Annotated in this window: 44 protein-coding genes; 14 read left to right on the forward strand and 30 right to left on the reverse strand. The window is 65.8% G+C overall.

Translation table 11 applies throughout. From position 1 onward, the window contains the following. Nucleotides 1-45: 45 nt before the first annotated feature. From gshA to ada, 3 genes are all read right to left on the reverse strand, one after another. Nucleotides 46-1,659 carry a glutamate--cysteine ligase gene (gene gshA, locus ACYP33_RS03085; protein ID WP_459619645.1) on the reverse strand — a complete coding sequence of 538 codons (1,614 nt, stop codon included), beginning with the start codon at nt 1,657-1,659 and terminating at the stop codon, nt 46-48. A gap of 150 nt (nt 1,660-1,809) precedes the next feature. Continuing rightward, complete coding sequence (locus tag ACYP33_RS03090) at nt 1,810-2,814, reverse strand: DNA-3-methyladenine glycosylase family protein (protein WP_459619646.1); 1,005 nt, start codon at nt 2,812-2,814, stop codon at nt 1,810-1,812. After that, complete coding sequence (gene ada / locus ACYP33_RS03095) at nt 2,811-3,899, reverse strand: bifunctional DNA-binding transcriptional regulator/O6-methylguanine-DNA methyltransferase Ada (protein WP_414451873.1); 1,089 nt, start codon at nt 3,897-3,899, stop codon at nt 2,811-2,813. Before ada ends, ACYP33_RS03090 begins: the two co-directional genes overlap by 4 nt. Nucleotides 3,900-4,388: 489 nt before the next feature. Here ada and ACYP33_RS03100 point away from each other — a divergent pair, with 489 nt between their 5' ends. Beyond that, on the forward strand, nt 4,389-4,799 hold the full coding sequence (locus tag ACYP33_RS03100) for a VOC family protein (protein ID WP_459619648.1): 411 nt from the start codon (nt 4,389-4,391) through the stop codon (nt 4,797-4,799). A gap of 16 nt (nt 4,800-4,815) precedes the next feature. On the opposite strand, the gene ACYP33_RS03105 is transcribed toward ACYP33_RS03100, so the two are convergent. Beyond that, nucleotides 4,816-5,370 (reverse strand): YaeQ family protein, encoded by a 555-nt coding sequence (locus ACYP33_RS03105; protein ID WP_414450689.1) that lies wholly within the window; start codon nt 5,368-5,370, stop codon nt 4,816-4,818. 197 nt (nt 5,371-5,567) lie between these two features. Here ACYP33_RS03105 and ACYP33_RS03110 point away from each other — a divergent pair, with 197 nt between their 5' ends. Beyond that, complete coding sequence (locus ACYP33_RS03110; protein ID WP_414443457.1) at nt 5,568-5,738, forward strand: hypothetical protein; 171 nt, start codon at nt 5,568-5,570, stop codon at nt 5,736-5,738. Nucleotides 5,739-5,766: 28 nt separating this feature from the next. On the opposite strand, the gene ACYP33_RS03115 is transcribed toward ACYP33_RS03110, so the two are convergent. Next, complete coding sequence (locus ACYP33_RS03115) at nt 5,767-6,009, reverse strand: hypothetical protein (RefSeq protein WP_459619651.1); 243 nt, start codon at nt 6,007-6,009, stop codon at nt 5,767-5,769. A gap of 167 nt (nt 6,010-6,176) precedes the next feature. Next, complete coding sequence (gene mnmE, locus ACYP33_RS03120; protein ID WP_414450668.1) at nt 6,177-7,571, reverse strand: tRNA uridine-5-carboxymethylaminomethyl(34) synthesis GTPase MnmE; 1,395 nt, start codon at nt 7,569-7,571, stop codon at nt 6,177-6,179. A 348-nt stretch (nt 7,572-7,919) separates the two neighbouring features. Between mnmE and ACYP33_RS03125 the strand changes: the two genes are divergently transcribed. Next, nucleotides 7,920-8,342, forward strand: a complete 423-nt coding sequence (locus tag ACYP33_RS03125; protein WP_414451872.1) for a transcriptional regulator — start codon at nt 7,920-7,922, stop codon at nt 8,340-8,342. Between the two features lie 371 nt (nt 8,343-8,713). Then, entirely contained in the window at nt 8,714-9,136 is a 423-nt protein-coding gene (locus ACYP33_RS03130) for a transcriptional regulator (RefSeq protein WP_414443460.1), read from the forward strand. Between the two features lie 149 nt (nt 9,137-9,285). Here ACYP33_RS03130 and yidC read toward each other — a convergent pair whose 3' ends face one another. The 4 genes from yidC to rpmH form a co-directional block, all read right to left on the reverse strand. Beyond that, nucleotides 9,286-10,941: a membrane protein insertase YidC gene (gene yidC, locus ACYP33_RS03135; protein WP_414443461.1), complete on the reverse strand. Its 1,656-nt coding sequence runs from the start codon at nt 10,939-10,941 to the stop codon at nt 9,286-9,288. A gap of 8 nt (nt 10,942-10,949) precedes the next feature. Further along, nucleotides 10,950-11,216 carry a membrane protein insertion efficiency factor YidD gene (yidD, locus tag ACYP33_RS03140; protein WP_414443462.1) on the reverse strand — a complete coding sequence of 89 codons (267 nt, stop codon included), beginning with the start codon at nt 11,214-11,216 and terminating at the stop codon, nt 10,950-10,952. Between the two features lie 94 nt (nt 11,217-11,310). Then, nucleotides 11,311-11,721, reverse strand: coding sequence for a ribonuclease P protein component (rnpA, locus tag ACYP33_RS03145; protein ID WP_414451871.1), 411 nt, complete (start codon nt 11,719-11,721; stop codon nt 11,311-11,313). Nucleotides 11,722-11,794: 73 nt separating this feature from the next. Continuing rightward, nucleotides 11,795-11,929, reverse strand: coding sequence for a 50S ribosomal protein L34 (gene rpmH / locus ACYP33_RS03150; protein ID WP_004198824.1), 135 nt, complete (start codon nt 11,927-11,929; stop codon nt 11,795-11,797). Between the two features lie 419 nt (nt 11,930-12,348). Between rpmH and dnaA the strand changes: the two genes are divergently transcribed. From dnaA to ACYP33_RS03175, 5 genes are all read left to right on the forward strand, one after another. Next, nucleotides 12,349-13,926: a chromosomal replication initiator protein DnaA gene (gene dnaA, locus ACYP33_RS03155; RefSeq protein WP_414443463.1), complete on the forward strand. Its 1,578-nt coding sequence runs from the start codon at nt 12,349-12,351 to the stop codon at nt 13,924-13,926. 196 nt (nt 13,927-14,122) lie between these two features. Continuing rightward, nucleotides 14,123-15,229: a DNA polymerase III subunit beta gene (dnaN, locus tag ACYP33_RS03160; RefSeq protein ID WP_414443464.1), complete on the forward strand. Its 1,107-nt coding sequence runs from the start codon at nt 14,123-14,125 to the stop codon at nt 15,227-15,229. Between the two features lie 249 nt (nt 15,230-15,478). After that, nucleotides 15,479-17,956, forward strand: a complete 2,478-nt coding sequence (gyrB, locus tag ACYP33_RS03165) for a DNA topoisomerase (ATP-hydrolyzing) subunit B (RefSeq protein ID WP_414450666.1) — start codon at nt 15,479-15,481, stop codon at nt 17,954-17,956. 215 nt (nt 17,957-18,171) lie between these two features. After that, a complete protein-coding gene (locus tag ACYP33_RS03170; RefSeq protein WP_459619659.1) occupies nt 18,172-20,916 on the forward strand; it encodes an MrcB family domain-containing protein in 2,745 nt (914 codons plus the stop codon). Between the two features lie 3 nt (nt 20,917-20,919). Continuing rightward, a complete protein-coding gene (locus ACYP33_RS03175) occupies nt 20,920-23,187 on the forward strand; it encodes a DUF2357 domain-containing protein (protein ID WP_414450664.1) in 2,268 nt (755 codons plus the stop codon). A gap of 10 nt (nt 23,188-23,197) precedes the next feature. Here the strand turns inward: ACYP33_RS03175 and ACYP33_RS03180 are convergent, their stop codons facing one another. The 3 genes from ACYP33_RS03180 to ACYP33_RS03190 all read right to left on the reverse strand — a co-directional run bounded on the left by ACYP33_RS03180 (nt 23,198) and on the right by ACYP33_RS03190 (nt 25,331). Next, on the reverse strand, nt 23,198-23,509 hold the full coding sequence (locus tag ACYP33_RS03180; protein ID WP_459619662.1) for a hypothetical protein: 312 nt from the start codon (nt 23,507-23,509) through the stop codon (nt 23,198-23,200). Between the two features lie 200 nt (nt 23,510-23,709). Then, nucleotides 23,710-24,246: a cytochrome b gene (locus ACYP33_RS03185; protein WP_459619664.1), complete on the reverse strand. Its 537-nt coding sequence runs from the start codon at nt 24,244-24,246 to the stop codon at nt 23,710-23,712. Then, nucleotides 24,243-25,331 carry a catalase family peroxidase gene (locus ACYP33_RS03190; protein ID WP_459619666.1) on the reverse strand — a complete coding sequence of 363 codons (1,089 nt, stop codon included), beginning with the start codon at nt 25,329-25,331 and terminating at the stop codon, nt 24,243-24,245. The genes ACYP33_RS03185 and ACYP33_RS03190 overlap by 4 nt, the downstream gene beginning before the upstream one ends. A 203-nt stretch (nt 25,332-25,534) precedes the next feature. Here ACYP33_RS03190 and ACYP33_RS03195 point away from each other — a divergent pair, with 203 nt between their 5' ends. Together ACYP33_RS03195 and ACYP33_RS03200 are read left to right on the forward strand one after the other, a co-directional pair. Next, on the forward strand, nt 25,535-26,050 hold the full coding sequence (locus ACYP33_RS03195) for an RNA polymerase sigma factor (RefSeq protein ID WP_414443471.1): 516 nt from the start codon (nt 25,535-25,537) through the stop codon (nt 26,048-26,050). Continuing rightward, nucleotides 26,047-26,865 carry an anti-sigma factor family protein gene (locus ACYP33_RS03200; RefSeq protein WP_414450659.1) on the forward strand — a complete coding sequence of 273 codons (819 nt, stop codon included), beginning with the start codon at nt 26,047-26,049 and terminating at the stop codon, nt 26,863-26,865. Before ACYP33_RS03195 ends, ACYP33_RS03200 begins: the two co-directional genes overlap by 4 nt. A gap of 397 nt (nt 26,866-27,262) precedes the next feature. Here ACYP33_RS03200 and ACYP33_RS03205 read toward each other — a convergent pair whose 3' ends face one another. The 11 genes from ACYP33_RS03205 to ACYP33_RS03255 form a co-directional block, all read right to left on the reverse strand. Continuing rightward, a complete protein-coding gene (locus tag ACYP33_RS03205; protein ID WP_459619695.1) occupies nt 27,263-30,295 on the reverse strand; it encodes a type III restriction-modification system endonuclease in 3,033 nt (1,010 codons plus the stop codon). A 44-nt stretch (nt 30,296-30,339) separates the two neighbouring features. Then, on the reverse strand, nt 30,340-32,364 hold the full coding sequence (locus ACYP33_RS03210) for a site-specific DNA-methyltransferase (protein WP_459619668.1): 2,025 nt from the start codon (nt 32,362-32,364) through the stop codon (nt 30,340-30,342). Between the two features lie 366 nt (nt 32,365-32,730). Beyond that, a complete protein-coding gene (gene fliR, locus ACYP33_RS03215) occupies nt 32,731-33,510 on the reverse strand; it encodes a flagellar biosynthetic protein FliR (RefSeq protein WP_414443477.1) in 780 nt (259 codons plus the stop codon). 16 nt (nt 33,511-33,526) lie between these two features. Beyond that, on the reverse strand, nt 33,527-33,799 hold the full coding sequence (gene fliQ / locus ACYP33_RS03220) for a flagellar biosynthesis protein FliQ (protein WP_414443478.1): 273 nt from the start codon (nt 33,797-33,799) through the stop codon (nt 33,527-33,529). 8 nt (nt 33,800-33,807) lie between these two features. After that, a complete protein-coding gene (fliP, locus tag ACYP33_RS03225) occupies nt 33,808-34,620 on the reverse strand; it encodes a flagellar type III secretion system pore protein FliP (protein ID WP_459619671.1) in 813 nt (270 codons plus the stop codon). A 3-nt stretch (nt 34,621-34,623) separates the two neighbouring features. Continuing rightward, nucleotides 34,624-35,247: a flagellar biosynthetic protein FliO gene (fliO, locus tag ACYP33_RS03230; protein ID WP_459619673.1), complete on the reverse strand. Its 624-nt coding sequence runs from the start codon at nt 35,245-35,247 to the stop codon at nt 34,624-34,626. Continuing rightward, a complete protein-coding gene (gene fliN, locus ACYP33_RS03235; RefSeq protein ID WP_414450655.1) occupies nt 35,244-35,690 on the reverse strand; it encodes a flagellar motor switch protein FliN in 447 nt (148 codons plus the stop codon). Before fliN ends, fliO begins: the two co-directional genes overlap by 4 nt. Next, nucleotides 35,683-36,681: a flagellar motor switch protein FliM gene (fliM, locus tag ACYP33_RS03240; RefSeq protein WP_414450654.1), complete on the reverse strand. Its 999-nt coding sequence runs from the start codon at nt 36,679-36,681 to the stop codon at nt 35,683-35,685. Before fliM ends, fliN begins: the two co-directional genes overlap by 8 nt. Nucleotides 36,682-36,699: 18 nt before the next feature. Beyond that, nucleotides 36,700-37,200: a flagellar basal body-associated protein FliL gene (gene fliL, locus ACYP33_RS03245; protein ID WP_414443483.1), complete on the reverse strand. Its 501-nt coding sequence runs from the start codon at nt 37,198-37,200 to the stop codon at nt 36,700-36,702. Between the two features lie 319 nt (nt 37,201-37,519). Further along, nucleotides 37,520-38,257: an LrgB family protein gene (locus tag ACYP33_RS03250; protein ID WP_459619677.1), complete on the reverse strand. Its 738-nt coding sequence runs from the start codon at nt 38,255-38,257 to the stop codon at nt 37,520-37,522. A gap of 17 nt (nt 38,258-38,274) precedes the next feature. Further along, nucleotides 38,275-38,832, reverse strand: a complete 558-nt coding sequence (locus ACYP33_RS03255; RefSeq protein WP_459619679.1) for a CidA/LrgA family protein — start codon at nt 38,830-38,832, stop codon at nt 38,275-38,277. 138 nt (nt 38,833-38,970) lie between these two features. Here ACYP33_RS03255 and ACYP33_RS03260 point away from each other — a divergent pair, with 138 nt between their 5' ends. After that, a complete protein-coding gene (locus ACYP33_RS03260; protein ID WP_414450650.1) occupies nt 38,971-39,915 on the forward strand; it encodes a LysR family transcriptional regulator in 945 nt (314 codons plus the stop codon). A gap of 112 nt (nt 39,916-40,027) precedes the next feature. Here ACYP33_RS03260 and ACYP33_RS03265 read toward each other — a convergent pair whose 3' ends face one another. Next, nucleotides 40,028-40,531, reverse strand: coding sequence for a MarR family winged helix-turn-helix transcriptional regulator (locus ACYP33_RS03265; RefSeq protein WP_459619681.1), 504 nt, complete (start codon nt 40,529-40,531; stop codon nt 40,028-40,030). A 170-nt stretch (nt 40,532-40,701) separates the two neighbouring features. Between ACYP33_RS03265 and ACYP33_RS03270 the strand changes: the two genes are divergently transcribed. Together ACYP33_RS03270 and ACYP33_RS03275 are read left to right on the forward strand one after the other, a co-directional pair. Continuing rightward, nucleotides 40,702-40,965 carry a multidrug ABC transporter ATPase gene (locus tag ACYP33_RS03270; protein WP_414450648.1) on the forward strand — a complete coding sequence of 88 codons (264 nt, stop codon included), beginning with the start codon at nt 40,702-40,704 and terminating at the stop codon, nt 40,963-40,965. 248 nt (nt 40,966-41,213) lie between these two features. Next, nucleotides 41,214-42,752: an efflux transporter outer membrane subunit gene (locus ACYP33_RS03275; protein WP_459619684.1), complete on the forward strand. Its 1,539-nt coding sequence runs from the start codon at nt 41,214-41,216 to the stop codon at nt 42,750-42,752. Nucleotides 42,753-42,871: 119 nt separating this feature from the next. Here the strand turns inward: ACYP33_RS03275 and ACYP33_RS03280 are convergent, their stop codons facing one another. From ACYP33_RS03280 to ACYP33_RS03300, 5 genes are all read right to left on the reverse strand, one after another. After that, a complete protein-coding gene (locus ACYP33_RS03280) occupies nt 42,872-43,642 on the reverse strand; it encodes a type II secretion system protein N (protein WP_459619686.1) in 771 nt (256 codons plus the stop codon). A gap of 55 nt (nt 43,643-43,697) precedes the next feature. Further along, on the reverse strand, nt 43,698-44,204 hold the full coding sequence (gene gspM, locus ACYP33_RS03285) for a type II secretion system protein GspM (RefSeq protein ID WP_414443491.1): 507 nt from the start codon (nt 44,202-44,204) through the stop codon (nt 43,698-43,700). Further along, entirely contained in the window at nt 44,201-45,619 is a 1,419-nt protein-coding gene (gene gspL / locus ACYP33_RS03290; protein WP_459619688.1) for a type II secretion system protein GspL, read from the reverse strand. The genes gspM and gspL overlap by 4 nt, the downstream gene beginning before the upstream one ends. 23 nt (nt 45,620-45,642) lie before the next feature. Beyond that, nucleotides 45,643-46,776: a type II secretion system minor pseudopilin GspK gene (gspK, locus tag ACYP33_RS03295; protein WP_459619690.1), complete on the reverse strand. Its 1,134-nt coding sequence runs from the start codon at nt 46,774-46,776 to the stop codon at nt 45,643-45,645. Continuing rightward, nucleotides 46,773-47,409: PulJ/GspJ family protein (locus tag ACYP33_RS03300; protein WP_459619692.1), on the reverse strand; the 637-nt coding region annotated here is incomplete at its 5' end. The genes gspK and ACYP33_RS03300, both read right to left, overlap by 4 nt.

Here is a 47,409-nt window from a genome sequence, read left to right on the forward strand (position 1 = left end):
ATGCCGATCGTTGCAAACGCAACGATCGGCCCAACCCGATTCAGTTCAAACGCTGAAGCGGTTCAGCGTATAAGCGCGATAAGCGGCCACGAACGCATCGAACGATCCGCCGTCCTTGCCTTCCAGCTCGGCCTGCTCGGCCAGTGACTTGTCGGCCAGTGCTCGCGCCGCGGCGGCCGCTTCGCCATCGAGCGGCCGCGCACGGAAGTACTCGGCATGCGCCGCGCTTTGCCGGCGCGCGAAATCGAGGAACGATTCGCCGCGCTCGCGCATCTCGCGCAACACACGCGCCGACGGCGTCTGCTCGGGATCGTCGAGCTTCACGCGCTGCGCGGCCACGGCACGCACGTGTGCATCGTCGCCGCGGATCTCGTCGAGCACGCGCGCCGCGATCTCGATCTTCGCGAACTCGTCCTCGGCCCAGTCGCGCATCGTCACGGCCGCACCGTCGCGCACCAGTTCGAGCCCCGGCTTGCGCCCTTCCATCGTCACACGGCCGAAGTTCGCATTGGCTTCACGATAGGCATCGCATTCGAGCGGCGCGCTGTCGTCGAGCGCGCACACCAGCAGGTAGGCATCCATGAAGCGCGCGGTATCGATGGCGATGCCGGTCGGCTCGAACGGATCGATATCGAGGCAGCGCACCTCGATGTACTGCACGCCGCGCGACGCGAGCGCATGCAGCGGCCGCTCGCCCGAATAGGTGACGCGCTTCGGACGGATCGTCGAGTAGAACTCGTTCTCGATCTGCAGCACGTTGGTGTTGAGCTGGATCCACTCGCCGTCGCGATGCGTGCCGATCGCCTCATAGGCCGGATACGGCTCGCTGACGGCCTTGGACAACGCATCGAGATAGCCGTCGAGCGAGTTGTAATCGGCCACCAGTGCCGACTGCGCCGTGGTGTTCGAATAGCCGAGATCGCTCATCCGCAGGCTTGTAGCGTACGGGCGATACAGCGTGGTCGCGTCGAACGCCTCGAGCGCGCTCTCGCGCCCGCGCAGGAACGCCTTGTCGAGCGCCGGAGACGCGCCGAACAGGTACATCAGCAGCCAACTGGTGCGGCGGAAATTGCGGATCTGCGCGAGATAGCGCGCCGATTGGTAATCGACCGGCGCGGCGGCCGACTGCGCATGCTCGCGCAAACGCAGCCAGATATCCTCGTGCAGCGAGTAGTTGTAGTGAATGCCCGCGATGCACTGCATCGTGCGGCCGTAGCGATACGCGAGGCCGCGGCGGTAGATGGTCTTCAGGCGGCCGATGTTCGAGCTGCCGTATTCGGCGATCGGAATTTGATCGTCGGCCGGCAGCGTGCCGGGCATCGATTCGTTCCAGAGCATCTCGTCGCCGAGCGCGGCGTACGCCTCGCGATGCAGCGTGTCGAGGCTCGCCAGCGTGATCGCCACATCGGGTTCGGCCGGCGTGATCAGCTCGATCAGCGCCTCGGAATAATCGGTCGTGAGCGCGGGATGCGTGAGCGCGGAACCGAGCGCGCGCGGATGCGGCGTCATCGCGATCATGCCGTCGCGCGTCACGCGCAGGCTTTCCTTTTCAATACCGCGCAGGCCGTCAACCAGACGTTCGCGCGTCGGCCCGGAAGCCAGCACGGCGAGACGTTGCTGCAGCAAGTCGGTGTGGCTGGAAGTCATCTTGTTCGACATGGATGCTCGGAAGCAGGCATGGCGGTTTGCTGCCACGCGCACCGCCCGCCGGGATTGACGGTAGCGGGCACTTTAACATCTCGCCGACACGCCCGCTTGAGCCCACCCCGATTCCCGGCACAGCCAAGCCTGGCTTGCCTTCCAGCGCCCTCAGCCGCCGCGCGCGCCGCCCGCCCGGTCGGCAATTTCGTTCCAGAGATGCATGGCCGCATAGGCACGCCACGGGCGCCATGCGTCGCTGCGCCGCCGCTGGCTCGACGGCCGGTCGAGCGACGGATCGCGCGCGACGATCGACTGCATCAGCACGAGATCGGTGGCGGGCCACGCATCCGGGTCGCGCCAGGCGCGCATCGCGATGTATTCGACCGTCCACGGGCCGATGCCGGGCAGCGCGAGCAGCGCCGCACGGCGTTGCGTCAAATCGGCCGTGCCGGCGGCGAGGTCGATCGGCGCCTCGCCGGCAGACACCGCGTGCGCCGTGCCCTGCAGCGCGGCGATCCGCTTGCCGGGCATGCCGATCCGGTCGAGATCGCAGGCGGCCAGCGCGGCCGGCTCGGGAAAGCGCCAGCCGACAGCCGGATGCGGCGGTGCGGCAAGCGGCTCGCCGGCGCGCTGCACCAATCGTCCGATGATCGTGGTCGCGGCCTTCACGCTGACCTGCTGGCCGACGATCGCGCGCACGACAAGCTCGAACGCGGACCACGCGCCCGGCACGCGCAAGCCTGGCGCTGCCGCGACCAGCGGCGCGAACCACGCGTCGCGCGCCAGATGCGCGCCGATCTCGGCCGGGTCGGCCCGCACGTCGAAGACGGTGGCCAAGCGGCCCGCGAGCGCGTCGTCCGCGCGCAACGCAGCGGTGCCCTCGATCGTCGCAACAAGGCAGCGGCGCGTGGGATGACGGCGCACGCTCAACACGCCGCTCGCGCCGCGATAGTCGATCGCACGCAGATACGCGCCGTCGGCGACGGTCTCGACGCCGGGAATCGCGCGCCCGGCCAGGAAACGCAACAGGCGCGGCCAGTCGTACGGCGGCCGGAACGGCAACGCGATCTCGACGCGCGCGGCATCGCCCGCGCCCACGCCTGCAACGCTGGGCCCGCCTATGGCGAGCAGCGCGGAGGCGGAGGCGGATGCAGCCGCGGCGCGACGCGTCATGCGGCGTCGTCGAGCGACAGCGCGGCCGGCTCGCCGGACGCCTGCCGTGCCTCGGCCGCGAGCAGCGCCGCCTTGCGCGCGGTGCCCCAGCGATAGCCGGTCAGCGCACCGTCCTTGTGGATCACGCGGTGGCACGGGATCGCGAGCGCCACCGGGTTCGACGCACAGGCGCTCGCCACGGCCCGCACCGCACGCGGCGAACCGACCGCCTCGGCGATCTGCGTATAGCTGCGCGTCTGGCCATACGGAATCTGCTGCAGGGCTTCCCAGACGCGCTGCTGGAACGCCGTCGCGCTGATGTCGAGCGGCAACGTCATGCGCTCCTGCGTGCCGTGCAGGTAGGCATCGATCTCGCTCAGGAACGGCGCCAGACGCTCCGGCGCGGCAACGCATTCGGCGTTCGCGAAACTCGTGCGCAGATCGTCGACGAGCGGCGCTATCGCGTCGCCAAACGCAATCCGGCAGATGCCGCGCGAGGTGGCCGCCACCAGCACCTGGCCGAGCGACGTGGGCGCGGTGGCGTACTCGATGCGCAGCCCCGCGCCCTTGCGCCGGAACACCGACGGCGCCATGCCGAGCTCGCGCGGCACCGCCTCGTACACACGCGACGACGACTGATACCCGGCATCGACCGCCGCGCGCGTGACCGGCGCGCCGCTTTCGAGCGCATCGCGCAGTGCAGCGCCACGGCGCGCCGCCTGATATTGACGCGGCGTCACGCCCACTACACGCTTGAACAGGCGCTGCAAATGAAACGGGCTCACATGCACGGCCGCGCTCAACTCGGCCAGCGTCGCGCGATCGCTCGCGTCGAGCACGGCGCAGGCGCGCTGCACGATCTCCACTTCGCGCGGCGCGCGTTCGGGCTGACAGCGCTTGCAGGGTCGGAAGCCCGCTTCGCGCGCCGCTGCCGGCGCGTCGAAAAACGCCACATTCTCGCGACGCGGCATGCGCGACGCGCAGCTCGGACGGCAGAACACGCCGGTCGTGCGGACTGCGTAGAAAAACACGCCGTCGGCCCCGGCATCACGCGCGACGAGGGCGGCCCAGCGGGATTCGTCGGTCGGGTACTTGGAAGACATGATCGCCTCGCGAAAACAGTGAGAACGGTATGCACTCTACGTGGCACGCCCTGCGCTGCCTGCCGGAATCTTGCGCTGTCATTCGGCAGAACTAACGGGGTGCGAACGGATGCAGCGCCGCCCCACACCGCACGTCAATTAAGCGAGAACTACACCCAAATTCGCAGCCCTTTGCCGCAGCGCGCGAAACAGCCGAAACGCTGCGACACATTGACTCCGTAACGATATTTTGCAATCGAATTATTGCGACGCACCATCGGCCTGTGTATAGTTGGAACTGTCTCCTCCATGTCTCCTCCTGATATGGATTAAGCCCGCTCCACTAGAGCGGGCTTTTTTTCGTCCATCGTTCGGGCACACCGTTGTTCATCGCTGCGGGCATTTTGCGCGCATCGCGTCATGTCCGTCGAGCTGGCCGAATGGCCGACTCGATGCGCCGCGCGTGATCGACTAGACTCGATCGCTCCATGCCTGAAACAGGAGACGCGCCTCATGAAACCCGTGATTCTCGGCATCGACCACGTCGTGCTGCGCGTCGTCGACATGCCGTCGATGCTGCGCTTTTACTGCGACGTGCTGGGTTGCCATCTCGAGAAGGAACAGCCCGATCTCGGGCTCGTGCAATTGCGTGCCGGCAGCACGCTGATCGACCTGCTGAGGCAGAACGCACCGATCGACCGCGCGGACAGCGGCATGCCGGGCGCGGGCCGCAACATGGATCACCTGTGCCTGCGCGTCGAGCCGTTCGATGCCGACGCACTGCGCGCTCACCTCACGTCGCACGGCGCCGCGCCCGACGAGCCGGCCGAACGCTATGGCGCGGACGGCTACGGGCCGTCGATCTATCTGTCCGACCCCGAGGGAAATCGCGTGGAATTGAAGGGACCGCCGCGCGCGGTGTAGCGAGGAAGGAAAAGCGTTACTCGCCGGCGCGCGGCTTCAGCACGGTCCATTCGACCGCGACCGGATCGTGTGACGCGCTCGACAGCCAGGCCGAGCCATCCTGAATCGTGCATTGCAGCCGCATCGTCCGTTCGGCCATCGTGCCGAGCGCTTCGGCGGCACCGTCGGCCAACGTCAGCACGCGCACGTTGCGCAGGCGTTCCACCTTGCTGCGCACGCCCTGCCACCAGATATCCGAGGTGCGGCCGCCGTAGGCGATCACATCCACCTGGGCCGAACGGCCGCTGGCCTTCGAGATGCGCCGTTCATCCGGCTGGCCGACGTCGATCCAGGCCTCGATCGCGCCCGTCAGGTCCTTTTGCCAGATGTCCGGCTCGTCCGTGTCGGACAGGCCCTTGGCGAACTCGAGGCGCTCGCGCGCCAGCAGCGCGAACGCGACGATACGCACCATCATGCGTTCGTCCGTCTCGGAGGGATGACGGGCCACCGTCAGCGTGTGGTCGGCGTAATAGTGCCGGTCCATGTCCGCAATTTGCAGTTCAGCCTTGTAGATCGTCGATTTGAGCGCCATCCGGTGTCGTGCCGCGTGCGGGCGAAAGGTTCGGTCGGGGCGTGATGATACCGAATGCGCGCGGCGTGCGCCCGAAATCGCGGTGAAGGCTATGGACGGTGGCACGCCATACGAGAAAATCCACGACGCGCCGCTCGTGCGCTGCCTAGAATAAAAAGCAGGGCGCTACGCTGCCCGTCAGCCGCACGGAGGCAATCGTGGTCGAGCAAGTGATCCTGGGCATTTTTCTCGTGCTGCCGCTGGTGATCGTCGCGGCATTGTTCTCCGACGAGCTGTGGCAGGAACATCGCCGGCGGCATCCGCGCGCGCTGCACGCGGTGCATATCGACTGGCGGCATCCGTGGAAGCATTGGCGGCGCGAGCATTGAGGCGTTCGGGCTGCGATCGCGCCCCGCTTCAATGGTTGCTGTTCATCCGCTGCTCATCCATGCGTTGCTGACGCACGCGCTCTTCCTGCATGCGCTCCTCGCGCATCGTTTCCTCGTGCTGGCGCTGGTAGCGCAGCTCTTCCTGCTGATGGCGTTCCGCGCGCAGATAATCCTCGCGATTGTTGACGCGTATGAAGCCGCCCGCAGCGGGCTCCGATGAGTAGGTCTCCGAAGCAAGCTGGGCAAGCGCAGGCAGCGCGACGGCGGACAATGCGCACGCCAGGCAGCCGGCGAGCAGTCGTGAACAAGGGGGCATGCGGGCTCTCGTCGATGGCGGGTGATCGAACACCGTAGCATTCGATGGCGCGCGGCATGACGGGATTGCGAAGCAGGTGGTGCAGATGCGAAACGCGCTGAAGGCAGGCTGGCGACGCGGACTTACTTCCCGATACAGAACCGGCTGAAAATCACCCCCAACAAATCATCCGACGTAAATTCCCCGGTAATCGAATTCAACTGCTCCTGCGCGAGCCGCAACTCCTCCGCGAACAGATCGAGCGCCTGCGCGTTCTGTTCTGCGTGCGCCGCGGCCTGCGCCAGATGCGCCTGCGCCGCGCGCAGCGCGACCAGATGCCGCTCGCGCGCGAGATACACGCTCTCGGCACCGGCCTGCCAACCCGCGATGCGCAGCAACTCCGCACGCAACAGATCGATGCCGTCGCCGCGCTTCGCCGACAGGCGCAATTCGCTCAGATCGGCCTCGCCGGCCAGATGCGCGACCGATGCGGCCTCGTTGCTGAGGTCCGTCTTGTTGAACACGCGCACTACCGGCACATTGGCGGGAAAACGCCCGGCGATCGCGCGATCGTCGTCGCCCAGCGCCGTGCGCGCATCGAGCAGATGCAGCACGACATCGGCGCGCTCGATCTCGCCCCAGGTGCGCGCGATGCCGATCTTCTCGACCTCGTCGTCGGTCTCGCGCAGCCCGGCCGTATCGATGATGTGCAGCGGAATGCCCTCGACCTGGATCGTCTGTGCCACCTTGTCGCGCGTGGTGCCGGCGATCGGTGTCACGATCGCAAGTTCGGCGCCGGCCAACGCGTTGAGCAGCGACGACTTGCCGACGTTCGGCTGCCCCGCCAGCACCACCGACATCCCCTCGCGCAGCAGCGCACCCTGGCGTGCCTCGCCAAGCACCTGCACGAGCCGCGCGCGGATGTGCGCGAGCTTGCCGCGCGCGTCGGCGGCCTCGAGGAAATCGATCTCTTCCTCGGGAAAATCGAGTGTCGCCTCGACCAGCATCCGCAGGCCGATCACGTCGTCGACAAGTGCATGGATCTCGCGCGAGAACACCCCGTCGAGCGAACGCCCCGCCGAACGCACGGCGGCCTCGGTACTGGCTTCGATCAGGTCGGCCACGGCCTCGGCCTGCGCGAGATCGAGCTTGTCGTTGAGAAACGCGCGACGCGTGAATTCGCCCGGCTCGGCCAGCCTCAGGCCGTGCTCGCGGCCCGCGTCCAGACAACGTTGCAGCACCAGTTGCAGCACGATCGGGCCGCCATGCCCCTGCAGTTCGAGCACCTGCTCGCCGGTGTAGGAATTCGGCGCGGTGAAATACAGCGCGATGCCGCGATCGAGCGCGGCGCCGTCCACGTCGAGGAACGGCACGTAGCTCGCGTGCCGCGGCGCCAGAATTTGCCCGCATACCGCGCGCATCAACGCTTCGGCCGCCACCAAGCCGGCGCGGCCGAACGACACGCGCACGACCCCGATGCCGCCTCGGCCGGCAGCAGTGGCAATGGCGACGATCGGATCGGAATCGGTGACGGGCATGGAGAAGTCGAAGGCAAGGAGGATCGGGCCGGCATCGCCGTGGACGCCGCTGGAACGCCCGCATTGTAGCGTGGCGGCCGGAAGCGCTCCGAGGCCGGAGCGCGTCGCACCGGGCCGGGTTCGCCTGCGATTGCCGGCAGGCCATTTTCGCCCGATCAGGCTATTTCATCATCAGAACGTCCCTCGTCGAATCGGGTCGTACATCCCGAATCTCGTCCACATGCTTTTATTTACGAGATAATCATGGTCAATCTCGGCTGCACCCGCCGCCGCATTCCGGCGCCTAATGAGATAAATATGACGCAGTCGGTTGTCATTGCGCCATCGCCTCGATTGCACAATCTGCGCATGCCGACCCTCGAAGAAAAAATGGCGTTTTCAGAACGCCTCAAATTCGCGCTATTACGCAGTCCCGAGAAACTTTCCGGCGCGACCGAACTTGCCCTGCACTTCAACCTGCGCCATCACGGCGAGCATCCGGTGTCGCCGCAAACCACGCACAAGTGGCTGACCGGCCGCACGATTCCGACCGCCGACAAGCTCGCGACACTCGCCGAATGGTTGCGCGTCGATCTGCACTGGCTGCATTACGGGCCGCCGCCCACCAGCAATGCACTCAGCACGCCGCGCCCGTTGCCACGTGACGAACGCTATCCGCCGACGCAGGAAACCATCGAACTGGCGACCAAGATCGAATCGCTGTCGTCGCATCATCGTTATCTGGTGCAGGAGCTGATCGAACAGTTCTATGGCGGGCCACCACAACGCTGAGAGGCCGACGAGCCGGCCATCCGCTGCGAACTGCGACCCGATGTCACAATTTGGCCGGTTTCGGCCAGCGCCTCGCGGATTGGCTGTTAGTTGCATTTAGAGACAAGGCCGGTGCCCATAAGAACGTTCGGTATCGCGGCTCCTTAGCTCTGATCAATCGTAGCCGATTCTCCCAAACACGCTAAATTACCAGCAACCAGCAACACGATTGCGCATGACGCCGGAATGCTGTTGCTCACTGTATACAAGCATTTCCGAGATAACGCGAGCACCGGGACGCGCGACGCCCCAGTTGAATCAACACGCATTTGAGATAAATATGACGTGACTGGTTGTCGGAAGCATCGGCCCCCGATTGCACAATCTGGCGCATGCCGACGCCCGACGAGAAATCGGCGTTCTCCGAACGCCTGAAGTTCGCCCTGATGCGCAGCCCTGAAAAGGTAGCGGGCGCGACCGAACTCGCGTTGCATTTCAATTTGCGCCATCACGGCGAGCAGCCCGTCTCGCCACAAACGGCGCACAAATGGCTGACCGGCCGCACGATCCCGACAGCCGACAAGCTTGCGACGCTCGCCGGCTGGTTGCGCGTGGATGCGCACTGGCTCCACTACGGGCCGCCGCCGTCGGTCGCCGCGCGCAACACACCGAAGCCGCTGCCACGCGACGCCACTTACCCGCCCACGCAAGAGACGATCGAGCTGGCGACCAAGATCGAAGCGCTCTCGCCGCATCACCGCTACCTGGTGCAGGAACTGATCGAACAGTTCTACGGCGATTCGTCCGACCGGTGATTCTGCACCGCCGCGCGACACGCGTGGCATGTGATCGCCGCGACACGGCGTCGCCTCCGCCCTTCACCCGTTTCGAACATCCATGAAAAAACCGCCCGGTTCTGACACCGGGCGGTTCTTGTCATGCGGCGGGCAAGCAGCCCGTTACATCAGGAGGCCGCCTTCTTGTTGCCCAGCGCGCGCGTGATGTAGTACTGCTGCGCCACGGACAGCACCGTGTTGACGACGTAGTACAGCACGAGGCCAGCCGGGAAGAAGAAGAACATGACCGAGAACGCCAGCGGCATGAACATCATCATCTTGGCCTGGACCGGGTCCGGCGGCGTCGGGTTCAGGCGCGTCTGCACGAACATCGCGCCGGCCATCAGGACCGGCAGGATGAAGAACGGGTCGCGCTGCGACAGATCGTGAATCCAGAGAATCCACGGCGCGCCGCGCATTTCCACCGATGCCAGCAGCACCCAGTACAGCGAGATGAACACCGGGATCTGGATCACCACCGGCAGACAGCCGCCGAACGGGTTGACCTTCTGCGTCTTGTACAGCTCCATCAGCGCCGCGTTCATCTTCTGCGGATCGCCCTTGAAGCGCTCGCGCAGCGCCTGCATGCGCGGCGTGATTTCCTTCATGCGCGCCATCGACTTGTAGCTGGCAGCCGACAGCGGGAAGAACACGGCCTTGATCAGCAGCGTCAGCAGGACGATCGACCAGCCCCAGTTGCCGACATAGCTGTGGATCTTCTGCAGCAGCCAGAACAGCGGCTTGGCGATGATCGTGACCCAGCCGTAATCCTTGACCAGATCGAGGCCCGGCGCGATGCCTTCCAGCACGCGCTCTTCTTCCGGACCGGCGAACAGGCGCGCCGACACGTCGGTTGACTGGCCCGGCTCGATCGTCTTGACCGGCTCCTTGATGCCCACGCGATACAGCGAATCGATCTTCTCGACGTAGATATCGTGCTTCACGCCCTGCTGCGGAATCCAGGCCGACGCGAAATAGTGCTGGACCATCGCCACCCAGCCGTTGTCGGCCGAGCTGACGTAATCCGCCTTGTTCTTGTCGATGTCGCTGAAGGTGATCTTCTGGAAATGCTTCTGGTCCGTGTAGACGGCCGGCCCGAGGAAGGTGTGCGAGAACAGCGGCGTTTCCACCGGCGTGCTGTCGCGGACGATTTCCATGTAGACGGTCGGCGAAACCGGCGCCGTGCCGACGTTGTCGATCTTGGTGTCGACGCCGATCACATAGCTGCCGCGCGTGAAGGTGTAGGTCTTCACGACCTTCACGCCGCCCTTCTCCTGCGACTCGAACGACAGCTTCATCGAATCCTGGCCCGCGGCCAGCGCGGTGGGATTGCCGGCCACCGGCGTGAACACGTCGTTGTGGTTCGGGAAGTTGCCGCCCGTCACGCCGGTGCGTGCCAGGTAGGTGTGATCCTGGGTGTGGTCGAACAGCGTGACGAACAGGTCGGGCTGCTTGCCGTCGCCTTCCTTCTTCAGCGTCAGCTTGGTCAGCGTGCCGCCGCGCGTGTCGATCTCGCCGTCATAGACGTCGGTCGAGAAGCGCACCAGCTGCGCCTGCGCGATCGGCGCGGTGTTCGCCGGCGCCGTGGTGGAGGCGGCCGGCAGCGCTGCCGTTCCGCTGGCTGCGGAGGCGCCGCTGCTGGCGTCGGTCGAGGACGCGCCTTGGGTCTTCGTGACGTTCGGGAAGAACATCGACTGGCCCCCATGGGCTCTCTGCCAGTTGTCGTACAGCATGACCGCTGACATGAAGAAAATCACCCATAGGACGGTGCGTTTGATATCCATGCGTTGTCTCAGAGTCGATGGGACGGCGCTTCAGTTTCGTGGGTAGCGCTGGCACCGGAACGGGCCGGCGGGACGAGATCGATGCCGCCGGCGGAAAACGGATGGCAGCGGCACAGACGCTTCGCGGCCAAGTACGTGCCGCGCGCGGCGCCATGATACTGGATTGCCTCGCGCGCGTAATCCGAACAGGAAGGGTAAAAACGGCAACGGCTGCCGAGCAAGGGACTCAAGGCAGCCTTGTAGACACGCAGCAATGCGATCAATACCGTTTGCATAGCATTCGGCGCTTGCGCGCCGTCATGTGACCGGATGGGCATGCCCGCGAGGCGCACCCGGCCCGGCCATCGGAAAAGCTCACCGGCGCGCGGTTCAAGCGCCCGCCGGTTTGACGGGGCCGCGCTTGGCGACTTCGCGCGCCGCCTTGTCGAGCAGCTCGCGAATCTCGCCTTCGCACAGCGCGGCGAGCGGCGCGGAAACCGCGCTCGGCATCGCCTTCTTGTCGAAACGCGTGTGCAGCCGCAGCAGCAAATCCCAGCCGGCGAACTCCGCGCGCCGCTGGCGGAACGCCTCGCGGGCGAGGCGTTTCACCAGGTTGCGCGTGGCCGCGCGCGGCGCGAACTTCTTGCCGATCACGAGGCCGAGGCGGGCGTCGCCACCCACCGGCTTGCCGTAGATCACGAAGTGCGCGCTGCGCCGCCAGGGGCGCAAACGAAAAACGGATGAGAACTCATCCGTTTTCAGAAGCCGCGCGGCTTTCGGGAAGGTCGCGCCCACCTGCAACGGATCGATGCCGGGGCTTGCGACTGCGTTGCCCGCATCGCCGCTGACGGCGGACACGGCGCTTCGCCCGTCCTTAGATGGCGAGGCGCTTGCGGCCCTTCGCGCGACGTGCGTTGATGACCTTGCGGCCACCTGCAGTCTTCATGCGGACGCGGAAACCATGGGTACGCTTACGACGCGTCACGGAAGGTTGGTAGGTACGTTTCATGTTGCTCTCACTTGGTCGAGAATGTCGGTAATCAGGGACCGCGTGCCCGATCCTTCAGGCCACCGGGCGAACGCAATCGCCGAAAATCTAGGATTGGTTTTCGCGGAACCCGCTATTTAATCCGTTTTTCTGTGAGCGGTCAATACTTTAGCCCCGTTCCCGCCCCCTGTGCAGCAATCCCCACCCTCACCCCACCGAGTGGCGCACCCCTGTGGATAACTCCCGCGACGCCCCCGTTTGGCGTTAGAATCTCGCCTTACCTCCAAGAATCCCGCACACCGCTCCGGCTCGTCCTGCGCCCGAAACCCTTGTGGCACGTGCCTCCGGAGCATGCTCGCTCGGCCGCACCGGGCCTTGTTGCCGATCCGCAACAAGGGCGGCCTCGTGCCGCTGTGCAACCCAAGAACGACAGCACCTAGATGAATGATTTCTGGCAACACTGTTCCGCCCTGCTGGAGCGTGAATTGACGCCCCAGCAGTACGTGACGTGGATAAAACCGCTGGCGCCGGTGGCCTTCGACGCCGCCGCGAACACGTTGTCCATTGCCGCCCCCAACCGCTTCAAGCTCGACTGGGTGAAGAGCCAGTTCTCGGGCCGGATCTCCGATCTGGCCCGCGATTTCTGGAACGCGCCGGTCGACGTCCAGTTCGTGCTGGACCCGAAGGCCGGCGCCCGCAGCGCAGCACCGGCGGTCGCGCCGCGCCCGTCGGTGGCGGCCACCGAAGCCGCGCCCGTCGCCGTCACGCCCGCTGCCGCACCGGCCCCCGAAGCGCCGGTCAATCCGGCCGTGGCCGCGATCCGGGCCGCCCAGGCGGCGGCGCAGGCTGCCGCCCAAGCCGCCGCGCTGAATGCCGACGACGCCGCCGATCTCGATCTGCCGAGCCTGACCGCCCACGAGGCCGCCGCCGGCCGCCGCACCTGGCGGCCGGGCGCGAACGGCCCCGCGGCCGGCGACGCCGCCGATTCGACCTACGAACGCTCCAAGCTGAACCCGGTCCTGACCTTCGACAACTTCGTCACCGGCAAGGCCAACCAGCTCGCGCGCGCCGCGGCCATCCAGGTGGCCGACAACCCCGGCGTGTCGTACAACCCGCTGTTCCTGTATGGCGGCGTCGGCCTCGGCAAGACCCACCTGATCCACGCGATCGGCAATCAGTTGCTGCTCGACAAGCCGGGCGCGCGAATCCGCTACATCCACGCCGAGCAATACGTGTCCGACGTCGTGAAGGCCTACCAGCGCAAGGCATTCGACGATTTCAAGCGTTACTACCACTCGCTCGACCTGCTGCTGATCGACGATATTCAGTTCTTTTCGGGCAAGTCGCGCACGCAGGAAGAATTCTTCTACGCGTTCGAGGCGCTGGTCGCCAACAAGGCGCAGGTGATCATCACCAGCGATACCTACCCGAAGGAAATCTCGGGCATCGACGACCGCCTGATCTCGCGCTTCGACTCCGGCCTGACCGTGGCGATCGAGCCGCCCGAACTCGAAATGCGCGTGGCGATCCTGATGCGCAAGGCGCAATCGGAAGGCGTGAACCTGTCGGAAGACGTGGCCTTCTTCGTCGCCAAGCACCTGCGCTCGAACGTGCGCGAGCTCGAAGGCGCGCTGCGCAAGATCCTCGCGTATTCGAAGTTCCACGGCCGCGAGATCAGCATCGAGCTGACCAAGGAAGCGCTGAAGGATTTGCTGACGGTGCAGAACCGGCAGATTTCGGTCGAGAACATCCAGAAGACCGTTGCCGATTTCTACAACATCAAAGTGGCCGACATGTACTCGAAGAAGCGCCCCGCGAACATCGCGCGGCCGCGGCAGATCGCGATGTACCTGGCCAAGGAACTGACGCAGAAGAGCCTGCCCGAAATCGGCGAGCTGTTCGGCGGGCGCGACCACACCACCGTGCTGCACGCGGTGCGCAAGATCGCCGACGAACGCAGCAAGGATGCGCAGTTGAACCACGAGCTGCACGTGCTCGAACAGACGCTGAAGGGATAAACGCGCCAACTTGCGCGCCGCTGCCGGCGGCTCGCACGCGCGCGCGATCCATACGCCGATCCGGGTGAATTTAAAAGGGGCGGTTCTGTTTTGAGGCACAATACAGGTTTTTGACCGCCCGGGCGGCGGGAAGGCAGCGGGCCGCCCAGGCGGGCGTTGCGTGGCTTGCAGGCCGTTTATTCAACGAAGGAACCCTATGCAACTGGTCAAGACCGAACGAGACACCCTCCTCAGGCCGCTGCAAACCGTAAGCGGTATCGTCGAACGCCGCCATACGCTGCCGATCCTCGCGAACCTGCTGATCACCAAGACCGGTTCCGACGTATCGTTCCTGTCGACGGACCTCGAACTGCAGATCACCACGCGCGCCGATTTCGGCGTGGGCGGCGAGCAGGTCGCGACCACCGTGGCCGCCCGCAAGCTGCTCGACATCCTGCGCGCGATGCCCGACGGGCAGGTCACGCTGTCGCTGGCCGACAAGCGCCTGACCGTGCAATCGGGCAAGAGCCGTTTCGCCCTGCAAACGCTCGCCGCCGACGAATTCCCCACCGTGGCCCAGTCGAAGGATTTCGGCGCGAGCCTCGCCGTGCCGCAGAAGTCCTTCCGCCAGTTGCTCGGCATGGTCTATTTCGCGATGGCCCAGCAGGACATCCGCTACTACCTGAACGGCATGTTGCTGGTGGTCGATGGCGACCTGCTGATGGCCGTAGCCACCGACGGCCACCGCCTCGCCTATTCGTCGATCAAGATCGAAGGCGGCGCCTTCCCGCGCCAGGAAGTGATCGTGCCGCGCAAGACGATCCTCGAACTGCAACGCCTGCTCGAAGACATCGACGACGAAGTCAAGATCGACATCGCGCAAACGCAGGCCAAGTTCACGTTCGGCCAGGTCGAACTGGTGTCGAAGCTGGTCGAGGGCAAGTTCCCCGATTTCCAGCGCGTGATCCCGAAGGGCCACAAGAATACCTTCACGATCGGCCGCGAAGAGCTGCAGCGCTCGCTGCAACGCGCGGCCATCCTGACCTCGGACAAGTTCAAGGGCGTGCGCTGCATCATCGCCCCGGGTCAGTTGAAGATCATGTCGACCAACGCCGATCAGGAAGAGGCGCAGGAAGAACTCGAAATCGCCTACCAGGGTGATACCGTCGACATCGGCTTCAACGTCACGTATCTGCTCGACGTGCTCGCCAACCTGAAGGTCGACAACATCGAAGTCAGCCTCGGCGACGCCAGCTCGAGCGCGCTGATCACGATTCCCGAGGTCGGCGAATTCAAGTACGTGGTGATGCCGATGCGCATCTGACGCACGCGACACACCGGACACACCAAGGGGCGCCACGCCCCTTTGGCGTTTTTATGGCATTTGCGGGCGTACCCCCGGCCAGCCGAAACGCGGAAATTTTCCGCGATTTTTCAAGCGTTTCCCGCGTGTTTCGTACCCCGAAACAGCACGAAAACAACAGAAAAACGGCTCGCGAGCGCACCCGCCCCTGCCTGACGGCAGTACCCGGCCGCAGCACTTCGTGGCGGCCAGCAGAACCGGAAGACATCCATGACTGAACAGCACAATTCGCAGCCCGATAACAGCAGCTATGGCGCCTCGTCGATCCAGATCCTCGAAGGTCTGGAGGCGGTCCGCAAGCGGCCCGGGATGTATATCGGCGACACGTCGGACGGCACCGGTCTGCACCACCTCGTGTTCGAGGTGCTCGACAACTCGATCGACGAAGCGCTGGCCGGCTACTGCAACGACATCCACGTCACGATCCACGCCGACAACTCGATCTCCATCACCGACAACGGCCGCGGCATCCCGACCGACGTCAAGCTGGACGACAAGCACGAGCCGAAGCGCAGCGCCGCCGAAATCGTCATGACCGAGCTGCACGCGGGCGGCAAGTTCGACCAGAACAGCTACAAGGTGTCCGGCGGCCTGCACGGCGTGGGCGTGTCGTGCGTGAACGCGCTGTCGAGCTGGCTGCGCCTGGTCGTCAAGCGCAACGGCAAGAAGCACTTCATGGAATTCCATCGCGGCGTCGCGCAGGATCGCGTGCTGGAGCAGCGCGACGGCGTGGAAGTCTCGCCGATGGCCGTGACCGGCGACACCGAAACGCGCGGCACCGAAGTGCATTTCATGGCCGATCCGACCATCTTCGGCACGGTGGAATACCACTACGACATCCTGGCCAAGCGCATTCGCGAGCTGTCCTTCCTGAACAACGGCGTGCGAATCCGCCTGACCGACCATCGTTCGGGCAAGGAAGACGATTTCGCGTTCGAGGGCGGCGTGAAGGGCTTTGTGGAATACATCAACAAGGCCAAGACCGTGCTGCACCCGACGATCTTCCACATCACCGGCGAGAAGGACAACGTGGGCGTCGAAGTGGCGATGCAGTGGAACGACAGCTACAACGAAAACGTGCTGTGCTTCACCAACAACATCCCGCAGCGCGACGGCGGCAGCCATTTGACCGGCCTGCGCGCGGCCATGACGCGCGTGATCAACAAGTACATCGCCGACAACGAGATCGCCAAGAAGGCCAAGGTCGATACCTCGGGCGACGACATGCGTGAAGGCTTGTCGTGCGTGCTGTCGGTGAAGGTGCCGGAGCCGAAGTTCAGCTCGCAGACCAAGGACAAGCTCGTGTCGTCCGAAGTGCGCGCGCCGGTGGAGGAGGTCGTCGCCAAGGCGCTCGAGGATTTCCTGCTCGAAACGCCGAACGACGCGAAGATCATCTGCGGCAAGATCGTCGAAGCCGCGCGGGCGCGCGATGCCGCGCGCAAGGCGCGCGAGATGACGCGCCGCAAGGGCCTGCTCGACGGCGTGGGCCTGCCCGGCAAGCTGGCCGACTGCCAGGAGAAGGATCCCGCCAAGTGCGAGATCTACATCGTGGAGGGCGACTCCGCCGGCGGCTCGGCCAAGCAGGGCCGCGACCGCAAGTTCCAGGCGATTTTGCCGCTGCGCGGCAAGGTGCTGAACGTCGAGAAGGCGCGCTACGACAAGCTGCTGTCGTCCGAGCAGATCATGACGCTCGTGACCGCGCTCGGTTGCGGCCTCGGCAAGGAAGACCTGAACCTCGACAAGCTGCGCTATCACCGCATCATCATCATGACCGACGCGGACGTGGACGGTGCCCACATCCGCACGCTGCTGCTCACCTTCCTGTATCGCCAGATTCCGGAGCTGATCGAGCGCGGCTACGTGTATATCGCGCAGCCGCCGCTGTTCAAGGTGAAGGCCGGCAAGGACGAGCGTTACCTGAAGGATGAAGGCGAGCTCAACGCGCACATGCTGCGGCTGGCGCTGAACGGCTCGGAACTGCAACCGGGCGGCGACGCCGCGGCGATTTCCGGCGATGCGCTGGGCGCGATGGCGCGCTCGTATCTGCTGTCGCGCGCGGTGGTGAGCCGCCTGGGCCGCCTGTACGACCCGGCGGCGCTGGAAGCGATCATGGACGGCGTGCTGGTGGATCTCGCGAGCGAGGATGCCGCGATTGCCTCGGCGGCCACGCTGCAGGCCGCGATGCTCGCCGGCGATGCGCTGAAGAACGAAGTGCGCGTGATCGCCAAGCACGACGAAGTGCGCGAGAAGTGGACGCTGCGCATCGAGCGGCCGCACCACGGCAACGTGCGGGTGTCGGTCATCGACGAGGAATTCCTGCTCACGGCCGATTACAAGCAGCTCGTCAGCACCGCGGATACGTTCAAGGATCTGATCGGCGAAGGCGCGCTGATCAAGCGCGGCGAGCGCTCGCAGGCCGTGAAGGACTTCAAGGGTGCGATGGCCTGGTTGATGGCGGATGCGGAGCGGAATATCTCGAAGCAGCGGTATAAGGGTTTGGGCGAGATGAACCCCGAGCAGCTTTGGGAAACCACGATGGATCCGAATGTGCGGCGCTTGTTGCGCGTGCAGATCGAGGATGCGATTGCTGCGGATGGGATCTTTACGACGCTGATGGGGGATGAGGTGGAGCCTCGTCGGGCTTTCATCGAATCGAATGCGTTGCGGGCGGGGAATATTGATATTTGAGGGGGGTGCGGTTGGCTCCTTCGGAAAAGGCTCCTTCGGGAGCTTTTTTTGTTTTGGGGGGAGTTGTTTTTAATGTCCGTTAAAAATCAGATCTTCTTGCTTGTTGACCCTATTGAGTTCCATGATCTCCAAATTTAAAGTACGCTTCCGCTAGCCAATTCGGTCATGGTGAAAATTGAGATGCTCACCATCGTTTCCAACAACTCGGGGCTAGCATGAGCAGGTACTGCGGTGACGACGATCCAACTTCCATCCTCGAAGCAGCAGCGCATTGGCGTGATATCGCGCTGATTGGCCAGGGTTCGGTACTATCAGATCGTCGCTTGTGGACCGCAAACACCCTAGAACAACTCGACACGCACTTCGTCAAAAATCCGGATCCAAGTGACCGGAAATTTCTCGAAAAACTTGAACTGCAACTCTCATCAGTGGATGCGAGTGCAAAGCAGTTGGTTGCTGAAATGATGTGGCTGCTATACCTGTGTCCTAGCCGTCTCACGCAAGCACACAAGAAAAAAACGATACAGTCCATTTGGGAGCAATCCGGAGAGCCCGTTCCCTTGGACACGCGCTGGCTAGACGACGACGTTCTTGCTGGCGTTGGCAGCGCAGGCCCTGGCTTCAACCAAAATCAATGGCGTGAGCTTGTATTCGTCATCAACGCCTTGCGTCGCTTCCGAGCACTTAGCGAAGGCGAGCAGCATGCGTTGTTGGACGACCCATGGAAATTCGACGAATGGCTGCAGCGAGTCCCGGATTCGGAATCGCGTCAATTTCGTCACATGATCCTCTTCTTGCTGTTTCCAGATACGTTTGAGCGGATTTTCAGCCAAAACGATCGAAAAACGGTCGCACGACACTTCTCGCAACGCGCTGCTAGAGATATCAATCGCATGAATACTGTCGAGCTCGATCGCGAGCTCTATGCGATACGCGCACGTCTAGAAGCAGAGAAGGGAACCAAGCAGTTGGACTATTACGTACCACCGCTTAAAGACGAATGGCGAAGCGAAACCTTTGCTGCTACCACCGATGCCGTCGCAGCCGAACATGTCCAACGTGCACTCGACGAAATCAGTCACGACGGCGTCCCCATCGACGCGGAATCCACCGGCTACGATTTGATCTACAACGGCAAGCGCTTTCCGCCGAAGCTGGTCATGTCACTCGCGGTTAAACACGCTACCGGCGAACCCTTAGATCGCGCTAGCTTTTCGGGTGGCGAAGCGTCCTCGGCTTTTCGTCTGCTCCGGCGTTTGGGCTTTGACATCATCGCTAAAGACGAGGTGGTCGATGACATCAGCACACTGATCGATCGATTTCTTGCACAGGCGCAAGAAGGAAAAGAGCTCGGCACACAAGGCTATCCGTCGAAATATCGAAACTTGAGGGTTCGCGTCAGCTTCGGTAAAGGCAACTTTGCGAGAATTCCTTGGATCGCTTTCCTCGGCGAAGGGCAATCCGTGTCCGAAGGGATCTATCCGGTACTACTTTTCTATCGTGAACAACAGAGGCTTCTTCTCTGTTACGGCATCAGTGAAGAAGGCGCGGCCCGCTTGACCTGGGGCGAACTCGGCAATTCGCCCACGGTAACAAACTGGTTCAAAGAACAATACGGGCGCAGGCCCGAACGGTACGGCAGCTCGTTTGTCCGCTCAGCTTTCGACGTGGCCCAGCCTCTACCCAAAGCCAAACTGCGACAAGATCTTGACGATGTTGTTGATATCTACAATCGCGTCGTCGGCTCGTCTGATGAGGAGCCAGTATCGATCATCGAAGAGACCGCGATCAACAACACGCCCCTTCCTATTAACGCGGATCTCCGGGCGTCTGTTACGGCATTCAGCGATGCGTTGCGTAACAGTGGCGTTCAGTTTGGCGATCAGCACGAACACCTCGTCGCCTCTTTCGTTTCGAGCCTGCTAGCTAAGCCGTTGGTGATTCTCACCGGCCTATCCGGCTCAGGAAAAACGCAAATCGCGATCCGATTTGGCGAATGGCTGGGCGAAGGACGGCTTCACGTCGCTGCGGTTCGCCCTGACTGGACAGGGGCGGAATCGCTGTTCGGTTATGAAGACGCGTTGAAACGTGGGATTGACGGAAAACCTGCGTGGACGGTGCCTGACGCACTGGAATTCATCCTAGGGGCCGCGTCGGATCCTCAACATCCCTACGTCCTGCTGCTCGATGAAATGAACCTCGCCCATGTCGAACGCTATTTCTCCGACGTGCTTTCTGGCATGGAGTCTGGCAAACCCTGTCTTCCGAATCTTTCTCGAAGAGCCGACAGTGGATGGCAGCTTCATAACGACGGCGAGCGCAAAATTCCGTTCCCTAAAAATGTCTGGATCATCGGCACGGTTAACATCGACGAAACAACCTACATGTTTTCGCCGAAGGTACTCGATCGGGCGAATACGTTCGAATTTAGAGTGGCATCCGACGACCTCTCACTCGAAGCAGTCAAACCACAATCTTGCCAGATTGGTGATCAATCGATGGTGAGAGGACTACTTACGATTTCCAGTGACGACTCATGGCATCAAACCAACCGCGGCGACATCGCATCTAGTATCGCCCAGCGCTTGCGGCAACTTCACGCATCACTCACCCGGTATAACTTGGAGTTTGGCCATCGCGTGTTCTACGAGGCAATGCGTTTTGCCGCCATCCTTGAGCGGGCTGGCGACATCGATACCTACGCCATAATGGACCGCATCGTCATGCAAAAAATCCTACCAAGATTGCATGGATCTCGTCGGCGTTTGGAACTGCCTTTATTGTCCATCGCGCATTTCTGCCGCGATCTACCCAACGAAAACGTAAGTGATACAAATCTCTCAGCGCTCAAGATTGACGAAGTACCGGAGCAAGGTGCTGCTTTGCCCATCGCCTACGCCAAGACCATGCGCATGTTGAGAAACTTGAAAGCCAATCAATTCGCAAGCTTCACGGAATAAATTGTGCACGCTGTCTTAGAAACTTCGATTGCGTTACTCAACTCAACAGGTAAGCCAACGGCACGCCTTTGCATCGCCGTGCTGCCGAAAGCAAGCAACGCTCGCAGAGATGTGCTTTGGATCGAAGACAATGCATCTAGCACCGATTCGCTCACCAGTAAGCTGGAATTGTTGGAGGGCACCGAGTATCGATATGTTTGGAAGGATGTCTGTACCGGCGCCCTTAGCGTGAACACTGACCCCGAAGAAATGTTTCAACCCGATACGGTTGAGGGCCATGCTGGACGTATTCGTACAGGGTTATCGACAGGCCTAATACGTGTTGTCCTGCGTGCAGGCGATAGCATCCTTGGTGAGCTCGAGCTTGAGGTTCGCTCTCGCAAATTGGCCTACCGATCCGAGTATCGTTGGATGCTCCGTGATATTGCCGAACAGATGACTGAACTCGTCATGGACCGATTCGCTGTCAGCGATACGCATTTCGAGATCGATGAAACCCGAGACGCCATCACGCTTTATCAACGCTTCACGTTCCTGCGCGCGTTATTTGAAAACGAGAGCTTTCAAGGCGCTCTGCGCGAAGTGGTCAGACGACCGCATGTCGCTTGGGAACCCGTCACCGAGGTTGTCCGGTCCAGTGCAGGGATGCGTGCCGATTCAAAAGTACTGCGGCAACTTGCGAAAAGTGGGCCGCGGTCAGCATGGCCCAGCGGCCCGATTGCGGTCATCCCTTCACACATAGAACGAGTGCAGACGACGCCCACGCACGATACGCCGCCTAATCGCTTTGTTAAATTTTCTCTTGAGCAATGGCTGCAGATGTTGGGCGATATCGATCGCGGGCTAGAGAACGCACAGACAACACCGGCAACGGCGCGTGGACGCCGAGAAATCCTCGCTGTGATGTCACAACTTGAAGAAACACTGCAGCACGATGTATTTGCCGACGTTGGGCGACTCACGCACTTTCCTGCAAGCGATCAGGTCCTCCAGAAGCGAGAGGGCTATCGAGACATCTTCAAGGCGTACATCGAGATCGAGTTCGCAGCTCGACTTTCGTGGCAACGCAACGCCGATGACTTTGATGCTGGCCAACGTGACGTTGCCACCTTGTATGAATATTGGGCATTTATTCAGCTATCAAAGATCGTCGGCGCAGCGATAGGCCAACCTTTCGATATGAGCCCGTTGGTGAGATACGAAGCCAATGGTCTGACCGTAGGCATTCGTACCGGCGTCGAAACCGTTCTTAAGGGGATCGTCGAGCGCTTCGATCGAAAAATTCAAGTTGAACTTTGCTTCAATCGCACGTTTAACCGCGATAAAAAGCGCGTTGGCTCGTGGACTCGCCCGATGCGGCCAGACTATTCGCTACTTATCAGCCCCGCGAACGAAGAGCCATCGAGCTTTGACCCCATCGTTATTCACTTCGATGCCAAGTATCGCGTTGATTTCGTTAAGGAGATCTTCGGTGATGATCCGGAGGATAGTCACGGTGTGGGTGACGGCGAGGTAATGCTCAATCGCGGTGGCGTGCTCAGAGCGGATCTACTGAAAATGCATGCGTACCGTGATGCAATTCATCGCACAGCAGGCGCATATGTAATCTATCCCGGCGGCGACGCCGAAGCTGAAAAGCATCAGTTCCTCGAATATCACGAACTGCTCCCGGGTCTTGGCGCATTCGTCTTAAGACCCACAGATAGCGGCCATGTCAGTGGAACCATACCGCTCAGTCGGTTCATCAATGATGTTTTGGATCACGTCGCGACTCGTCTCACAAGACACGAACGTGGCCGGTATTGGTTACAAGATACATATGGCGAGTCCAACTTCGACGCAATGCCTAGCGTGCTCTCTACGCCACCGCCCGACATGCGCGTGCTACTTGGGTATGTAAAGAACCAAACCCATTGGGACTGGATTCGTTCGCATAAAATCTACAACGTGCGTGCCGAAGGACGGCATGGCGGCGTTAGTGTCGATGCTGAGCTCTTGCAAAGCCAAATCTTACTTTTGTATTGCCCCTCGACAGATGATATTGCGTTGGCGCGAATTGTGTCGGATGCCGAACGAGTCTCCGAAACGGCAATGAAGGCGATGGGATATTGGCAGCCGCAAGAAAGCTACTGGTGTATTCAGCTCACATGGTTAGGCAGCCACCATCCCACATCTCACATGTCGGCGAAATCGATCGAGCAGTATGCGCGTAGCTTAGGGATATCCTATGGCGAACCGATAAGCGTGCTTTGGCGTGACCTGTCGCAATAAATACACCGCCTCACTCCCCCATCTCCCCCAAACACCGCAAACAAGCCGCCGTCACCCTCCCCATCAACGCATCGAACCGCCGTTCGTCCGCGAACTGATAAACCCCTTCCCCCTGCCCCACCCCACCAAACTCCTCCATCAACGCCGCCACTTCATTCTCAATCGCAAAAAACGGAAACTCGATCGTGTCATCCATCGCGCGCAGCAGCACCACGTTCGGCGCATCGCGCCACTTCGACCGGTCGTTGATCCACGCGGCCAGCGTCTTCGTGACGTATTCGCCGTCGGCGCGCCCATGATGCCTGCAAGCCATTACCGCCACGGTTTCACTCCTTCGTGAAGAAAGCCATCCTGCCTACCGGTCACCCGGCCGGTTCGTTCGCTCCCCTTCGACCCGGCCAACCGGCCATTCATTCCCGTCCATGAAGCCGCGGCGAGCCGCGACGCCATAAATAAAAAACACGCCCGCAAAAGCGGGCGTGCGATCGATACAGGGCAAGGGCCAAGAAAGCCCGAAGAACCTCACCGCCCCCGCACCATGCTCCCCAGCACGCCATCGCGCCGGATCAACCCATGGAACAGCGCGGCCGCCAAATGCCCCACCACCGCGGCAAACAGCACGAACGCCAGCACCTCGTGCGCATTGCGCAACCACGCGAACGCCACCGGATCGGCGCCCATCAGCGCCGGCAACTGCACGCCGCCGCCGAGCATCACCGGATACCCACCCGCCGACAGCATCGCCCAGCCGATCAGCGGCATCGCCAGCATCAGCCCGTACAACACCCAATGCGACAGATGCGCAGCCGCCTTCTGCCACACCGGCAGATCCTGCGGCAAGGGCGGCGGCCGATTGGTGAAGCGCACCACCAACCGCACGATCACCAGCACCAGGATGGCGATGCCGAGCGGCTTGTGGATCGCGATCAGCATCGCGTGCCGCAGCGATACGGAATTGACCATCCCCACCCCGATAAACAGCATCGCGATGATCATCGCGGCCATCAGCCAGTGCAGCAGCCGCGCGATCGGATTGAACCCGCTAGCGTTCTTCATCATTTGCCCTCCGTCGCGGCCGGAGCCTTGGGTTGCGCATAGCCGGGCACGGCAGCTTCCTCGCTGGTGCGTCGGCGGTAGGACACGGCATAGGCGGCCGAGCGCGCCGCCAGCAGCGGATCGTCGGACACCTCGATGCCGCGCGGCAGCACCGTGGGGTCGTAGTTGATGTCGCGGCACGGGCCGCTGTCCTGCGCCTCGGCCTGGTTGAGCGTCAACGTGCCGATGTCGATGGTCTTGCGGTCGGCAGGCCACGGCTTGGTGGCGTCGTCAACCGGGTCGCCCGGGTTGGCGAACGTCACGAGCCAGTGCCAGCGTTGCGGCCCCTTGGCGAGCCGTTCCTCGAGGTCGGGCTGCAGCACGTTCGGGCCGCTCGCCACGGCGCCGTCCTGCTGCTCCGGCACCACGCGCCAGCGCACCGCGTGCTTCACGCCCTGCGCATCGACGAAATAGAACGCGTTGATGCCGTAGTAACTCTCGGTGGCGAAGCTCGCGCTGGGCTTGGCCGTCTTGACCCAGGCGCGGAACGCGGCGGTCTCGGGGTGCGAGGCGAAGAACGCGCCAACTTTCTTCGGATCGGGCTTGCCGGTGGCCGGATCGGGCTGGGTGGCCACCAGTTGGGCGTAGAACGCCTCCGGCGTCGCCACCGGGAACACGGGCATGGCGTTCATGCCGGTGCGCCACTGCGCGCCGTCGGGCGCGGTCAGGCGCAGCGCGAGGCTGCGGATCGGCACGCTGGTGTCGGGCGCGTAAGGATTGCCGCCGGGCACGGCGAAGCGCCCCACCACGGGCGTGCTGACGCCGGCCGCGAAGAACGGCGCGCTCGACCAGGCGGCGCCGTCGCCATTGCTCTCGAAGCTGCCGGTCACGCAAATGCCCTTGGCGTGGTTGCGGCGGAAGCCGGGGTGCGGGTCGCCAGGGCCTTGCAGCCCGTTGACGATCCGATCGGCCGTCAGCCGATGCGGCGTAATCCAGCCGCCGGTATAGGCGAAGGCGGCCACGGCAGCCGCGGCCACGCCGCCGATCAGCACCCAGCGCCAGGCGTTGCCGCTCGGCGGGGTCGGTGAATTGGGGGGAGGATGCGCCATCAGTTTCGCTCCTGACCTGGAAGTCGTTTAGGGGGGGACGCGCATAAGACGAACGGCAAGACGCTTTATTCCCTCGCCACCCGAAATTTCTTCGCGGCAGGCGTCAAACCGGTGCGCCGCCCTCAACCCTATCTCGAAATGGAATAAAGTCGAGCGGCCGGCGTCTCACGCAGATATCCACCCGCGCCGCCCGACGGCCCACCATGTCCACTGCCGATCTCGACGATTCGTTGCGCGAACTGCTGCCGCGGTTGCGGCGCTTCGCACTCTGGCTGACCCGCGACGTCCACGCCGCCGACGATCTCGTGCAGGCGTCGATGGAACGTGCGCTGACGCACTGGAGCGAGCGTCGCGAGCCGGCCGCGCTGCGCAGCTGGCTGTTTACGATCCTCTACCGCCAGTTCCTCGATTCGCGCCGCAGCGCCAAGCGCTACGCCTGGCTGCTCGGCCGGCTCGGCGGCGAAGACGAGCCGCAATGGCCGTCGGCCGAGGACGAAGTGGTCACACGCTCGATGCTCGATGCGTTCGGCAAGCTGACGACCGAGCAGCGCAGCCTGCTGCTGCTGGTCGCGGTCGAGGGCTTCAGCTACCGCGAGGTGGCGGAGCTGCTCGAGATCCCGATCGGCACCGTGATGTCGCGCCTCTCGCGCGCCCGCGCCGCGCTGCGCGCGCTCGGCGACGGCGAATCCCCCGCTCCCACGCTGCGATTGATGAAATGAACATTCCGCCCGACGACCACGATCTCCAGGCCTATGTCGACGGCCGCCTCGACGCGCCCTCGCGCGCCGCCGTCGAACGCTGGCTCGACCACCATCCGCAGCGCGCCGAGCAGATGCGCCAATGGCGCCGCGACGCGCAGGCGCTGCGCGCCGCGCTCGACGGCCTGCCGCTGCCGCCGCCCACTCGCGAACTCGATCCGGCCCTGCTTCGCGCCAACCGCCACGCGCGGCTGCGCATGCGCGGCGCGATCGCGGCGGCGTTGTTCCTGTGCGTCGGGCTCGGCGGCGGCGCCGGCTGGATGATGCGCGGCTGGCAGATCGACAGCGGCCCGGTGCTGGCGCAAAACGCCAACGGCAACAACGGCGCCCTGCTGCCGGCTTCCGCGACGATCAAGCCGATGGGCGATGCGCTGGCCGCCTACCGGCTGGTGGTGGACCGCAGCGCGCAGGTGGACGTCGTCACGCACCAGCCGGCGGACCTGCAGGCCTGGCTCGACCGCTCGGTCGGCAGCGCGATCCGCCTGCCCGATCTGTCGAAGGCCGGCTTCAAGCCGGTGGGCGGCCGTCTGTTCGCGACCGAGGACGGCCCGTCGGCGATGGTGCTCTACCAGGACGACACCGGCCACGCGGTCAGCTTCTACGTGCGCCCGCCGGGCGGCTCGGAGCGCGTGCTGCTGAAGAACGGCTCGCGCCGTGACGGCGCGCTGCTCGCGCAATACGGTTCGCACCAGGGCTACAACTACGCGCTGATCGCGCCGACCCACGGCGTGGACGACGCGGCGCTCGGCAGCGCGCTGGCCGTCGTGCGCGGCTGATACAACCGCGTCGGCCGACGCGCCGCACAGGAAATCACAGCGGATAGCCTGTGGACAGATTGGGTAAAACACGGATCTGCACAGCCTGTGCGGAAAGTTGTTCTGTGTTCCCTGTGACTGTTCACATCTCAACGGCACAGTTGTGCGGACTGCACAGCGCTGATCGAAAAGGCGTAAACGCGGTTATCCACAGCGGCAGGCGCCCTTTGTTAACTACTACTACTTGTGTATACGCAAAGCTAAGAACCAGTGGGGATAGCCACCGGCGTGGATAAGTGCGTGCACAACCGGTTTCGAATGCTGTGCGGGCAACGAGACGGCATCCACTCGCCCATGAAAAAAGGCCGGCGCAACATTCCGTCGCGCCGGCCTTCCACAGCCATCCAAGCTCGAAATCCTAAAACCCGAACGACCGCTGCCCCGTCACCCCCAGCAAATCATCCACGGTCCGGGCCCGCACGAAATGCACCGGCCCCTGCGCCCCGGCAATCGCCTTGAAATGCGCCTCGCCGCAGCCGATCTTGCGGCGCTCGCGGCCACGCAGTTCGGCATCGTCGGTGCGGCTGTCCATCTCGACCACATAGCACTGGCTCGGCGAACCGGCCTGCTCGACCAGCACGAGCCAATCGGGCCGGTAGTCGCCCAGCGGCGTCGGCACGCGGAACCAGGCCGGCAGCTTCGCGTACAGCGTCACGGCCTCGCGAGCCTCCAGCGCATCCACGAACGCGCGCTCGGCCGCAGAATCCACGGCGATGGCCGTGGTGATCGATTTGCGCGCGTCCTCGCGCAAATCCTTGCGATAGCCGGTCACGGGCTCGTCGACGAAGCGCGCGAGCGGCCACACCACGCCGTCGCCAATCCGCTTGTAGGCGATGCCGTCGACCAGCGCCTGCCGCTTGCAGCGGTTCACGGCGTCGCTCACCAGCGCGATGAACGCCTGCGGATTGATGCGGAACGCATCGAGCCGGCCGCTGCCGGTCAGCACGGCGGCCAGCGTGCGGCGCGTGAGCTGGGTGCGGTCCTGCAATTCGGTGAGCAGGTCGGGCAGCGCAACGTCACCCTCGTCGAGCACCACGGTGCCGGCCGACGCGGTTTCGGTGGCCTCCACGCCGGCCTTGCCGATCGAGATGTCGGCCTTGCGCCATTGCAGCCGCGCGCGCGGCACCTCGGGCGCGGCCTTCAGCGCCGCGATGCAGGCCTCGACGAGCGCGGCGTCATCGAAGCTCACGCGATACGTCGTGCGGGCCTGCACGCGGCTCCAGAGCGCCTGGAACGCCTCGCCCAGCACCACCGGTTGCCCGTTCGCGTCGGTCCGCAGCGCAAGCAGGCGGCGGTCGTCGGCGTTGCGCACGTCGAGCCGGCCCGACAGCTTGCGCAGCAACTCGACGATCCGGTGCCGCAGCGGCTCGAACGCCTCGGGCAACGGCAGCACACCGCCCTTGAGCACGATCTTCAGCGTATCGAGCACCTTGCCCTGCGCATCGATGAAGCCGCCCTCGTGCAGGTGCGCCCACAACGCGGCCGAGCGCGTCATGCCGAGCGGTGCGGCGGTGCCGTCGCCGTTCGTCACCGGAATCGCGGCGAACTGGTGCGTATCGACGATGCCGAAGCGAATGCCGGTATCGGCCTCGATCTCCCGCTGCAGGTTCGCGGCGAACTGCTCGTAGCTTTCGGTCGCGACCACGGTGAGCGTATTGACGTCGAAACCGCGCACCCGTTCGCCGCGCTGATCGACGGCCAGCCGCAGCCCGCGGCCGATGGTCTGGCGCCGCTCGCGCTCGGTGCGGATGTCGCGCAGCGTGCAGATCTGGAACACGTTCGGGTTGTCCCAGCCTTCCTTGAGCGCCGAGTGCGAGAAGATGAAGCGCAGCGGCGTGGCGAACGACAGCAGCCGCTCCTTCTCGCGCATGATCAGCCCGTAGGCGCGCTCGGCGTTCTCGCGGCCGCTCGCATTGCTGTCGCTGGTTTCGGTCCAGCCGCCCTTGCGGTCGATCGAGAAATAGCCGTCGTGCGCCGCTTCCACGTCGATCGCCGGATCGAAGTTCGCGAACAGCGCGCGGTACAGCGGCAGCCGCGCCGCACGCTTGTACTCATCTTCGAAGATCGCCGCGTACGGGCCCTTGACGGCCACGCCACCCGGTTCGTAGCGCCGGTAGCGCTCCACGCTGTCGACGAAGAACAGCGACAGCACCTTGACGCCGAGCGGCTTCAGGCGCAGCTCCTTGTCGAGATGCTCGCGGATCGTGCGGCGGATCATCTCGCGCTGGATCGCGAGCGGATCGACGTCGCCGTGCGCGTCACCCACCGCAAGGAACGCCTCACCGCCCGGGTAGCGCAGTTCGACGAATTCGTTGCCGCGCGTGGTGTCGATCTCGCCGATCCGGTAATCGGCGTACACGGCGCGGCGCGTCACGCGTTCGAGCAGGTCGCCGTCGCCGACCGTCACGGTCTGGCGCTCGACGCCTGACGGCGCGGCCACGTCGAGTTCCACGCGCGCGGCGATCGTGCCGCGCCGGTTGCTGACCGATACGAGCCGCACGTAAGGCTTGTTGTGCGCATCTTCCACCGTGGCCGACGCCACCTCGATCTGCTTGACGAGACGCCGCTCGTAGGCATCCACCGCATCGAGCCGGTAGACCATTTGATAGAGGTCCGCGTGCGTGGCCGAATAGCGCAGCGTGCAGAGCGGCGCCATCGCGTCGAGCGCTTCCTTGCCGCGGCCTTCGAGGCCGCCGTCCACGCTTTGCGGCTCGTCGACGATCAGGATCGGCCGCGTCGCGCGAATCAGGTCGATCGGCTTCTCGCCGCCGGTCTTCTCGCTCGGCTTGTAGAGGTTGTTGACGTCCTTGCGATTGATCGAGGCCACGGTGGCGACCATGATCTGCACGTTCGCGCTGGCCGCGAAACGGCGCACCTGGCCGAGCTTGGTCGAGTCGTACAGGAAATAGTCGAACGGCACGCCGTCGTAGAGCCGGCGGAAATGCGAGCGCGTGATGTCGAGCGTCTTGTGCACGCCTTCCTTGATCGCGACCGACGGCACCACGATCACGAACTTCGTGAAGCCGTAGCGGCGGTGCAGCTCGAAGATCGTGCGCAGATACACATAGGTCTTGCCGGTGCCGGTTTCCATCTCGACGGTGAAATCGGTGGACGCCAGCGGCCCCGACGGCGCGAGGCCGCCGCGCACCTGCACGTCGGCCAGGTTGCGCGCGAGCGCGGCCTCGTCGATCGCCAGCCGGTTGCCCACCGCGAGCGCCGTCTCGGCCACGCCGATCGGCATCTGGCGCGCGGCGCTGGTGGCGCCGTCGCCAATTTCAGCCGCATCCACGCTGAACGCGGCGCGATGCGCATCCTGCCCGCGAAACAGGTCGCACACCGCGTTGACCGCCTCGATCTGGTAATCGAGATCGGCCTCGAAATGCAGTTCCATCATCGGCGCGCCCGCGGCCTGCGCGTCGAACGTGTTGCGCGCCATCACAAGCTCCGGACGGAACGGATTCCGTGCTGTTCGAGGATCGCCGAGAGGTTCACCTTGGCCACGTCGTCCACGAACGCGCCGTCGCGGAACACGCAGGTCACGTCGTGCACGGGCGGGGCATCCACCGCATCGAGCACGCCCACGATGCCTTGCGCCAATACTTCGGCTTCCGAACGATCGATGCGCGCCGCGAAGCACGCGACGATCGCGCCGGCGATCACATGCACCTGCTTGCCGGCGATCGGCAGCGTGTCCACCGGTGCGCAGAGATCGAGGCCAAGCTTGATGGTCAGTTCGGCCAGCAAGTCCTGGTCGGTGCGGCCGGCCTTGATGTGTTCGACCGCATCGAGCAGCGATTGCTGCACGTTCGCGCCGCGCGGGTCCCATTCCACCACGTTGGTGGAATCGAGCCGGAACACGCGAAAGCCCACGTCGATGGCGGCCTCGGGATGCGCGTCGACGATCTTCGCGGCGGCACGGCGCAGCCGTTCCTTGGTGATCTCGGCGAGGTTGGCCGGGCGCTTGAGCTTCGCGCAGAACTCGGCCGCGGCCTTCTGATCCTTGCTCGACGCATCGAGCGGCTCGGGCAGTTGCACCAGCGCGAAACGGCGGCGGCCGCCGTCGGCGGCGTTGGCTTCCATCACCGCGTGCGCGGTGGTGCCGGAGCCAGCGAAGCAGTCGAGCACGAGATCGTCGCCGCCCGTGAGCCAGCCCACCAGCGCGGCCGAGAAATCGGTGGGCTTGGGCAGGTCGAACGGGATCGCCAGCGCCTTCAGGCGCGCGTCGTCGGAGCCGCCGAACGGCAGGATCGACGGCACGTTCTCGTGCAGGTTCTCGTCGAGGAAATAGATCCGCTGCGGCTGGGTGGTGTCGTCCGCGCCGAATTCGATCAAGCCCTTGTCGAGCAGCTCGCGCATGGTGGCGGGCGGGTTGCGCCAGCCGCGTTCGGGCACCGGGCAGGGCTTGCCGGTAACGGGGTGGGTCAGGGCGATGAAGTAGTCGTCGGGGGCGCGCTTCTTGTTCGGCCAGGCCATCGACACGAGCCGGTAGACGCGCCCGTCCGGCGACAGCCGGTCGTACATCGCCTCGCCGCCCGACAGCGTGGTTTGCGTGCGCAGCCACGCGCGGTAGGCCTGCGTGGCCTCGGCGATGGTGGCGGTGTCGGCGATCGCGTCGTGCGCGGCGTCGAGCATGCGCTGCGCGTTGCGCTTCGGGCGCTTGAGCGGCGCGTGCTCGTAGAGCCATTCGGCGTCGCGCGCGAACAGCACGATCGATTCGTGCTGATACGCGATGCCGCGCGCGTCGCCCTTCGGGTTGCGCTTGTCCCACACCGCCACGCCGAGCTCGTTCTCCTCGCCGAAGATCTCGCGCATCACCAGCACCAGCGCCGGCAGTTCGTGTTCGTCGATATGCACGGCGATCAGGCCGTCGCGCGCGAGCAGGTCGAACGCGAGCTTCAGGCGCGGGTACATCATGTTGAGCCAGTCGGTATGGAACCGGCCGCTCGCCTCGGTGTGGCTGCTGACCTTGACGCCGCCGGCCGCCTGGCCGGTCAGCGTGAGGTAGTGGCGCAGGCTGTCGGTGAAGTTGTCCGGGTAGACGAATTCCTTGCCGGTGTTGTACGGCGGATCGATATAGACCAGCTTGACCGAGCCGGCGTAGCTCTTGTGCAGCAGCTTGAGCACTTCGAGGTTGTCGCCCTCGACCATCAGGTTGCGCGTGTCGTCCCAGCTCAGGCTTTCGTCGCGGCAGGGCCGCAGCGTGCCGGTGGAGGGTGTCAGCGCGAGCTGGCGCGCGCGGCGCTTGCCGTGCCAGGCCAAGCCGTATTTCTCGTCGGCCTCGCCCACGGTGCGTTCGCCCATCAGCGCGCGCAGCACGTCGAGGTCGAGCGCGGCGCCGTCGGGGCCTTCGGTGACGGCCTCGGGGAACAGCGCCCGGAGCCGCGCCAGGTTGTCCGCCGCGAGATCCGCGGAGCGGGCCTCGGGACTGGCGGATTCGATCTTCTGCATCGTGTTTTCCATATCAAGCTTGAGTGGCGCGCCGGCTCGGGGTTCCCCGGCATCCGCCGCGACATGCCGCGATGGCCGGCGCGCCGTGTGGCGAACACGGCTTGCGCGGGCAGGGCGGGCGCGGCGGGAACGGTGGACCGAGGGTCGCGCCCGGCGCGTCAGGGCGCGCGAAAAGCGCCGAGCGGGCCGGGCGGCCGGACGAACATTCTGGGGTGTGAAACCGGGCCGGCGCAGCGGCCGGCGGCGGCGCTTCGCCGCGCCCGCCAGGCAGCGTTCGCGGCGCGCCCGATGGAAGCGGGCGAAGCAGGGAGCGGAGGGCGGAACACGGGGAAGGGCATGGCCGGCCGCGGGGCCGGTTTGCACAACGTGAGCCGAATTTTAACGGAAGCCCGCCGCCACGCGGCCCATCATCTCGTAGCCGTTGTCGAACAGGCGCGAGAAGAACGGAATCATGTTGGGCACCATCAACTGCACCAGCAGCATCCCGACCAGCATCAGCACGGGAAAGCCCACCTGGAAGATGCCGATCTGCGGCGCGGCGCGGTTCAGGATGCCGAGCGCCAGGTTGGCGATCAAGAGCGCCGCCACCACCGGCAGCGCGAGCAGCAGCCCCATCGAGAACACGTTGATGCCGGCCCCGACGATCACGCGCCAGCCGGCCGGATGCAGCAGGTCGGCCGACACCGGCACGCTGGAAAACGATTCGACGATGCCCGCGATCAATTGCAGATGCCCGTCGAACGCCACGAACGCGAGCATCGCGAACGCGTTGAGCACGCGGCCCAGCATCGGCGTGGTGCCGGCGTGCGGATCGAAGAAGGTGGCGAAGCCCAGGCCCATCTGCAGGCCGATGTAATCGCCGGCGGCTTCCACCACGGCGAACACGATCTGCATCGTGAAGCCGAGCGACACGCCGATCAGGAACTGGTTGATCAGGATCCAGATGCCCTCGGCCGAGAACACCGTGGCCTGCGGCAGCGGCCCGAGCGCGGGCGCCACGGCGATCGCGACGAACGCCGACACGCCGATCTTGACGCGCACCGGCACCGCCGCGTTGCCGATCAGCGGTGCTGTTGCGACCAGCGCGAGGATCCGCACGAACGGCCACAGGAAGGCCGTCAGCCAGACGTTCAGTTGCGCGTAGGTAACGGAGAACATCGGCGGGGCGCGGCGCTCAACTGACGCCGAGCGTGGCGACGTGCATCAGGATGTCGCGCGTGTAGTCGACCAGCGTGGACAGCATCCACGGCCCGGCGATCACCATCGCCACCACCACCGCGATCAGCTTCGGGATGAACGACAGCGTGGTTTCGTTGATCTGCGTGGCCGCCTGGAACAGGCTGACGACCAGGCCCACCACCAGCGCCACCAGCAGCAGCGGCGCGGCCAGCAGCAGGCCGATCATCATCGCCTGATGGGCCAGCGTCATGACGGTTTCGGGAGTCATCGCCGCTCCTAGGTGAAGCTTTGCGCGAGCGAGCCGATCAGCAGTTGCCAGCCATCCACCAGCACGAACAGCATCAGTTTGAACGGCAGCGAGATGGTGGTCGGCGAGACCATCATCATCCCCATCGACATCAGCACGCTCGCCACCACCAGGTCGATGATCACGAACGGGATGAAGATCGTGAAGCCGATCTGGAAGCCGGTCTTCAGCTCGCTGGTCAGGAACGCGGGCACCAGCAGCGGCAGCGGCACGTCTTCCGGGCCCTGCATCGGCGGCGCCTTGGCGATCTTTGCGAACAGCGCGAGATCGGTCTCGCGGGTCTGCTTGAGCATGAAGGTCTTGAACGGCGCGAGGCCGCGCTGCACCGCCTGATCCATCGGCAGCGTGCCGGCCGAGAACGGCTTGTAGCCGTCGTTGTAGGCGCGGTCGAGCACCGGCGACATGACGAACAGCGTCAGGAACAGCGCGAGGCCCACCAGCACCTGATTAGGCGGGGTGGTGGTGGTGCCGAGCGCCTGGCGCAGCAGCGACAGCACGATGATGATGCGCGTGAAGCTCGTCATCATCAGCACGATGGCCGGCAGGAACGACAGCATCGTGAGCAGCAGCATGGTCTGCACGCTCAACGAATACGTGGTGCCGCCGTTCGGGCCAGGGCTCGTATTGAAGGCCGGCAGGCCCTGCGCCTGCGCGTGGGCCAGCGACGGCAGCGTCAGCGCCGCCAGCGGCAGCAGCACGGCGGCCAGCGTCAGCGCGCGCGTGGCCAGCGAGGCGCGACGCGCCCGCTGCGCAATCCGCGCGATCGATCGAAACAGCGTCATATCTCAGGAATCCTTGCGGCCTCGGCCGCCCAGCCGCTTGGCGACTTCACCGCCCAGCGCGCTGCGAAAGCGCTCGCCGAACGAGCCGGCCAGCGCGTCGTCGGCCGGCGGGGCGTGGCCCGGGCCTTGCGGTGCGTTGCCGGCGCTCGCGCCCGCCGCCTCGGTCGAACCGGCCGAGCCGGCCGGCAACGTATGGAGCAGCCGCACGTTGCCGGGCGCGACGCCAAGCACCAGCCAGGTGTCGCCGATCTCGACCACGGTGGCGCTTTCCTTGCCGCCCACCGCCACGCTCGCCACCACCTTCAGCGCGCCGCCGCGCCGCGCGGGCTGGAACCCGAAGCGGCGCGCGAGCCAGGCGCAGCCGAACACCAGGCCGATCACCACGGCCAGGCCGACCACGGTTTGCAGCACGGCGCCCGCGCCGAGCGAGGGCACCGCAGAGCCGACCACCACGCCCGACGCGTAGGCCGCGGGGTGGTTGACGGCGTTCATGTCGGCCGCGCCTGCCACGGCCGGAGCCAGGGCCGACACGGCCAGCGCCGCGGCGGCGGCCACACCCGCGATGCGTGGCCGCACGGCCCGCACCACCGGCACGGCGCGCGCGACGGGCGCGGTTGCGGCGTTCATCGGTTCAGCTTCCGGATCCGCTCGGACGGCGTGATGATGTCGGTCAGCCGGATGCCGAACTTGTCGTTGACCACCACCACTTCGCCCTGGGCGATCAGGCAGCCGTTGACCAGCACGTCCATCGGCTCGCCGGCCAGGCCGTCCAGCTCCACCACCGAACCCTGCGCGAGTTGCAGCAGGTTGCGGATCGCGATCTTGGTGCGGCCCAGCTCGACGGTCATCTTGACGGGAATGTCGAGAATCAGGTCGATGTCGTTGTGGGTCGCGGTCGACGCGGCCTTCGACAGCGGCTGGAACACGCCGGCGCCGGTCGCGCCGGCCTCGATCGGCTGATCGTTCTGTTCGGCGAGCGCGGCCGCCCAGTCGTCCAGGCCGGCATCGTCGGCCGCCGCATCGGCGCCGGATTTCTTTTCGCTGTCGGGCGTCGGGTTCAGCTCAGTCATATCCACCTTCCTTCATCGTGTCGCTTGCGCTGATCATCCGGTTCACCCGCAGCGCGTATTGCCCATTGAAAATCCCGTAACCGCATTCCATCACCGGCACGCCGTCGACCTTGGCCGTCACGGCGTCGCCGATGTCGAGCGGCAGCACGTCGCCCACCCGCAGGTTCAGGATCCGTTCGAACGTGGTCGGCAGTTCGGCCAGATCGGCGGCCAGTTCGACCTCGGCGGCCTGCACCTGCTGCGACAGCACGCGTACCCAGCGGCGGTCCACTTCGAGCGCCTCGCCCTGGATCGGCGAACTCAGCACGTCGCGGATCGGCTCGATCATCGAGTACGGCATGCAGATGTGCAGCGTGCCGCCGGTCGAGCCGAACTCGATCGAGAACTGCGTGACGATCACGATCTCGTTGGGCGTGGCGACGTTGGCGAACTGCGTGTGCATCTCCGAGCGCACGTGCTCGAACTGCAGCGGCCGCACGCTCTTCCAGGCGGCCGTGTAATGCTCGAAGACCAGATGCAGCAGCCTGCTGATGATGCGCATCTCGGTCTGCGTGAAATCGCGGCCCTCGACCCGGGTATGGAACCGTCCGTCGCCGCCGAACAGGTTGTCGACCACGAAGAACACCAGGTTCGGGTCGAACACGAACAGCGACGTGCCGCGCAGCGGCTTGACGTGCACCAGGTTCAGGTTGGTCGGGATCGGCAGGTTGCGCGTGAATTCGCTGTACTTCTGCACCTTCACCTGGCTGACCGAAATTTCGGCCGTGCGGCGCATGAAGTTGAAGATGCCGACCCGCAGCAAACGCGCGAAGCGATCGTTGATGATCTCCATGCCGGGCATGCGCCCGCGGACGATCCGTTCCTGCGTCGCCAGGTTGTACGGGCGAACGCTGGCCCGATCGACGGGTTCGTCGCTCGAGTCGATTTCGCCTGTTACGCCTTTGAGGAGGGCATCGACCTCCTCCTGCGACATGAATTCTTCGTGGCCCATGGCGCTCCCTTGGCGGCGTTACTGGACGACGAAATCGGTGAACAGCACCTCGTCGACGCGAGCGCTGCGATTGCCCGGCTGCGTGGGCTGTTCGATCAGCTTGCGCAGCTCGTCGGCCAGCGCGCGCTTGCCGTCCAGCGACGCGAGGTCTTCCGGATGCTTGTTCGACAGCGCCAGCAGGATCCGGCTGCGGATCTCCGGCATGTGCTGGGTCAGGTATTCCTGCGCGGTCGCGTCGGTCAGCTTCAGCGTCAGGCCGACGCGCAGGTAGTGCAGGCCGTCATCGGATTGCAGGTTCACCGTCATCGATTCGAGCGGGAAGAACACCGGCGTCGCCAGCGGCGGCGGCGGGGGCGGCGGAACGTTCGATGCCGAAGCCGGATGCTTCGACAGGAAGAACCACGCGCCGGCGCCGCCCGCGGCGGCAAGGGCGATGCCGATCAGCGCGAACAGGATGATGCGTTTGAACTTGCCGGTGGGCGGGCGTTCGGATGCGGCGGATGCGGTCGTGGTGGCCATGGGCGTGCGTACTGGTTGACTCGTAGCCGGATTGTCAGGGGGCAACCGGTCGCGCGATGTGACGAACAGAGGGGGGATTTGCGCCTATCTCGCCGGTTTGTCGAACCGGGGCGGGCGCGGCAGCCCCGATGAAGGCCGCGGGCGCGGAAGCGGGGCGGGTTGCGGGAGCAAGGCGGGGCGGGCCTTCGGGCCGGCTGGGGCGGGGCGGGCGGGTGGTTGGACGGGGCGTTCGGGGAGTCAGCCGTAAATCGGCCGCGATCCGGTGGCGTGGGCGCACCGGGCGGCAAAACCCGCACCCGCCCAACCCTGCCGCGCACACCTACATCGGCAAATGCGCGAGCAGCGGCGCGATCAGCACCATCGCCACGCCGGCGATCATCATCGTCAGGCTCGACACCACGCCTTCCTCGCCGCCGATCTCGCGCGCCTTGGCGGTGCCGATCGCATGCGCGGCGGCGCCGAACAGCGCCCCGCGCGCGAGCCGCGAGCGCAGCGGCAGCACGGCCAGCATGAATTCGCCCATCAGCATCCCGCACACGCCGGTGACGATCACGAACAGCGCGGTCAGGTCGTGCGGCGCGTGCAGGCGGTCCGACACGGCGATCGCGAACGGTGTCGAGATCGAGCGCGTGACGAGCGTGCGCTGCAGCTCGGGCGACAGGTGCAGCAGCTTGGCCAGCAGCAGCGAGCCACCGACCGCCGCGACGATCCCCACCACCACGCCCACCGACAGCGACAGCCAGTGGCGGCGGATCAGGTGCCGGTATTCGTGGATCGGCACCGCGAACGCGATGGTGGCCGGCCCGAGCAGCCACATCAGCCAGCGCGTGTCGTGGAAGTAGACGGGATAGGGCAGGCCGGTCAGCGCGAGCGCGGCCACCAGCAGCACCGGCACCGCCACCAGCGGCGAGAACAGCAGCGTCTTGCGCGCCCGGTACAGCCGCTTCGCGCCGAGATAGAGCGCGATCGTCACGACGAAGCAGGCGGCCGAGAGCGCGGCGTTGGCGGCCGGCGACAGTGCGGCGAAATCGACGAGATCGACGAGATCGAATCTCATGACGGGCTCCGGGCGGCTCAGGCAGCGGGCCGGGCGCGCTGGGCAAGCGCTTCGCGGGCCTCCCGCGCCTGGCGGATTTCACGGGTCTTGCGGATCTGGCGTGCCGCGCGCGCGCGTCGACCGCGTTCGAGCCGCCGTTCCAGGCGCGCGGCCTGCTCGACGGCCAGCGCCACCGCGCACATCACGAACGCCGTGCCGACCACCAACAACAGCGCAAGCTGCCAGCCGTTGGCGCGGAACAGCCCGCCGTACTGCACGGCCGCGACGGTCGCCGGGATGAAGAACAGCAGCATGTCGGTGAGCAGCCAGTTCGCGCCGTCCTTCACCGCAGCCGGCGCGAGGCGGCCCGACATCAGCAGCGCGAGCACCGCCGCCATGCCGAGGATGCCGGCCGGAATCGGCAGCGAGAACGCCCGCACCAGTTGATCGAGCACGGCCCACAGCGCGGCCAGCGCGCCGGCCTGCCAGACGATGCGCAGCCCGCGCCGCATCGCCCCGGCCGGAGCCGAGCGCACGGGGGCGGTCGGCTCGGGGGCGGGCGCTGATGAAACGGTGGCGGGCGTGAACTTCGGCATGACGTCGGGTGCGGCTTGATCAATGGGATGGGGCGAGTATAGGATTGGCGCTGTCATAAATAAAATGACTTGTTCCCATCAAAACCATTCCGGATCGGAATTCCCCGGCCGGGAATCCTGACGTTCACCGGAGGCGTGATGGAACTGCGTGCGCTGCGTTATTTCGTCGAGGTGGTCCGCCAGCAAAGCTTCACGGCGGCGGCCGAGCAGATGTTCGTGACCCAGCCGACCATCAGCAAGATGGTCAAGGCGCTGGAGGACGAGGTCGGCTCGCCGCTGCTGCTGCGCGACAGCCGCCAGATGACGCTGACCGACGCCGGGCGGATCGTCTACCAGCGCGGCCAGGACGTGCTTGCCGCGCAGGCGCAGTTGCAGGCCGAACTCGACGATCTGGCCGAACTGGGGCGCGGCGAGCTGACCATCGGCATCCCGCCGCTCGGCGGCGCCGCCTTCACGCCTGCCATCGCGGCGTTCCGCCAGCGCTATCCGAACATCGAACTGAAGCTCTACGAGCAGGGCGCGCGCACCATCGAGACGGCGCTCGCGGCCGGCGAACTCGAACTGGGCGGGGTGCTGGAGCCGGTCGATCCGGCCGTGTTCGACGTGCTGCGCATGGTGCGCGCGCCGCTCTGGCTGGTGGCGCGGCGCGGTGCGCGCTGGGATCGCGACGATACGGTGGCGCTGGCCGATCTGGCCGAGGAACCGTTCGTGTTCTACGCCGAGGCGCTCGCGCTGCACCAGGCCGTGCTCGACGCCTGCGCGCAGGCCGGCTTCACGCCGTCGATCGTCAGCCGCAGCGGGCATTGGGATTTCATGGCGGCGCTGGTGCATGCCGGCGTGGGCATCGCGTTGCTGCCCGAGCCGTATTGCCGCCGGCTCGATCCGGCCCAGTTCAGTTGCCGGCCGATCGTCGAACCGGAAATCCAGTGGTCGATCGCGGTGGGCTGGCTCAAGCGCGGATACCTGTCGCATGCGGCGCGCGCCTGGCTCGAGGTGGCGCGCGAGGTCGGCCCGGCCGATCCGGGCAGCGATCTGGCGTTCGACAGCCTGCGGATCTGGGGGCAGGACGGCGGGCGGCGATAAGCGCGGCGATACGGCGCCAGGCCCATGTCAGGTCGATTGCTGCCGGGGCAAGGATGAACCAGCGGGAAAACGGCCGATTACGGCCAGGCCAGCAGCCGGGATTCGATGCTTCTCAGGCTCCGACGGGCGCGTCCGGCGTGGTCAACGCCACAGCCGCCGCAGCGGCCGTTTCCGGCGTATTCGCGATGAAACGCTGCAGCAGCGAAGTCATGGTGTGCAACTCGTCGGCCGAAAAGCCCGTCAGTTGCGCATTCAGTTCGCCGGCCACCAGCCCCGGCAGCGCCTGCGCGGCTTGCGCGCCTCGCTCGGTCAGCGCCAGCTCGATCACGCGGCGGTCCGCCGCGCTGCGCCGGCGCTCCAGCAGCCCCTTCTTTTCGAGCCGGTCGAGCATGCGCGTCATCGAGCCGCTGTCGTAGCAAAGCCGCCGCGACAGTTCGAGCGGCGTGCCGGCCTCGCCGCGCGCCAGCATCAACATCACGCCGATCTGCTGCGCGGTCAGCCCGAGCGGCGCGAGCGCGTGATCCATCCGCTCGACGAACGCCTGCCGCGCGCGCGTCAGGTAGAAACCGACGCTCGTTTCCAAATCGATGCTGCGGGGATCGTAAAGGAGGGTCATCGCGCGGGCGAAAAGTGTTGTTTCCGAGATAAATTCTCGCCCAGTATCTTGAAAATTGATTGCATGGTCAATATTATTTCAGGCAATCATTCTTTCGTTTCAGACATCCGCGAGCACCCAGCCCACTCTTGCCTGAACCGCCTTTGAGCCATTCGCCGAGGAAGTTCGTCATGCCGTTCCTGATCCCGATCGCCAGCGCCCTGCGCCGTTACGCCCGTCCCTTGCTCGCCCGCTCGCCGCGCGGCTGGAAGCTCGCGTTGATGGTGGCGATGCTGGTGCTGCCGGGCGGCTCGCTGGCGGCGCTCGGTTTTGCCTGGTTCGAGCAGCGGCGCCAGCGCGCGCGGGACGGCAAGGCGACGGCCGACGAGCCGTCGTCGTGGCAGCGCCTACTCGCGCTTGTCACACCGCCGCAGCCGCCCCATCCCGTACATTGACGCGCTGACGCCCACCCGCCGGCGCGGCCCGCCCCGCCGGCCGACCTTTCTGCGCCGTAATCGCCTGTAACCACGCCCTCCCTCCCGGTAACACCTGCGCACGCACCCAGCCTTTACCCTTACGGCTTTCCGGTTCGTTTTTGCCGCATTCGTCAGTTACCATTCCGGCCAGGCCGGCCGCCGCCGCGCCGGTAGCCGCATCGTTCGCCGGCCCGCGAGCGGGCGGCGCCCAGACAGGAATCCAGTCCATGCAGCCAGTTTTCCCCTCGCGGTCACGTCATGCGCTGCGCATCGCCGTGTCCGCCGCCGTCGCGGCGCTCTTCGCCGGATGTGCGGTCGGCCCCGACTACCATCGCCCCGACGTGTCGATCCCGGCCGCGTACAAGGAAGCGCCGGACGGCTGGAAGGTCGCGCAACCGGACGACCGCACCGATCGCGGCGCGTGGTGGAGCGTCTATCAGGATCCGCAGCTCGACGACCTGATGACCAAGCTCGACGCCGCCAACCAGTCGATCGCGCAATTCGCGGCCGCCTATCGGCAGGCCCGCGCGCAGGTCGCGCAGGCCCGCGCGGCCTACTTCCCGACGCTCGGCGCCACCTTCGGCGGCACCCGTTCGTCCAGCCCCGGCGGCTCCACGCAGGGCTTCACCACCGGCCGCAGCAACAGCACCGCGTACAGCGCCGGCCTCGACGCCTCGTGGGAGCCCGACCTGTGGGGCAAGGTCAGCCGCACCGTCAGCTCCCAGAAGGCCGGCCAGCAGGCCGCCGCCGCCGATCTGGCGAACGCCCGGCTGTCGGCGCAGGGCACGCTCGCGCAAACCTATTTCCAGCTACGCGAAACGGACGCCGCGCAGAAGCTGCTCGACGACACCGTCGCCGCCTTCCAGCGCTCGCTGCAACTGACGCAGAACCAATATGCGCAGGGCGTGGCCGCGCGCTCGGACGTGATCCAGGCGCAAACCCAGCTCCAGTCGGCGCAGGCCGCCGCGATCGACAACGGCATCGCCCGCGCGCAATTCGAGCATGCGATCGCCACGCTGATCGGCGTGCCGGCCTCCAGCTTCGCGCTCGGGCCGATGCCGCTGACGGCCGAGCCGCCGGCCACCCCGGCCGTGGTGCCGTCGGTGATCCTCGAACGCCGGCCCGACGTGGCCGCCGCCGAACGCCGCGCGGCCGCCGCCAACGAGCAGATCGGCGTGGCCATCGCCGCGTTCTTCCCGACCCTCACGCTGTCGGCCACCGGCGGCGTGCAAAGCTCGGCCTGGTCGCAACTGTTCTCGCTGCCGTCGCGAGTCTGGACGGTCGGCCCGCAACTGGCCGCCACGCTGTTCGACGCGGGCCTGCGCGCCGCGCAAACCGACGCCGCGCGCGCCAGCTACGACCAGACCGTCGCCGAATACCGCGCGGCCGTGCTGACCGCGTTCCAGGACGTGGAAGACAACCTCGCCTCGCAGCGCATCCTCGCCAACGAGATCGTCGTGCAGCGCCAGGCCGTGGAATCGGCGCAGCATGCGCTCGACATCATCACGAACCAGTACAAGGCCGGCACCGTGGCCTTCCTGAGCGTGCTGACGGCGCAAACCACGGCGTTTACGGCCGAGCAGAAGCTCGTCACGCTGTCGGGCAGCCGGATGGTGTCGTCGGTGAATCTCGTGAAATCGCTGGGCGGCGGATGGGACGTCTCGCAGATGGATCGCGAGACGGGCGGCGTGGCCGCACCCGCCTCGGCTTCAACGCCGGCTGCCGCGCCGGTGGCCGCCTCGTCGGCGTCGGCCGCCAAGGGCTGAACGCCCGCATGACGTCGGCCCGGTGAGGCCGGGCGCGGCGGCTTGCTCACCGCCGCGCCGTGTTCCTGTCTTTTCCTCTTGCATCGCCCGGCGGCCTTGCACCGCCGGGCGCATCCTGCTCAAAACGTCAGCGTGACCTTGCCCGGGCCGATCGGCTTGCCGAGCAGGTTCAGCAGCCCCGCGAGGTTCTCGCGATGCGCTTCGTCGGCCTCGGCCGTGCCGTTGAACACCGAGGTGGCGCCCGCGAACGTGCCGTGCCCTTCCAGCGACAACGGCCCGTTCAGCGTGGACAGATCGAGCGTGGAGTTCGCCCCCTGTGCCTGCCAGACGGCGCGATACGAGCCGAGCGGCTTGACGATCGAGATCCGCGAGCTGACGTCGTGCATGGTGACGGTGAGCCGTCCGAACACGTCCTGGCCGAACAGCCGCCAGTCGCTCCAGTCGATCCGCACGTCGCCCTGCAGGTCGAGCGTGTTGAACGGCGTGCCGAGCCCGGCCAGCAGCGAGGCCGGCACGGCCATCGCGCCGGCCGACACGGTCGCGCCGCGCAGCGTGGCGTTGACGGTGACGGGATCGGGCATCGCCTGGGTCTGGCGCATCTGCATCTGCACGCGGCCCGTGAACAGCGGCCAGAACGCGGTGCGCCATTCGATCCGGCCCGGCAGCAGCGTCGAGGTGCTGCGGTCGCTGCCCGGCGCCAGCAGCAGCGTGGCCGAGCCGTGCCACAGCGAGCCGTCGGGATCGACCAGATTGACGTGCCCGCCGGTCGCGCGCGAGAACTGCGGCGTGACCCACGCGGCGGGCAGCAGCGCGACGATCACCACGCCGATCGCCAGCACGCCGGTCAGGCACCACGGCAGCGCCGCGCGAATTCGCCTCCACAAGCTCATTGGCTTACCGCTCCCGACATCATGCCGCGGGCTGGGTTGCGTGCTTCCATGGGTTTCACTTGTTGACGCTCGACGGTTGCATCACGACGGTCAGGTCCACCTGGCCGTCTTCCTTCAGGGCGGTGGCATGCGCCTCGCCCACCTGTACCTTGAACTGCTTGCGCACGTCGTCGGCCCATTGCGTCCAGATCGGGAACGCCACGTTCTTCAACTGCACCTGCACGCCGTTGCCCACCACCTGCACCTGCGCGGCGGTGATGCCGTGGTCGGTCAGCGAGCCGTTCAGCGCGTCGCGCAGCGCCACGCCGGTGGGCGCGACGCCCTGCGCGGCGGCGGCCAGCGAGCGCGCCTCGTTGGCCTGCTCGGTCATCTGCGCCAGTTGCAGGCGCATCGCCGGCAGCGCGTGCGCGATGCGCTCGCTGTTGTCCTGCGCCGGCGCCCACAGCAGCGAATACAGCACGTACGCCACCAGCAACGCACCGCCCCAGCCGAGCAACATCTTTTCGCGCGAATTGCGCTCGTCCCAGAACTGGGTCAGGGTTTCGGTCAACTCCGCCTTCATGATCCGCTCCGGATGGTCCATTTGCCCGTGCTGCTGTCGATCTCGCCCGTCAGGCCGTTACGCGCGAGGCGCGTGCCGAAATCGGGATCGACCTTCACCTCGGGCTTGAAGCCGACGTCGAGCCGGCGGTCGTGATAATCGAGCGAGGCGATGCCGTTGGCCGGCAGCGGCCCGAACGAACGCGCCACGCCGCTGGCCAGCGCCAGGAAATCGTTCGGCGACAGCTCGCCGGCCGCCACCCGCAACTGGTCGATCTGGCGCGTCATCTGCGCGGGCGGATCGAGCACCACGGTGGTTTTCGGGAACGCCGTCAGCAGCGTTTCGGTGATCTGCGCCGACAGCGCGTCGCGCTCGTGCGCCAGCCGCCACCAGTGGATGTTGATGCCGATCACGGCGATCACCAGCGTGACGGCCGCCAGCGCGGCCGGCAGCTTCAGGCGCGAAATGGTGGCCCGGTCGAAGCGCCACGGCATCGCTTCGAAATCGAACTGGCAGAGGTTGAAGCGGGCTTCGCGCGCGCGCCGCGCGAACGCGTCGAACGGCAGCGGCGTGGTGCCCGGAATCGCGTCGGGCGCGGCCTGCGGGGTGATCGAGGCGAGTTGCGGCTCCGCACCGGGCGCGCCGAGCTGATACAGCTCGAACGGTGCCCCGGCGGTCAGCGCGGCCAGCGTGGAACCGGCCGAGGCGGCCGGCGCGGTCAGCCCTTCGCCAAGCAGGCCGCGCGCGATGGCGAGTTCGACGCGCGGCGCGGCCGCGATCGACAGCGCCGCATCCACCGGCATCGAATCGATGCGCGCCACGATGGCGGCCACGATCGGCACCCGCAGCGGCTCGCCGTTCGCGCCGGTGTGGGCCGCCACTACCGCCGGCGCTTCGGCCGGCGAGATCACGGCGGCTTCGGTGATGCCGTCCGCATCGTCATCCTCACCGGCGGCCGGCACCGGCTCGGCGGCGGGCGCGAGCGGCGCCCCGTCGGGCAGCGGCAGGCAGCGCGTGGCCGGCACGGCGCGGATCGCGCGATGGCCGGCCGCCTTGAACGCCTCGATCGCGAAGCGGAACCACTCGCGGTCGATCACGGCCAGCACGCGCCGGCCATCGGGCAACGCAACCGGATCGACGGCGATATGGCACGCCTGCGGGTCCTGGATCAGGTAGTCCTCGACGATGTTCGGCAGCGCCTGGCGCAGCTTCGGCCCCTTCACGGCGGGCACGGCGGCGGCCAGCAGCAGCAGGTCGCGCGCGGCCACCACCAGCACCGTGGTGGCGGCATGCGGCAGCGACGCCAGCGATGCACGGCCCGCGCGTTGCGTATGGCCGGCCTTGTCGACGAGCGCGAACGACAATTCGGGCCATTGCCACTCCGGCAGCGGCACGGCCGGTTCGCGCGGCGGCAAAACAACAATCAACGTGCTCAAGACACCTCTCCCGAATGGCGTTGTTATAGCTGATCGGATATCCGCACGACGCGCGTGGTGTGCGTCATCGAATCGCGATACACGAGCGAATTGCGGTCGATCTCCGCGCGCCCGTGCTCAATATGCCCGTGAACGATGAAATAACTGCTGGTGACGTCGATCTGGGTGGGATCCAGCAACGTATTCGGCACGCCGGTGGCCTGCAGCGCGAGCTGGGCGTCGCCGACGTTGCGGAAAAACACGTTCTCGCGGCGCGCCACCAGCGTCTGCGCCGACGACACCGACAGCCCCGGCAGCAGCGCCGCGATCACCTCGGCGCGCGCGGTATTGAGGTTGACCGGCGTGACGGTGGGCAGCACCGTCACGAACGGCCGCAGCCGCTCGACGACCTCGGGCGTCACGCCGTTCACGTCGAGCAGCGAGGCCACGCTGATCGGCACGATCGGCGAGGCGCCATGGCTCGCGTCGGTGCCGCCGTCGTCGTCCTCGAAACCGGGGTCGGGCTGGCCCGAATTGGTATTGCCGCCGGTCGGTACCGGCAGGGCGGCGGTGCCGGGCGCGTTGGCCATCTGGAAGCGCGTGGCCGAATTGCGCAGCGCGGCGCGCATCTGCTGCGCGATGCGCAGCGCCAGTTGCGAATCGATCGACAGCGAGGTCAGCAAGCGCTTGAGCGTGCCGATCGCCGACGCGTTGAGCTGCAGCACGCCGGGCGCGGGCGTGGTCACCAGGTTGCGCAGGTTGAAACGCGCCTGCGCGTCCTCGATGTCGCCGGACAGATAAGTGTCGTCGTCGCCCGAGACATCGGTGACGCCGATCTTGCCGAGGAAATCGGACAGCCGGGTCTTCGCGATCGGCACCGCCCAGATGCCGCCCAAATACGTGACGCCGGGCGAGGTGTCGCCTTCCGAGCGCAGGATCATGCGGGTCCAGTCGAGCGCGCCGCGCGCCACCCATTGCGCCTGCATCAGCAGGCGCTGGTTCTCGATGCGGCGGATCTGCACCTGCTGGCGCCAGAGCATGCCCGACACGAGGATCGCGGTGAGCGCCACCACCAGCAGCGCGCTGATGATCGCGACGCCGCGCTGGCGGCGTGCACCGGGCCGGGCGGGCAAGGCAGGAGAGGAGGGCGGCAGCGGCCGGAAGGTGCGCATCGTCATTCCCCGATCAGGAACACGCGCCGGATCGGCTTGTGCAGCGAGGTGGCGCCGATGCCGACCTCGAGCCCCGTGACCGAACGCTCGGGCGGCCCGTTGCCGACGATCGGCTGCTTCATCGCCTGGTTGTTCTTGGCGAGCGCGTCGTCGGCGCTCGGCATGTTGATGGTCCAGCCGACCTTCGGCACGTAAATGCGCGCCGTGATCGAGCCGACGCCGCGCATCAGCGGCACGCTGCTCCAGCCGTCCAGGCTGTCGCTGCCGAGCATGCCGCGCAGCACGCGCGCGTCGGAAATGGGCGGCGAGGCGTGGCGCACCACGCGGCCCGACGCGATCAGGTAGCGCACGATCTGCAGGCGCGGAGCGCCGCCGGGCGTGTCGAAATAGCGGACGATCTGCAAGGTGTTGCCGGACACGCGCACGGCCGGCTGGCCGGCTTCGTCGTCGCTGACGGCGCGGCGCGCGTCGATGCGCATCTGGTCGAACATCTGCGCGAAGGTGCGCTCGTCCTCCATCACCGCTTCCACGTGATTGCGGCCGCGAATCACCTGATCGAGCCCGCGCCACGACAGCAGCGCGAGCACCGCCATGATCGCGATCGCGATCAGCAGCTCGATCAGCGTGAAGCCGCGCGCG

This window comes from Burkholderia sp. 3C, assembly GCF_054589155.1.

What these genes read in the sequence shown, in the direction of transcription:
- ACYP33_RS03130 (WP_414443460.1), top strand. Translation starts at nt 8,714, where the DNA reads ATGCCGACGCCCGACGAGAAATCGGCGTTCTCCGAACGCCTGAAGTTC.
- gshA (WP_459619645.1), bottom strand. Translation starts at nt 1,659, where the DNA reads ATGTCGAACAAGATGACTTCCAGCCACACCGACTTGCTGCAGCAACGT.
- ACYP33_RS03195 (WP_414443471.1), top strand. Translation starts at nt 25,535, where the DNA reads ATGTCCACTGCCGATCTCGACGATTCGTTGCGCGAACTGCTGCCGCGG.
- fliR (WP_414443477.1), bottom strand. Translation starts at nt 33,510, where the DNA reads ATGTTCTCCGTTACCTACGCGCAACTGAACGTCTGGCTGACGGCCTTC.
- fliL (WP_414443483.1), bottom strand. Translation starts at nt 37,200, where the DNA reads ATGGCCACCACGACCGCATCCGCCGCATCCGAACGCCCGCCCACCGGC.
- yidC (WP_414443461.1), bottom strand. Translation starts at nt 10,941, where the DNA reads ATGGATATCAAACGCACCGTCCTATGGGTGATTTTCTTCATGTCAGCG.
- ACYP33_RS03200 (WP_414450659.1), top strand. Translation starts at nt 26,047, where the DNA reads ATGAACATTCCGCCCGACGACCACGATCTCCAGGCCTATGTCGACGGC.
- gyrB (WP_414450666.1), top strand. Translation starts at nt 15,479, where the DNA reads ATGACTGAACAGCACAATTCGCAGCCCGATAACAGCAGCTATGGCGCC.
- fliN (WP_414450655.1), bottom strand. Translation starts at nt 35,690, where the DNA reads ATGACTGAGCTGAACCCGACGCCCGACAGCGAAAAGAAATCCGGCGCC.
- ACYP33_RS03105 (WP_414450689.1), bottom strand. Translation starts at nt 5,370, where the DNA reads ATGGCGCTCAAATCGACGATCTACAAGGCTGAACTGCAAATTGCGGAC.
- fliP (WP_459619671.1), bottom strand. Translation starts at nt 34,620, where the DNA reads ATGACGCTGTTTCGATCGATCGCGCGGATTGCGCAGCGGGCGCGTCGC.
- ACYP33_RS03100 (WP_459619648.1), top strand. Translation starts at nt 4,389, where the DNA reads ATGAAACCCGTGATTCTCGGCATCGACCACGTCGTGCTGCGCGTCGTC.
- mnmE (WP_414450668.1), bottom strand. Translation starts at nt 7,571, where the DNA reads ATGCCCGTCACCGATTCCGATCCGATCGTCGCCATTGCCACTGCTGCC.
- ACYP33_RS03255 (WP_459619679.1), bottom strand. Translation starts at nt 38,832, where the DNA reads ATGCCGAAGTTCACGCCCGCCACCGTTTCATCAGCGCCCGCCCCCGAG.
- ACYP33_RS03125 (WP_414451872.1), top strand. Translation starts at nt 7,920, where the DNA reads ATGCCGACCCTCGAAGAAAAAATGGCGTTTTCAGAACGCCTCAAATTC.
- ACYP33_RS03185 (WP_459619664.1), bottom strand. Translation starts at nt 24,246, where the DNA reads ATGATGAAGAACGCTAGCGGGTTCAATCCGATCGCGCGGCTGCTGCAC.
- dnaN (WP_414443464.1), top strand. Translation starts at nt 14,123, where the DNA reads ATGCAACTGGTCAAGACCGAACGAGACACCCTCCTCAGGCCGCTGCAA.
- ACYP33_RS03280 (WP_459619686.1), bottom strand. Translation starts at nt 43,642, where the DNA reads ATGAGCTTGTGGAGGCGAATTCGCGCGGCGCTGCCGTGGTGCCTGACC.
- ACYP33_RS03275 (WP_459619684.1), top strand. Translation starts at nt 41,214, where the DNA reads ATGCAGCCAGTTTTCCCCTCGCGGTCACGTCATGCGCTGCGCATCGCC.
- fliM (WP_414450654.1), bottom strand. Translation starts at nt 36,681, where the DNA reads ATGGGCCACGAAGAATTCATGTCGCAGGAGGAGGTCGATGCCCTCCTC.
- ACYP33_RS03090 (WP_459619646.1), bottom strand. Translation starts at nt 2,814, where the DNA reads ATGACGCGTCGCGCCGCGGCTGCATCCGCCTCCGCCTCCGCGCTGCTC.
- fliO (WP_459619673.1), bottom strand. Translation starts at nt 35,247, where the DNA reads ATGAACGCCGCAACCGCGCCCGTCGCGCGCGCCGTGCCGGTGGTGCGG.
- ACYP33_RS03190 (WP_459619666.1), bottom strand. Translation starts at nt 25,331, where the DNA reads ATGGCGCATCCTCCCCCCAATTCACCGACCCCGCCGAGCGGCAACGCC.
- ACYP33_RS03270 (WP_414450648.1), top strand. Translation starts at nt 40,702, where the DNA reads ATGCCGTTCCTGATCCCGATCGCCAGCGCCCTGCGCCGTTACGCCCGT.
- ACYP33_RS03250 (WP_459619677.1), bottom strand. Translation starts at nt 38,257, where the DNA reads ATGAGATTCGATCTCGTCGATCTCGTCGATTTCGCCGCACTGTCGCCG.
- yidD (WP_414443462.1), bottom strand. Translation starts at nt 11,216, where the DNA reads ATGCAAACGGTATTGATCGCATTGCTGCGTGTCTACAAGGCTGCCTTG.
- ACYP33_RS03260 (WP_414450650.1), top strand. Translation starts at nt 38,971, where the DNA reads ATGGAACTGCGTGCGCTGCGTTATTTCGTCGAGGTGGTCCGCCAGCAA.
- gspM (WP_414443491.1), bottom strand. Translation starts at nt 44,204, where the DNA reads ATGAAGGCGGAGTTGACCGAAACCCTGACCCAGTTCTGGGACGAGCGC.
- ACYP33_RS03265 (WP_459619681.1), bottom strand. Translation starts at nt 40,531, where the DNA reads ATGACCCTCCTTTACGATCCCCGCAGCATCGATTTGGAAACGAGCGTC.
- ACYP33_RS03170 (WP_459619659.1), top strand. Translation starts at nt 18,172, where the DNA reads ATGAGCAGGTACTGCGGTGACGACGATCCAACTTCCATCCTCGAAGCA.
- gspK (WP_459619690.1), bottom strand. Translation starts at nt 46,776, where the DNA reads ATGACGATGCGCACCTTCCGGCCGCTGCCGCCCTCCTCTCCTGCCTTG.
- rpmH (WP_004198824.1), bottom strand. Translation starts at nt 11,929, where the DNA reads ATGAAACGTACCTACCAACCTTCCGTGACGCGTCGTAAGCGTACCCAT.
- dnaA (WP_414443463.1), top strand. Translation starts at nt 12,349, where the DNA reads ATGAATGATTTCTGGCAACACTGTTCCGCCCTGCTGGAGCGTGAATTG.
- ACYP33_RS03210 (WP_459619668.1), bottom strand. Translation starts at nt 32,364, where the DNA reads ATGGAAAACACGATGCAGAAGATCGAATCCGCCAGTCCCGAGGCCCGC.
- ACYP33_RS03205 (WP_459619695.1), bottom strand. Translation starts at nt 30,295, where the DNA reads ATGGAACTGCATTTCGAGGCCGATCTCGATTACCAGATCGAGGCGGTC.
- fliQ (WP_414443478.1), bottom strand. Translation starts at nt 33,799, where the DNA reads ATGACTCCCGAAACCGTCATGACGCTGGCCCATCAGGCGATGATGATC.